The organism is Laedolimicola sp. (genome assembly GCF_051972735.1).
Lineage (GTDB): Bacteria > Bacillota > Clostridia > Lachnospirales > Lachnospiraceae > Laedolimicola > Laedolimicola intestinihominis.
Genome location: NZ_JBOKYU010000014.1, coordinates 1 through 47,079 on the forward strand (window position 1 = coordinate 1; position 47,079 = coordinate 47,079).

Sequence of the window (47,079 nt, forward strand, 5' to 3'; positions counted from 1 at the left end):
ACCAGACACAGCACCAGCAGCAGAACCGTCGAAAGCAGGACGGTAACCGGCAGCCAGTCTCGTTCTCTTTTCTTCTTCAAGGCATGCATCTCTTTTCTTTTCAGGATTTTTGTGGTATACTCTCGTTGCAGATTTTTATTCCATGGTTCAGACTCGCATTTTGTTTGGAATCCTGTCTGCGATAACTTATCTGCGATGAAAATGTAAGATTTATTATCATTATATCACAAATTTCACAACATTACGAAAGGAATTTATAATATTATGAAAAAAATCACAAGTTTCACCATCAATCACCTGCTGCTTCAGCCCGGCGTCTACGTATCCCGCAAGGATCCGGTGGGCGGCACGGTCGTCACTACCTTTGATCTGCGCCTCACCAGCCCCAACGAGGAGCCGGTTATGAACACCGCTGAGATGCACACCATTGAGCATCTGGCAGCCACCTTCTTACGCAACCATAAGGACTACGGCTCCAAAACGGTCTACTTCGGCCCCATGGGCTGCCGCACCGGTTTTTATCTGCTGCTGACCGGCGATTATGAGTCCAGGGATATCGTTCCGCTGATGATTGAAATGTGGGAGTTCATCCGGGATTTCGAGGGCGACGTGCCCGGAGCAAGCGCCCGTGACTGTGGCAACTACCTGGATATGAATCTGCCCATGGCGAAGTATCTGGCAAAGCGGTATCTGGAAAATGTGCTCTATGATATCAAAGAGGATCGACTGGTGTATCCGGAATAAACCAAACCTTAAAATAATGTATAAGAAAACGGACAGCGCTCTGGTTGTACCGACCTCCAATTGTTAGATTTCCAACTTTGAAGGTCACTTCATCTTCCACAGTGCTATCCGTTTTCTTTATTTTTGTTTTTATATCTTATGTTTTTAAGAATACTCTACAGATACACATTCCGCACTATCGGCATGAAATTTTTTTGATGTATATCTGTCTTATCATCCATTTACAGCAGCGCCCGCAGCTCCTCATGCAGCTTCCCGTTGGTCGCCACGATGCCGCCCGGTTCCACCGGATTTACTTCTGAGCCGTCGTAGCGGGTAATTTTGCCGCCCGCCTCGGTGAGAATCAGCATTCCCGCCGCGAAATCCCAGGGCTGCAGTCTTGCCTCAAAGTAACCGCCGATACGTCCGGCCGCCGTGTAAGCCAGATCCATGGCCGCCGATCCTGTCCGCCGGATATCCTCGCATTTTTCAAACACTCGCTGGAAGCAGGCAAAATTCCGAGGCGCCAACTCCTTCTGATAGGGCGCGGTTCCGATGGCGATGATGGTCTGTCCCAGATTCTCTGCCTCAGCCACATGAATAGGACGGCCATTGACGAAGCTGCCCTTGCCCTTCTCGGCATAGAACATCTCCTCCCGGAAGGGATCATAAATGACGCCCAGGATAATTTCACCCTTGCTGTAAAGTCCCAGCGACACCGTGCTGTGCTGATAATCATGCACCAGATTCGTCGTACCGTCGATTGGGTCCAGAATCCAGAAGGTGTCGCCCTTCATAGCGTGAAGCCCATCCTCCTCACCAAGGAATTCGACCTCCGGCGCAAGCTCGCCCAGCTTCTCCCGCAGGAAATTCTGGATGTTGGTATCCACCTGGGTCACATAATCCGCCAGGCCCTTTACCTTCACATGGCCCGCCATATCCCGGTTTTCCACAAACTGTCTGGTCTCACGGACCAGCTGCATCACTTCATTGATATCCACGCTCATCGTTTTCCTTCCTCCTGCTTTCCAAATTTTCTTAAAATCTCATGGAATTGGCTTCCACATTTTTCCATTTCTTTCAATACCACATCAATCTTCTGCCCGTCCAGGAACCAATTGTCCCGACTGATCTCCCGGGTCACTGTCGGGCAGACCAGGAACTCGGTTTCCGGGAAGCATACTTTATAATACAGCAGAGCCCGGCGTGCATGACAGGCCTGAGGACAGAGAATTGCCTTCTTGATGGAGAGACCAAGGCTTTCCGTCACCTTCCGGGAGTAAATGGCGTTTTCATAGGTATAAGTCGCCTCTTTCTCTTTCAGAATGGCCGTCTCCGGAACACCCTCCCGCATCAGAATATCATGCAGGAAATCCCATTCTGTCTGCGCCTCATAGCCGGGAATCCGGCATCGTCCCACCGGCTTGCTGAAGCGGCCCGAAGGAAGCACGCAGGGCGCATAGCCATCCAGATACAATTTCGCCGCCGTCACCGCAATACCGCCCTGATCGCCACCAGGGATGAAAATGATATCGGCCCGCTCCGGCTCACTTTCCACAAAGATAAAATCCGTAATGTCTTCTACAAAACCCACGGTGTAGCACCCGTCCCTTCCGTTTTGTTCTGCATTTTAATGGTAACACAGCCGCCTTATTTTTTCAAAATACCGCTTTCCTGCACCCTTGCAATCGCCTTCTCAATCACCGGAACCGGATGCACCAGCGCCATCCGCACATAGCCCTCGCCCAAATCGCCAAAGGCGCTGCCCGGGGTCACAATCATGCCGGTCTTCTCCATCAATTCCATCGTAAAAGCTGCGCTGTCCGTATAGCCCTCCGGCAGGGGAGCCCACACAAACATAGTACCCTGGCTGTCCGGCACGTTCCATCCGATGGAGCGAAGACCTCCGCAGAGAGCCTTATTTCTCCGCTCATACTCGGCGCACTGCTCCTTTACGGAATCCTGAGGACCGGTCAGGGCTGCCACCGCCGCCATCTGAATCGGCAGGAAGATACCGTAGTCGATCTGGGAGCGTACTTTGGAAAATTCCCGAATAATCTCACGATTACCTACCGCGAAGGACATGCGCATGCCGGTCATATTGTAGCTCTTGGACAGGGAGTAAAACTCGATGCCCACCTCCTTCGCGCCCGGATAGGACAGAAAGGACTTTCCTTCCCTTCCATCGTAAATGATATCGGAATAAGCATTATCATGCAGAATGATAATGTTGTACTTTTTCGCGAACGCAATCAGCTCTTCATAAAAAGCGTCATCCGCCACAGAGCAGACCGGATTGGACGGGTAAGATACAATCATAAACTTCGCCACCCGCGCAGTCTCCGCCGGAATATCCTCGAATCTCGGCAGGAAATTATTTTCCGCATAGAGCGGATAAGTCTCGATCTTCGCACCCGCCAGCTGCGGTCCCAGGGAAAATACCGGATAACCCGGATTCGGGGCCAGCATGATATCGCCCGGATCGCACAGGGCCACAGCCACATGAGCCATACCCTCCTGGGAGCCGTACAATGTCATAATCTCATCTGCCTCCAGGCTCACGCCAAACCGGGTCTGATAGAAATCCTGCATGGCTTTGATAAGCTCCGGCCTGTCCGTAATGGCGTATTTATAATTTTCCGGATCCTTGCAGGCCTCCACCATGGCGTCCATCACATGCTTCGGCGGCTGAAAATCCGGCGTACCGATGGAGAAATTATAGACCTCCATACCTTTCTCTGCCAGTTCGTTCTTTTTATGGGCCAGGGCTGCGAAGATACCTTCCTCTATCGCCTCTGCCCGTTTTGAAAATATAAAATTCATCGTCTTAAGTCCTCTCTGCTGCGCCGCGTATCCTGGCGCGTTTCTCTCATATTCTGGAAAGTCTCTGTCCATTCGGCCAGCGCTCAATCTTTCTTATTTTAATACAAACTTCCTGCTAATTCAATTCTTTTCTTGCTTTTCGTTCTCAGGTCTGATAGAGTATTATCAGTAACACACATTTACCAAATAAAAAGGAGAACAATCAAATGGCAGACAATAAATGCAGCACACCGGATTGCGGCGGCAACTGCGATACCTGTAACGGAGACATCACCGTAACCCTGACCCTGGACAATGACGAAACCGTAGAATGCGCCATCCTCACCATCTTCCCGGTGGACGGACGTGACTACATCGCCCTGCTTCCTCTGGATGAGAACGGCGAGAACGAGGACGGCGAGGTATATCTGTACCGTTACGACAACAGCACCGGAAGCCCGGTTCTGGACAATATCGAGTCCGATGAGGAGTACGACGCAGTGGCTGACATGTTCGATCAGATGCTGGACGCAGCCGAGTACGATGAGTTAGTTGAGGCTGACGGCGAGGATGTTGATTTCGACGAAACCAACTAAAGCTTATCTATTTCACTCAAATCAATAGACAGGCAGATAGACATTTCCACTTTTCAAAACACAGAAAAAAGAGCCGAGAATATATGCCTCTCGGCTCTTCTTTCGTTCGCCTACTCTTCTAAAAGCTCTTCTACGAAACGTGATTGTTCTGCTTTCTTTCCATACAGCTTTCTCACCGAAAAAATATACAACAGCTCCTTTGCCCGGGTCATGGCCACATAGAACAGCCGCCGTTCTTCTTCCATATCTTCCTCGAAAAGCCCCCGCTTGTGGGGCGTAATTCCCTCATTGGCGTCGATGATGAATACGATGCGGTATTCCAGGCCCTTACTACTGTGCATGGTGGACAATATCACGCCATCGCTGCTCGCTTCCCGCTCCTTCGCCTGCTTCAGAAGCTCTGCCCGGATGGATGCGATATGGTTTTCCCACTCCTCCAGAGTTTTAAAACCGGAAGCCAGCTCCTTTAATTCGTCGAGAATTCCAAAGAAATCCTCCGGCTTTCTTCCTTTGTAATCGGCATATTCCTTCAGATACTCCTCATAGCCGATGATATTTCGGATATAGTGTAGGGCCCCGGAAGGACTTAAATGTCCGCACATCTTCAAATCCTTCTCCAGCTTTTCGATCCGCTTGCAGACCCAGGGCTTATCGTCATACCAGGTAAGCAGCTCCTCCCAAGAAATCACTTCGCTGTCCAGACATTCCCGCCCCAGGTAGCGCTTCGGGCGGTTCATGACCTGCAAAAAGTCCTCGCGCTTCACCAGACTCTTTTTCATGTCCCGGGCCATGTGAAGATAAGCAAAAATATCCTTCACAATCCAGTGATCATAGAGGTTCGGCAGTGCGTCCCGCATCCGGAACGGAATTCCCTCGGAAATCAGTTCTTCCACCAGCTTCCGGGGCTGGGTATTGGTCCGGAACAGAATCGCGATATCCCGATAAGAACCTCCTTTTTCCCGGTAGGTCTTAATCTTATCAACGACGCACTCGTACTCCTCATCCTGATCCCGAAACTTATGGTGCAGAATCGGCGGTCCTTCCTGCTTGTTCGCCTGAATTTTCTTGGCAAAACGCTGCTTATTATTCTCGATAACCTTGCAGGCTCCTTCCACAATCAGGCGCGTACAGCGGTAGTTCGTATCCAGAAGCACCTGTTTCGCCGCCGGATAATCCTGTTTGAAGTGCAGCATAATCTCCGGCTTCGCGCCGCGGAAACGGTAGATGGACTGGTCGTCGTCGCCTACGATGAACAGGTTATCCTCCGGCGCCGCCAGCATCCGCACAATGTCGTACTGCAGCTGATTGATATCCTGAAATTCATCCACCAGGATATACCGGAATTTCCGTTGCCAGGCCCCGAGAATGTCCTTCCGTTCCTTCAAAAGCTGGTAGCAGTAGACCAGCATATCGTCGAAATCGATTTTATTGCTGCGGCGCAGGCGGTTATCGTATTCGTTAAAAATGGCGGTAAAGCTTTTGGTATTGCAGGATGTGGCCTTATATTCCTGCAGGTTCACCCGATCATTTTTCACCTTGCTGATTTCCGCCGCGATACTGCCGATGAGCTCTGATTCGTCATCCGGCTCCAGCTTCTGCTTATAGACTGCCTCCCGCAGAAACTGGTATTTTTCGGTCTCCCGGAGAATATTGTCGGCACGATAGCCATAGGCCAGCTTCAGGATCTGGAAAAAGACCGCATGAAAGGTACCAAAAGAAACAGCCGTATTCGCGCTGTTCGTCAGCCGCAGATACCGCTCCTTCATTTCCCTTGCCGCCGCTTTTGTAAAAGTAATCACCAGAATCTCTCCGGGTGGAATGTGACAGATTTCCGTCAGATACTGAACCCGTCTCGTAAGTACCATCGTCTTACCGGAACCGGGTCCCGCCAGAACCAGCATGGGGCCGTCACGGTGGGTGACGGCCTTCTGCTGTACTTCAGATAAAGAATTCAAATTTTATGCCTCCAGCTTTGCAATCGCTGCGCGCACACGCTTCAGAGTCTCCTCCTTGCCGATGACCTCCATGAGCTCGGTGGCTCCGCAGGGCGTCATCTGCCTGCCGGATACGGCGATTCGGATGGGCCAGAGCACATAGCCGTTCTTACAGCCCTTCTCCTCCACATATTTCAGAAGACGTGTATACAGTCCGTCGTTGCTGTAGTCCTCCTGCTCCTCCAGGATCGGAAGCAGCTCTTTTAAAACCTCCAGAGAAGACGAGGCGCTTGTCTTCATCTTTTTATGCGCATAAATCGCGGTGTCGTACTCGGGAACTGCCTCGAAGAAGTCTACCATATCCTCGATCTCCGGGAACACCTCGATACGGGTCTTTACCATAGCAGCGATCTTCTTCAGATCATAATCCTTGGTAATGACCTTCTTCAGATGCGGCAATGCCATCTCATAAAACTTATCAAAGTCCATAGCCTTGATGTACTCACCGTTCATCCATTTCAGCTTGGTGTAATCGAATACGGACGGTGCCTTGCTGATGTGGTGATAATCAAAAGCCTTAATCAACTCATCCAGAGAATAAATCTCCCGATCCTCATCCGGACTCCAGCCCAGCAGCGCTACGAAATTGATAATCGCCTCCGGCAGAAAGCCCTGCTCCAGCAGATCCTCGAAGGAAGAATGGCCGCAGCGCTTGGACAGCTTCTTATGCTCCTCGTCGGTAATCAGCGGGCAATGTACATAGACCGGCACTTCCCAGCCAAACGCCTCATAGAGGCGGTTGTATTTCGGAGAAGAGGACAGATACTCATTTCCACGGACTACGTGGGTGATTCCCATCAGATGGTCGTCTACCACATTCGCGAAGTTGTAAGTCGGATATCCGTCGGACTTGATCAGGATCATGTCGTCCAGCTCCGCATTGTCTACAGTGATATCGCCATAAATATCGTCATGGAAGGTGGTGGTTCCGGTGGTCGGATTATTCTGGCGGATAACAAAGGGTACGCCCGCTGCCAGCTTCGCTTCTACCTCTTCCTTAGACAGATGTAGACAGTGCTTATCATATACAACAATCTCCTTACCCGCCACTTCGGTCTTCAGGGACTCCAGGCGCTCCTTGTCGCAGAAGCAGTAATAAGCCTCGCCTTTTTCAATCAGCTTTTTCGCGTACTCCATATAGATGCCTGCCGCCTGGCGCTCACTCTGCACATAGGGGCCCACGCCTCCGTCCTTGTCCGGACCCTCGTCATGCTCCAGGCCCGCTTCCTTCATGGTACGGTAAATGATATCGACCGCGCCCTCCACATAGCGCTCCTGGTCGGTATCCTCGATACGGAGCAGGAAATCTCCGTCCTCATGCTTGGCAATCAGATATGCGTACAGCGCCGTTCTCAAGTTACCCACATGCATTCTTCCGGTAGGACTCGGCGCAAATCTTGTTCTTACTTTACTCATTCTTCTTCACTCCCGTTATTCTTCTGAAATGGCCTTTCATTTCTTACTTCCGTAAAACAGGCCGCTCTGGAAATTATATACCAAAGCGGCCCGCTTTACAAGGGGAAAAGTTCCCCGTCTCTTTTATTTTCCAGCTTTTTCATCCCACACCGGAACGGAGATACCTGCTACCTCTGAAGTAAACGGGGTTCCGTCGTGTTTCTCGAAATGACGCCATGCCCGCAACACATATTTGAAGCCTATGTACTGAAGCGGCAGGTTGCAGTATACCATCAGGATGTTGGCGAAATCACTCAGATCCCAGAGGGCACCCAGATCCATGCCCGCAATGTTGGTAATGACGCCAAAGCTGATAACCACCAGACACAGAACGCGAATCACATTGATAAAGGCCTTATTGGCGGAGATACGGTTCGCGCACATCTCGGTGAAGGACATGAAGCCCATCAGACAGGTGAAGGCGAACAGGCCGAAGCAAAGGCTTACTAGCAGGGTCACAAAGCTGTAAGCTGCTCCGCTGCTTCCGGTCAGCGCGCCGCAGGATGCCAGGAATTTTTCCAGCTTGCCGAGTTCAAACCAGGCGTCTGCCTCTCCGGTCAGCCACATTCTTCCCATAATAACCACAAAACCGGTCAGGGTGCAGATAACGATGGTATCCAGGAATACACCCAGCGCCTGTACGCAGCCCTGATCGCAGGGATGAGCGGTATCTGCCGCTGCTGCCGGCATGGTAATGGTTCCCTGGCCGGCCTCATTGGACATCAGGCCTCTCTTAATGCCCTGGCTTAAAGCGATACCAAAAGCTCCGCCAAAGACTGCGGCCGGTTTAAAAGCCTGTGTGAAAATAGCTGCGAAGAACCAGGGAATCCGAGTGAAGTTGCAAAGTACCAGAACTACGACAGTCAGCACGTATACCACTGCCATAATCGGAACCAATACATCTGTTACCTTCGACACCTTCTTGATACCGCCAAAGCTGATAATAGCGGTCACCACGATCAGCACTGCAAAGGACACCCAGTACAGTGCAGAATTGGTCGCAAAGGTCGTTCCTGTCACCACACCAGCGATGGCTCCCACTGCGGAAATGGTGTTGAAGCCCTGCGCAGGGAAGCAGAGGAACGCGTAAATGATGTAGAGCACGCTCAAGGCTACGCCCGCCCAGGCCGCGTCCTTTAAAAGACGACGTCCATAGAAGGGAAGACCACCCACATAGGCGTCGCCGCGCTTCTCCTTGAAAATCTGAGACATGGTAGACTCCACGAATGCGGTCGCCATGCCAAAAAACGCGGAAATCCACATCCAGAACAGCGCGCCCGGTCCTCCGATAGAAATTGCTCCGGTTACGCCCAGGATATTGCCAGGGCCTACACGCATGGCCGTGGACAGCAGGAACGCCCCCAGGGAAGAGATGCCCATGGTTGTACTCTTGCTGTTCATCAGCACCTGAAGTCCGTACTTAAACTTGCGCACCTGTACGAAACGCAGCTTAAAGGTGAAATAGATGCCGGTTCCCACTAATAAAATAATGGCCAGACTGAAATTGCCCAGAATCGGAATGGACGCGTACCAGTCAAGGTTTGTCGGAAAATCCCAGAACCAGTTGGATACAATCTGGATTTTACCGCAGATTGCGTTCACTGCACTAAATAAAGCTTCCATAACAAAAACCCCCTCACATTTTTTCTCATTATAAAACAACATGAAGGGGTTTGTACAGTATTACTTTTCTCTTTTCAAGGTTTCATTCCGAAAACTTTGTGGTCAGCTCTCGCGCAAGCGCGGACTTTGACTCGTTGCCCGCGTAAAACAAGGGCGCAACTGACGCTGCGCCCTTATCGTATCCATATGATAGTCAAATCTGTAAAATCCGGACTTCTTAAAGTTGTGTGTGTGTGTGCATTAGATACTTCGCGAAGCCGCACTTATCAGATCTTTATAGCATGTGTTTACAAATATTATAAATAATTTCCTGAGAATTACATTCCCATCTGCTTTGCAACCTCTGCCGCAAAGTCCTCGTTCTTCTTCTCAAGTCCCTCGCCGGTCTCGAAACGAACGAACTTCTTGATGGTGATGTTTGCGTTGTTCTCTTTTGCTACCTGAGCTACATACTTCGCAACAGTCTGCTTTCCGTCCTCAGCCTTTACATATACCTGGTCAAGCAGGCAGATCTCTTTCAACTCTTTATTGATACGGCCCTGGATCATGCCCTGGATAACCTTCTCCGGCTTCTGGGATTCCTTCGGATCGTTCTGAATCTGAGCCATCAGGATAGCCTTTTCTTTTTCGATGTACTCCGGCTCTACCTCAGCGTCGCTGGTGTACAGCGGCTTCAGAGCTGCAGCCTGCATAGCTACGTTCTTAGCCATCTCACGGATAGCGTCGTTGATAACGTCTGTCTCAACGTCTACCAGAACGCCGATCTTTCCGCCTGCATGGATGTAGGAAGCTACGAAACCGTTCTCCTCCTCAACCTGAGCGAAACGACGGATGTTCATGTTCTCGCCGATAACAGCGATCTGGGAAGCAAGTGCCTCCTTTACAGTCAGAGTCGGGTCTTTCTCCCACTTCTCTGCCAGGAACTCATCAATATCTTTTGCAGCAGTCTTAACAGCCTGAGCTGCTACGTCTGCTACGTAGGACTGGAATTTCTCGTTCTTTGCAACGAAGTCAGTCTCAGCATTTACCTCTACAACAACAGCCTTGTGGTCGTCATTGATCAGGCAGGTATCTACAATACCCTCTGCTGCGATACGGCCAGCCTTCTTCTGTGCGCTTGCAAGGCCTTTCTCTCTCAGCCAGTCAACAGCTGCGTCCATATTTCCCTCGGTAGCTGTCAGGGCCTTCTTGCAGTCCATCATGCCAGCGCCGGTCATTTCTCTTAACTCTTTTACCATTCCTGCTGTGATTGCCATTTCTAATCCCTCCAAATTCGTTTGTGTAAGCCGCGTGTGCCGTAAAGCACACGCGGATAAAGTCACTTACTGTTCGCTCCGCTCACAGTAGCCGCTTCCTGATGCACAGAAATTACGCTTTCGCGCAATTTCGCGCTTGCACTTTCGACTTTTACTTAAGCCTCTGCGGTCTCCTCAGTCTCAGCTTCCTCTGCAGCTTCCTCAGCTGCGCCCTGGTTAGCCTCAACAACAGCGTCTGCCATCTTGGAAACGATCAGCTTTACGGCTCTGATAGCGTCATCATTGCCCGGGATTACATAATCCAGCTCTTCCGGATCACAGTTGGTATCAGCGATTCCGATAAGCGGAATACCCAGTGTATGTGCTTCCTGTACGCAGATTCTTTCCTTCTTCGGGTCTACTACGAAGATAGCGTCCGGGATGCGCTTCATATCCTTGATACCGCCAAGGTTCTTCTCCAGCTTCTCCCACTCTTTCTTCAGTGCGATAACTTCCTTCTTCGGCAGTACATCAAAGGTTCCGTCCTCAGACATCTTCTCGATAGCCTTCAGACGAGCGATTCTGCTCTGGATGGTCTTGAAGTTGGTCAGCATACCGCCGAGCCAACGCTCATTTACGTAGAACATACCGCAACGCTCTGCCTCAACCTTGATAGCGTCCTGAGCCTGCTTCTTGGTTCCTACGAACAGGATGTTTCCACCCTCTGCCGCGATGTCAAATACTGCCTTGTAAGCCTCATCAACCTTTCCTACAGACTTCTGCAGGTCGATGATGTAGATGCCGTTACGCTCTGTGTAGATGTACGGAGCCATCTTGGGGTTCCAGCGTCTTGTCTGATGTCCGAAATGAACACCTGCTTCCAGTAACTGCTTCATAGAAATTACACTCATGTTTCTTTCCTCCATTTGGTTGTTCTTCCGCGAGTTTCTTCACCGTGAAATACCGGTTCATATGCAATCCAGGCACCTTTCCCGGTTCCGCCCGCGTGTTTTTTCACTAACTTTGAAAGTATAACATAAGAAAAGGGCTTTGACAAGCCCTTTTCCTTGACAAATTTGCAATTTTCAGCCTAATCTATCCGCTTTAATCTGCCAGCCAGTTGTACAACTCCTCATATTTCTTCGCAGAATTATTCCAGGAGAAGTCCACAGCCATGCCACGGTCAATAATCTTGTTCCACTCACGCTTCTTATCATAGTAGATATGCTCTGCGTAGCGGACAGTGTGCATCATCTCGTGGGCGTTGTAATTGGTGAAGCTGAAGCCGGTTCCCTTGCTCTCGTACTCGTTGTACGGCTCTACCGTATCCTTCAGGCCGCCGGTCTCGCGGACGATAGGCACGGTGCCATAGCGCAGGCTCATAAGCTGGCTCAAGCCGCAGGGCTCAAACTGGGACGGCATCAGGAAAGCGTCGCAGGATCCGTATACCTTGTGGGACATGGCCTCGGAATAGAAAATATTTGCCGAAACCTTGCCCTGGTACTTCCATGCGAAATGACGGAACATATTCTCATAACGCTCCTCACCGGTTCCCAGAACTACAAACTGTACCTCATCCTGACAGAGCTCGTCCATCACATAGGCAATCAGATCAAAGCCCTTCTGGTCTGTCAGGCGGGATACGATACCGATCATCATTTTCTTCGGATCCACATCAAGACCCAACTCCTGCTGCAGGGCGGTCTTGTTCTTCACCTTCTCCTTACGGAAGTTTACAGCGTTATAATTATGAACCAGATATTTGTCGCTCTCCGGATTGTACTCGTCATAATCGATACCATTTACAATGCCACGCAGGGAGTTGGCACGGGCACGCATCAGGCCGTCCAGGTGTTCTCCATAATATGGCATCTTAATTTCCTCGGCATAGGTATCGCTTACGGTGGTCACGGCATCCGCGTATACGATGCCTCCCTTCAGATAGTTAGCGTCGCCATAGGCTTCCAGCTTATCCGGCGTAAAATAAGATGCATTCAGACCGGTGATGTCCTTGACCGTCTTCATATCCCAGATTCCCTGGAACTTCAGGTTATGTATGGTCATAATAGTCTTAATTCCCCGGAAGAACGGGTTGTCCTGGAATGAGTCATTCAAATATACAGGAACCAGTCCGGTCTGCCAGTCATGACAATGGATGATGTCCGGACGGAAATCCAGGGACGGCAGTGCAGAGATCGCGGCCTTGGAAAAGAACGCGAACTTTTCGATATCCTCATAGATGTTGCCATAGGGTTTCGGTCCGGCGAAATAATATTCATTATCAATAAAGTAAAACTTCACGCCCTCATATTCCATCTCCAGGATGCCTACATACTGACTGCGCCATGCCAGATTCATATAGAAATGGGTCACATACTTCATCTGATCCTTCCACTCCTGACGGATGCACATATACTTAGGAATCATTACCCGGATATCGTACTGCTCTTTGTCAAAATATTTCGGCAATGATCCTACTACGTCTGCCAGTCCTCCCGTCTTAATAAAAGGAACCGCTTCTGAAGCGACAAATAAGATCTTTTTCACTGCATTTCCTCCCAGCTCATTTTGGATTTTATTTATATCCATTATAACGCATTCGAAATGCATTTAAAAGTATAATTTGTGCAATTTCTACATTTAAGAGACCTTTCGCTTATTTTCCAGACGGATGCGATCGGAAATCAGGGCGATAAATTCTGAATTGGTGGGCTTTCCCTTACCGTTGCTGACCGTATAGCCAAACAGCTCGTCGATGGTATCCATTTTGCCGCGGCTCCAGGCCACTTCGATGGCATGTCGGATGGCGCGCTCTACCCGGCTTGGCGTGGTCTGATAATGCTTGGCAATGGTGGGATACAGTACCTTCGTCACAGAGCTCAGCATTTCCATATCCCTGACTGACATAATAATCGCGTCGCGCAGATACTGGTAACCCTTGATATGGGCCGGCACGCCGATTTCATGAATCATATTTGTAACATCGGTCTCCAGATCGTGCTCTCCGTACAGGCGCCCCGGCTCCTGTGCCTCACCGGAACAGACCGGGCGTTTCAGCTTTTCGCCGTGTTTCAGAAAGCTTCTGAGTCGTCCCAGCAGCATTTCATTGTTAAACGGTTTCATAATATAATAGCTTGCGCCCAAAGCAAAGGCATCCTCGGTCACGCTCTCCTGCCCGATTGCAGAAAGTACAATAATTGCCGGAAACTTTTTCAGGCTCTTATCTTCCTTAAGTTTTTCCATAACGCCCAGTCCATCCATCTTCGGCATAATTAAATCCAGTAGCACCACGTCCGGCGTGTTTTTCCGAATCAGTTCCACGGCGTCTTCTCCATTTGCTGCCGTGCCAACCAGCTCCATCCCATTTTCCGTCTGTATCAGGGCATTCAACATTTCCAACATTCTTTCATTGTCGTCCGCAATTGCAATCGTCAGCCTTTCCATAAGATTCCCCCCATTTCTGTACTGTCTGTGATTTGTTTTGTGATATACCTATTATAACCATTTATTTCCTTTTTCCGCAATTCCAATCGTTCTGCATTTTCAGACAGACAGGGACAGATTTCGACAGGCTTTTTCTTTAACTGACATGGGAAAGCATTTCTTCCACGAAGATGCCGTATCCTTTTGTCGGATCGTTCACAAATACATGGGTTACCGCGCCAATCAGTTTCCCATTTTGGATAATCGGACTGCCGCTCATGCCCTGGATAATGCCGCCTGTCAGAGCCAGAAGCTCCGGATCTGTGACCCGTAAAATCATTCCCTTGTTCACGTCCGACGCGTTCCTTTTCACCTCCTCGATGGCAATGCGGTAATCCCTCATTTCCCCGTTGATCCCGGAACGCACCCAGGCCTCTCCCTCTGTAATTTCCTGTTTATATCCCACCTCCACTGCTTCCCCGTCCAGCTTATCTCCCAGCCTCTCTGTTCCTTCCCCGAAAATCCCAGCCTCTGTATTTTCCTGAATCTGTCCGCAGATCAGGTTATTTCGATAACGGATAAGCCCGGCTACCTGCCCCGGATTACCTGGTTCTCCACGGTGGATTTCCGCCACGGTCGTGTCGTAGAGCTTTCCTTCGCTGATCTTCAGAAGCTCCCCGGTATCGGAATCATTGATACCGTGTCCCAGAGCTCCAAATTTTCCATTTTCTGTAAGAAATGTCAGCGTACCGATCCCCTGGGTATTGTCCCGTACCCAGATGCCAAGCCTGTAACCATTTTCTGTATCAGCGGCCTGCAGGCGGATTTCAAAAGTCCGGCCGGAACGTTCGATTCCCAGAACCAGTTTCTCACTTCCATTTTCTTCCACACTCTCTATCAGCTTTTCCTTTTCCCGTATCTTCACGCCGTTCACAGAACGGATATAATCTCCGGCCTGCACCAGCCGGAAGGCCGGTTCATAATTCAAACCGTCGCGTCCGGTCACTTTCCCGGTTCCAATCACCATGACGCCATCGGTCTCCATATAGATGCCGATGGGAATACCGCCGGGCGTTACCGTCGTCTTTGGCGTCACCTGCACGTTCGTTTCTTTCAGGGGAATCACCCCCAGATACCGATAGGAAATCCGGTAACTGCTTCCGTTTCGACTGTCGTAAGATGCTTTGGTGACACTCTCCTGAATCTGTGCCGCCACCGGGAAACCGGGTGTTTCCGGCCCTGCGCCGCCCTCCGTCTGGGTATAGGAGTCTGGTATCAGAGCCCGTTCCCGGAAATAATCATATACGCCAAGTACCAGCAGGCTTATTCCCAGTAAAACCAGAAGATATTTTCGGTATGTTTTTCTGCATATCATCTTTGCACTCTCCTCGCCGCGCTGCCTAAGATCAAAAAAGACAGAAACGCATGTCACGTTTCTGTCTTTAGTATGCAGAATCTCCGGTTATCTAGTCTGGGACTTTTTGTTACCTGCCAGTTCTTTCATTTCGGAGGCATTCTGGAAAACAGCGTCTGTAATCTCCGCGCCGCCCAGAATACGGGCCAGCTCTTCGACACTTTCTGCCTCAGTCAGACGCCGGATCTCGGTCCGTGTGCCGCCGTCCGCTACCTGTTTTTCGATACGGAAATGAGTGTCCGCCATGGCCGCGATCTGAGCCAGATGGGTGATGCAGATGACCTGTCTGCTCCTGCCAATCAGCATCATTTTCTCCGATACTTTCTGAGCGGTACGGCCACTGATTCCCACATCGATTTCGTCGAAAATCACAGTTTCTATCTGATCCTTATCAGCCAGTACAGTCTTAATCGCCAGCATGATACGGGACAGTTCACCGCCGGAAGCTATCTTTGCCAGCGGCCTTAAGGATTCACCCGGATTCGTGGAAATTACAAATTCCGCGTCGTCAAAGCCGCCCGACGTATAACCGGAAATGCGGTCAAACTCCAGTTCGAACTCCACATCCAGGAAGTTCAGGTCAATCAAATGCCCCCGAATCTTTGCGCAGAGCACTTCGGCATAGCGTTTCCGGATGACGCTCGCCTTCTCACAGAGACCCTCCAGCTCCCGCTCTTTTTCCGCAGTCTGCTTTTCCAGACGCGCCAGATAGGCGTCGTAGTCCTGCAGGGCCGCCAGGCGCTCCTGCTGCTTCTGACCGTATTCCAGTACCGCTTCCAGCGTTTTGCCATACTTGGATTTCAGATGGTTTAGCTGATTCAGGCGCTCTTCCACCTGCTCAAATTCTTCCCCTGCAAATTCCAGAGAGGATACGTAATCAGAAAGCTCCCGGTTGAAATCATTTAACAGGCTGTCGATGTCTGAAAGCTGACCGGTCAGATCCCTCAGGTCTTCATCCAGGCTCTGGACGCCCTGCAGTTCCCGGAGCGCCCGGCCAATAGCCGTTCCGGCGCCTTCCGCTTCCTCGTAACCGGTCAGTCCGTAGGCGGTTCCAGCCGCCTCCATCAGCCGCTTCGCGCCGGTCATTTTCCGGTATCTCTGCTCCAGCTCCTCATCCTCGCCGATGCTCAGACCTGCGTCCTCAATCTCCTTTGTTTCAAATTCCAGAAGAGACAGCTCCCGCATGCGGCTCTCCTCGTCCATCCGGGCGTTTTTCTGTTCTTCTGTAAGTTTTTTCCATTCCGTGTAAGCCGCCGCCAGCTTTTCCTTTATGGGCTGCAGTTCTTCTTTGGCATATTCATCCAGAATCTCCAGATGCTTTTTCTTCTGCAATAAGGACTGGTGTTCGTGCTGGCCGTGTACGTCGATAAGAAGGGCCGCTGTCTCCCGAAGCTGATTTAAAGTGACAGTCTCGCCGTTGATTTTGTTGATGCTTTTGCCGTTCATGATTTTCCTGGACAGGATAATCTGCCCATCCTCGGGAATCACGTCCAGCTCCTTCAGGCGGTCTTTTAACCTCTCACTGGTAACGGAAAAGACCAACTCCGCCAGACCAAAGTCCGCGCCTGGGCGCACCAGATCCTTAGCCACCTTGCCGCCCAGCGCCAGACCCACGGAACCGATGACGATGGATTTTCCCGCTCCGGTCTCACCGGTCAGGATATTCAGACCTTCCGTAAAATCAATCTCTGCCTCACGAATCAATGCCAGATTTTTTACATGCAGATGCTCTAACATACTTTTCCTCTCGCTAATCCCTGATTGCTTTTCTTAATTTTTCCATGACGATCATCGTATCGTCCACACTGCGTACTGCGCAGAAAATAGTATCGTCTCCGGCAATGCAGCCCACGATCTCCTGCCAGTGCAGGGCATCCAGCGCCGCTGCAGCTGCCATGGCCATGCCTGCCACTGTCTTGACCACCAGAATATTTTGAGCCATTTCCATGGACAGAAAGCTGTCACGCAAGATACCGATATACTTGTCACCCATATGATCGCTGCTGCCGGGGACCACCACATATCGCTGCCGTCCGTTTACTGCCATCTTAGTCAGCTTCAGCTCCCGAATATCTCTGGACACCGTAGCCTGGGTGACCCGGAAGCCCGCGTCATTCAAACGGCTGGCCAGCTCCTCCTGCGTCTCGATGGCATACTCGTTGATCAGTTCAATGATTTTTGCATGCCGCTCTATCTTCATTTCGTCTTTCCTCCTAGTTGCCGCGCATTTTGTCACGCAGGACCTCCAGAAAGCTGACCCTGCTGATTTTCAATATGTTGACCGTCTTTTCCGACTTCTTTATCTCCACATAATCTCCTGTAGCCACCGGCACCTGCACCTCGCCGTCAAAGGTTACAAAGGATTCTTCTCTCTGGTTTCTCCTTCCGGCTCCGGTCCGCACCGTCACCCGGTCTCCGCCGGACAATACGATGCTTCGCGCAGTCAGCGTATGGGGACAGATGGGCGTCACCACAATCATGCTGGCCATGGGCGATACAATGGGACCGCCCGCGGACAGGCTGTAACCGGTGGATCCGGTGGGAGTCGATACAATCATGCCGTCGGCGGAATACCGGTTCAACGGCTCCCCGTTGACGGAAATCTCGTAATCGATAATACGAAGCGCCCCTGCACGGTTCACAACGATGTCGTTCAGCGCCAGATTTTTCACCGGCTCTCTGCCCTCCCGGTATACGGTTCCCTCCAGAAGCATCCGGGGTTCAATGGTATAATTGTCGAGAATCAGACTATCCAGGGCGTCTGGCACACCGGCTTTCTCGATCTCAGCCAGGAAACCCAGGGTTCCCAGATTTACGCCAAGCAAAGGAATCTTTCGATCCACGGTGTCCCGAGCTGCCTGGATCAGGGTTCCATCGCCGCCCAGCACCAATATGCATTCTGTTCCGGCCGGAATCAGGGAGGCGTCTGTGTAGCGATAATCTCCATTTTCTCCGGTTTCTTTTTCTTTCTGAAATTCCCTGACCGTACATTCACAGCCTCTGGCTCTCAGATAGTTGCAGATCTGACGGGTGGTTTCCAAATTTTTATCTTTTTCCACATTGGTAATCACATAAAATCGATTCATCTGTATCTCTTCCCGATTTGCTTATTTTACATCCAGTGTGCCATGGGCCTCGTCCACGATCCGCTCCGGCTCTACGCCCTCGGGCAGATGACTTTTCATTTCTTCCCAGGTCGGAATCTCCTCTGCCGCTTCCCGGCCAGTCTTTTGCAGCCATACCAGGTATTCAATGTTTCCCTCCGGCCCCTTGATGGGGGAAAATTCCAGTGCCAGAATATCAAAGCCAATGGACCAGGCATAGGTCAGGACCATCTGAATCACTTCCAGATGGGTGCTCTTTTCCCGCACCACGCCCTTCTTGCCAACCTTCTCCCGGCCTGCCTCAAACTGGGGCTTAATCAGCGCCACCACCTGGCCGTTATCGCTTAAAAGCTCCCGCACCGGAAGCAGTACCTTCGTCAGAGAGATAAAGGCCACGTCGATGGAGGCAAACTGGGGACGCTCATCGATCTGATCAGGAGTCAGGTAACGGATATTGGTTTTCTCCATGCAGACCACACGCGGATCGCTTCGAAGCTTCCAGTCCAGCTGATTGGTTCCCACATCTACTGCGTACACCTTTACCGCGCCGTTCTGCAGCATACAGTCGGTGAAGCCGCCGGTGGAAGATCCCACATCCATGCAGACCTTTCCTTCCAGACCCAGATCAAAATGGGCCACTGCCTTTTCAAGCTTCAGACCGCCCCGGCTCACATAGCGCAGCTTCTGTCCGTGAATTTCGATGGGTGCAGCCTCTTCGAACATGGACCCGGCCTTGTCCTCCCGCTGCCCCTTTACAAAGACCTTGCCTTCCATAATGATGGCCTTGGCCTGCTCTCTGGATTTTGCCAGGCCTCTGTTTACCAGAAGCACGTCCAGACGTACCTTCATATCATTCTCTCCTAAGCTTTATTCTTACGGCTTCACCTTTCAGCGAAGCCGCCTGTAAACTTTTTACATTTCACCCACATAAGCCGTGATCACACGTTTTACAATGGTTTCCGCGTCCAGTCCTACCTCTTTGTGCAATAGCGCCACATTGCCATGCTCCACATACTCATCCGGCAGGGCGATATTCAGAACCTTCATATCGAAGTCTCTGTCATTGACATACTCCAGCACATGATCGCCGAAGCCACCGTTCCTTACATTTTCTTCCAACGTTACCAGAAGCTTATGCTGCTTCGCCACATCTTCCAGCATCTGCTCGTCGATGGGCTTAACGAAACGGGCATTGATGAGCGTGCAGTTGTAACCGGTATCCTTTAAGGCATCCCGCACTTGCTCCGCCGTCTTCACCATACTGCCCACAGCCATCAAGGCGATATCCGCTTCCTCATAGATCCACTCGCTCCTGCCATAGGCAATGGGCGCGCGGAATTCCTGCAGGCCGTCGTAGGCTTCACCCCTGGGATAGCGCAGGGCGATGGGACCGTCATAGTTTACCGCGAACTTCATCATATCGGAAAGCTCCCATTTATTTTTCGGAGCCATAATGGTCATATTCGGAATACCGGACAGGTAGGACAGATCAAAAATGCCCTGATGAGTCTCGCCGTCGCTGCCCACCAGTCCTGCCCGGTCAATGGCAAAAATCACATGCAGGTTCTGGATACAGACGTCATGCAGCACCTGATCGTAGGCGCGCTGCAGGAAAGAGGAATAAACCGCTACCACCGGCTTCAAGCCGCCTGCCGCCAGACCTGCCGCAAAGGTTACGGCGTGCTGCTCCGCGATTCCCACGTCGAAAAACCGATCCGGAAACATATTTTTAAAGCGCTTGAGACCGGTTCCGTCCGGCATGGCCGCCGTAATGGCCACCACCTTCTCGTCCCGATCACCCAGCTTCCGCATCACTGTGGAAAAGATATCCGTATAATTGGCCTTGGATCGTCTGCTCTTGGGCAGGCCTGTCTCAATTACGAAAGGCTCCGCGCCGTGGAACCGGGACGGATGACGCTCCGCCGGCTCATAGCCCTTACCTTTTTTCGTACAGACGTGAATCAGCACCGCATGATGCACTTTTTTTGCGTCGTTGAAGGTACGAATCAACTGGTCGATATTGTGGCCGTCCACCGGCCCCAGATAGGTGATACCCATGTCTTCAAAGAACATGCCCGGGATCACCAGCTGCTTCAGGCCGCTCTTGGTCTTCTTCAGCTGCCGCACAATGCCGTCGCCGTATACCGGTATTTTCTCCAGGGTATTCTGTAATCCTGCTTTAAAATTGTTATAGCCTTCGTTGGAACGCATACCGTTCAGGTACTGGCTCAAACCGCCCACGTTCTCCGCGATGGACATCTGGTTATCGTTCAGAATGATAATAAAATTGCTCTTTAACTGAGAGGCATTGTTCAAAGCCTCGAAAGCCATGCCGCCGGTCATGGAGCCGTCACCGATGACGGAAATGACGCTTTGATGACCGCCAGTCAGCTCCCGGGCCTTTACCAGACCAATGCCTGCTGAAATCGAGGTGGAGCTGTGACCGGTGTCGAAGCAGTCGCAGTTACTCTCCTTCCGCTTCGGAAATCCGCTCATGCCGCCATATTTCCGCAGGTCATCGAAGCCTGCCCTTCTTCCGGTCAGCAGCTTATGCGTATAGGACTGATGGCCCACATCCCAGACCACCTGATCCTCAGGGAAGTTAAATGCCAGATGCATGGCCATGGTCAGCTCCACCACGCCCAGATTCGAAGCCAGATGGCCGCCTGTCACACTGATTTTCTCGATCAGAAAATCCCGGATCTCCTGCGCCAGCGGCTCCCAGTCCTCTTTGTTCAGTTTTTTAATATCATTGACCTGATTGATCTGCTCCAGCAGCATATCCTCACCTCAGTTCTATTTTTCTCTTGTAATCAGCATTCGGATCAGTTCTTCCAGGAACGCGTTCTTATGCTCCAGGGAAGCCAGGGTGGAAAGAGCTCTCTCGGAAATCTCCTCCACATCCTTCTTTGCCTTATCAAGGCCTTCCAGCGTTACATAGGTAGTCTTGTTATTCTTATCGTCACTGTGGATCGGTTTTCCAAGCACCTCCAGCGTACTGGTTACATCCAGAATATCATCCTGGATCTGGAAAGCCAATCCCACATCGCCCGCCACGCGCTCCATGGCGGCCACTTCTTCATCAGAAGCGCCTGCCAGGACCGCGCCCACCATCATGGCCGCTTCAATCAGCGCGCTGGTCTTCAGCCGGTAGATAAAATCCAGTTTTTCTCTGGAGAGAGGCTGTCCCTCGGATTCCACATCCACCACCTGGCCGCCGATCATACCGTAGATGCCTGCCTTTCCGGACAGAATCTGTAAGGCCTTTGCGGTCCGCGGACTGGTTTCCATATCGAAAGCTCCCGCCGCTGTCTCAAAAGCCAGATTCAGAAGTGCGTCACCTGCCAGGATACCCATGGCTTCGCCGTATACCGCGTGGGTCGTCTTCTTGCCGCGACGGTACTCGTCATTATCCATAGCCGGAAGATCATCATGTACCAGTGAATATGTATGAATCATTTCCATGGCTGCCATGAAGGGCTCCACGACCTTTCCCTCGCCGCCGAACATCTGATAGGTCTCTTTCATCAGAAGGGGCCTGAGTCTCTTGCCGCCTGCCAGTACACTATAGTTCACCGCCTCCAGAACAGTCTTCTGGAACCCGGTCTCCTGCGGCAGATAAGTTGTAAGCAATTTTTCAATTTCTTCTGTCTTGGTACGAAGCTCTTCTTTAAAACTCATCCAGTTTGCCCTCCTCATTCATGACCAGCATTTTTTTCTCTACCTTATCCAGCTTTTCGCCGCAGGCCTTCAGAAGCTTCATGCCCTCGGCGTAAATCGCGAAGGATTCTTCCAGCGGCACGTCCCGATCCGCCAGCTTCTCAAGCATTCCGTCCAGCTCCGCGAAATTTTCTTCCAGTGTCGCTTCTTTTTTCTTCGTCGCCATACCGCTCTACCCTCTCTTTATCCTTTCGCGGCCTTCTACTACCGCTGTGTATACACCGTCTGTCACATGGATTCGGAGCTGTTCGCCCTCTGCAGCCTCGTCAATTCCGGTTACAGCCTTTCCATCCGGCCCTTCCGTATAGGAATAACCCTGCTGCAGCTTCAGAAGCGGGGAAAGTCCGTGCAGACGCTCAATGTACAGATTCAGGCTATGCTTTCGATCTAACAGCTTGTCCTGCATGGCCTGCGTAAGACCGTTGGATAATTCAGACAGACGCATCCGCTTTTCCAGAAGCTGTGTCTCCGGATTGATACGCTGTACTCTGGTTTTCAACTCCGCCAGTCTTCTGTAATATTCTTCCATTCTGTGACCGAAGATATTCTCAAACTGCCTGCGATAGCCCTGCATCCGCTCCAACAGCTCCCGGATATCCGTCACAGCCAGTTCCGCCGCCGCTGAAGGCGTCGGCGCCCTGAGATCCGCCACATAATCGGCAATGGTCGTATCTGTCTCATGACCGACTGCTGAGATCACCGGCGTATTGCAATCAAAGATGGCCCGTGCCACCTTTTCCTCATTAAAGGCCCACAGATCCTCGATGGAACCGCCGCCACGGCCCACAATCAACACGTCCAGGCCCAACGCATCCAAGGCCTTGATACCTCGCACAATGCTGTCCGCCGCGCCCTCTCCCTGCACCTGAGCCGGGTAGAGAATAATCTGTACATAAGGGTTGCGCCGCAAGGCAATATTGCGGATATCCTGCACTGCAGCTCCTGTAGGCGCCGTCACCACACCCAACCGTTTCACATAGTAAGGAATCGGCTGCTTGTATTCCTGCGCGAACATGCCCATTTCCTCAAGCTCGTTTTTCAGCTTCTCGTAAGCCTCGTAAAGCTGGCCCACGCCGTCTTTGATAATCTCTCTGGCATAAAGCTGATAGCTGCCGCTGCGCTCGTAGACGCTGACACGCCCCAGTACAATGATCCTTTGTCCATCCTGCATAGGAAAAGCCAGACCTTTCCGGTCGCCCGCGAACATGACACATGCCATGGTTCCGCTCTCATCCTTCAGAGAAAAGTAGATGTGCCCGGAACTGTGATATTTACAGTTGGACACCTCTCCCTTTACATAAATACGGTTCAGCATAAAATCCTGTGTAAACATATTCTTGATATATGTGTTTACCTGCGCTACCGTATAGACATGCTTCATTCCGCTTTTCCTGTCTTTCCTATCTTACCTAAGATACCGTTCACAAAGGCCGGAGACTCGTCGCCGCCAAACTTTTTGGACAGCTCCACCGCCTCATTGACTGCTACGCCCACAGGAACGTCCTCATCGTATTCCATCTCATACACAGCCAGACGTAAAATGGTCAGATCGGCCTTGCCCATACGGGATACCTTCCAACCTTCCGCCGTATCTTCCAGAGCCTTGTCGATCTCCGGCAGTTTTTCTATAATATGCGCATATTTTTTCTCAATATACTGCTGATCCTTCGGCTCCACCTCACCCAGGCTGTCGAAGAACATCCGGATCTGCTCCGGCATCTCCTCTGCGCTGTTAAATTCGATACGAAACAGCAGTTCAAAAATATGCTCTCTTAACTCTCGTCTTTTCATCTTGTCCTTTTTCCCTCTTAATCGTTTGAAAAGGGAGCCGCTGACTGCAGCCGCTCCCCTTCCTGTGCTACTTATTTATCCTCTTTTCCCATATTCACATTAACAATGCGGATATTGACCATGGCAACTTCCAGTCCTGTCATGTTCTCAATGGCGCTCTTCACACGATCCTGTACCTTCTCAGATACCTTCATGATGCTGTAGCCATACTCAATATTCAGAGCCAGATCCACGTCTACGCTGCGGTCTGTCACAAGAACCTTGACGCCCTTGGACAGGTTCTTGACGCCCAGCTTTCCGATCAGTTCGTTGGTGATATTGCCGGCCATGGAAGCCACGCCCTCTACCTCGGTAGCTGCCAACCCGGCTATGGTAGCGACTACCTCGTCCGCGATCTGAACTTCGCCCAGCTGACTGTCCTCATGTATCATATGAACGCCTCTTTTTTCTTCCTTTGACATATCCAAAACCTCCTGTTTTCTGTGTAAATCAGGTTATCCTGCTTACACGAAGCTTTTTTCTTACTTTCTCACACGACCTGGCAACAGATACGCCTCTCCTGCCATGCTTTTTATATTTTATCACACTTTACACGTTGTTGACAAGGGTTTCCCATGGTCTGTGGCCGTAATAATTACCGGCCAAACTCGGACAGGATCAGACCAGGATTTCGATCAAGCGTCATACCCACGCTCCATGCGTTGGCCCAGATCAGCAACGGTCTGCCCTTCAGATCCTTGATCTTCTTCATATCAGAGGTGCCCACCAGCTTGCTCATGTCGATATCCTCGTTCTCGATCCAACGGATATGCTCGTAGGGCAGCGGCTCCAGACGGATGTCCACGTTGTATTCATTTTCCAGACGATACTTCAGAACGTCGAACTGCAGAACGCCCACGACGCCCACGATGATTTCCTCCATACCGGTGTTGAACTCCTGGAAAATCTGGATAGCTCCCTCCTGGGCAATCTGTTCAATGCCCTTGACAAACTGCTTCCGCTTCATGGTATCAATCTGACGCACACGCGCGAAATGCTCCGGCGCAAAGGTCGGAATTCCTTCGTACTTAATCTGCCTGCCCGGCATACACAGGGTATCTCCGATGGAGAAAATACCCGGATCAAAGACGCCGATGATATCGCCTGCGTAAGCCTCGTCCACAATCTTCCGGTCCTGCGCCATGATCTGCTGAGGCTGGGACAGACGCTGCTTTCTGCCGCCCTGCACATGGTAAACCTCCATGCCGGCGGTAAACTTGCCGGAACAGATACGGATAAACGCGATACGGTCCCGGTGCGCCTTGTTCATATTTGCCTGGATCTTGAATACAAAAGCAGAAAACTCCTCTTCCATGGGATCAATCAGACCCACGTCTGCCTTACGGGGCAGCGGAGAAGTGGTCATCTGTAAAAAATGCTTCAGGAAAGTCTCCACGCCAAAGTTGGTCAGAGCCGATCCGAAGAATACCGGGGACAGCTTTCCCTGGCTCACCAGCTCTTGATCGAACTCCGCGCTGGCGCCGTCCAGAAGCTCGATGTCGTCCATGAGCTTTTCTTTCTGACCCGGATCCAGGATGCTGTCAATCTGTGGATCGTTGATGGACAAATCCAGCTCCTCACCTTCCTTGGTTCCCTTTTCAGTGTCGGAGAACAGCAACACCTTCTCGGTGTTCCGGTCATAGACGCCCTTGAATGCCTTACCGGAGCCGATGGGCCAGTTTACCGGGCAGGTGGCAATACCAAGCTCATTCTCGATATCGTCCAGCAGTTCAAAGATATCCATCGCTTCCCGGTCCATCTTATTGATAAAGGTAAAAATGGGGATATGGCGCATGGCGCAGACCTTGAAAAGCTTCCGGGTCTGAGCCTCCACGCCCTTACTGCCGTCAATAACCATAACTGCGGAATCCGCAGCCATCAGGGTACGGTAGGTGTCCTCGGAGAAGTCCTGATGTCCCGGAGTATCCAGAATGTTGATACAATAGCCGTCGTAATTAAACTGTAATACCGACGAAGTAACAGAGATACCTCTCTCCTTTTCGATCTCCATCCAGTCGGAAACCGCGTGACGGGCCGTGGCCTTTCCCTTTACAGAGCCTGCCAGGTTGATAGCTCCGCCATAGAGCAGGAACTTCTCAGTCAGGGTCGTTTTACCTGCGTCGGGGTGGGAAATAATCGCGAAGGTTCTTCTTTTTTTAATTTCATCTACATAATTTGCCATAAATTCATTCATCCTTATCTTCTATGTGTATATGCCTGCGATTCAAAAGCCCATCCGGACACCTTTTCCGAAAATGGGCATAACTATTATCCAGTATACACATTTTCGGGACTTTTGCAAGGGGTTGCTTTCTCTCTTCCATTTTTGTTCTATATGTGTTATAATCTTAACAATCAGGTGACTGCTCCGTGCCTGAACAATTCTACAATAGATGTATTTTATAACACAGGATGGTGACTCCTATGGAAAGCGAATTACAGAAAACCTTTCTCGATACCACAGATATTCCGGATATACAAACTTATTTTGTCAATCAGGCCTTTGAATTCCAAGAATTGATGATGATGTACAGCTGTGCCATCCGTGAGATGCGAACCAAGCTGGAGGTGCTGAATGACGAGCTGAGTGTCCATCATCAGCGCAACCCCATTGAATTTATCACCTCCAGGGTGAAGAAGCCTTTGAGTATCGTAGAGAAGCTGCACCGTTACGGCGTGCCCGTCAGCGTGGAGTCTGTAGAAAAGAATCTGAATGATGTGGCTGGCGTCCGCGTGATCTGTTCTTTTATCGACGACATTTATACCGTGGCGGATATGCTGCTGCGCCAGGATGATATTACTTTAATTAAGAAGAAGGATTACATTGAGCATCCCAAGGACAACGGCTATCGCAGCCTGCACCTGATCATCGAGATCCCGGTCTTCTTCTCCAATCAGAAGAAAAACATTCGGGTAGAGGTGCAGATCCGGACCATCGCCATGGACTTCTGGGCCAGCGTCGATCATCAGCTGAAGTACAAACAGAATATTGAGGATGTGGAAAATGCGGATGAACTGTCCGCAGAGCTGAAGGAATGCGCCGACATCATCGCTCAGACTGACGCCCGAATGCAGGCCATCAAGAATAAGATTTATCCCGGCAACGCTTTGCCGAAGACGAATATGGATAAGCTGAAAAAGCTGACGATTCCCCTGAACAACCGCAAAATTTAACTGTACAAAAATAAGACCGTCTCCTTCCAAAAAGGATTCGGTCTTATTTTATGTAAGGATTAATCTTCGAAATTACGGTTATGGCTGTAATGACCCGGATTCGGAACCGGAGCGATGGTGCTGACCCAACGGTTCGTGTAGTTGAAGAAGCCTGCTACAAAGGCTGCTTCCAGAATCTGATGATCATCCAGTCCTGCCTCACGGAGCTTATTCACCTGCTCCTGATCAATGTCGCGGGGATGCGCAGTTACGTACCATGCATACTCGCAAAGCGCGTAGTCCTCTTTGGACAGCTCATCCTTGGCGGAACGATAATTATAGGAAATCTTGTCTACCAGACGGGCGTTCTTCCACATACCGCGGAGATTGTCGCCGTGGGTGGTCAGGCAGTAACAGCAGCAATTGTAAGAGGATACAACCACGCCAATCATCTCTTTCTGCGCGTCTGTCAGATAGCAGGTGTCGTTATACAGGGAATTCTTGAAATTCAGGAATCCGATGTACTCCTTGGCGTTCAGGGGAAGAATCTTGAACAGGTTGTTGATGAAGCCCCAGTTCTTCTCCATAACTTCTACATTTTTATTGAAGACAGCGTATTCCTCGTCTGTCATCTCCTCGCGGTCCGGTTTCTGCAGTCTTGAAAGCTGCTCGTCAAATTCCAACATATCCTATGTCCTCCTGATTTTAGTCTTCGGGGCAGATTGCGAAGCATCTTGCAGGGAAGCCTGTACCATCCTTCAGCTTCGGGAACGCGCATACAATCATAGCTCCCACAGCCGGTACCTGATCCAGATTTCTCATAACCTCAATCTGGATGCGGTCAGTCTCCAGAATGTACTGCTCGCCCGGATACGGATATGCGTCTTCTCTTGTGGTCACATAGCTGGGGTCGGTATCTGCCGGCTCATGTCCGATGGCGCCGATATTACGCTCCTCTACCAGCCACTTGATCGCGTCTACGCTCCAGCCCGGATAATGAGGATTGCCATTCTCGTCCGGATTGTCCAGATTGGACTTCTTATGCCAATCGGAACGGAATGCTACGAACGCGCCCTCCGGGATTCTGCCGTTCTCGCTCTCCCACTTTTCCAGATCTGCTACAGTCATGGTGAATTCGGCGTTCTCGGCACATTCCTTGGACTTGTCTACGACTACCAGAGGATATACCAGCTCTTTTACGGTAATCTTGCTCATGTCACGACCGTCGCCCCAGAAATGAAGCGGTACGTCTACATGGGTACCATACTGGCTGGCTACGCTGTACTGAATACATCTCATGGGAGCCATCATGTCGTCCGGGGTTCCCTCTCTGTAGTCGAAAAGGAGCTTGCCTTCCAGCGGCTTGAAGCCATACCAGTGCGGAGTTTCCGGGCTCAGCTCATGTGTCAGGTCTACCCATTTGTAACCTGTCCCTTTTACTTCTTTCACAAAATCCCACAATTTAAGGTTTGCCATAATATTATCCTCCTTTAACTAAAAAAAGTCAATACAAGACGCGCTTCTTCGGAGTCTCCATTGACTTTTTATTTTTCACAGTGCAACTTTGATGTGCTACAGTAACTTTACTATAGCAGAGGAATGTATTTTTGTCAATACCCTATTTTGCCTATAGGAAATGTTGGTTGGCTTCAACTTTTCTCACCTTTTTTTGATCGCGCAACAAAAACAAAAGGCACCCGTCGGATTCATCCGGCGAATGCCTTTCCACATTTATCTCTTAGACTATCGTTCTAGCTTAGAACTTGCCAGCGTCTGCTGCTTCCTGTACAGCTACTGCAACTGCAACAGTCATACCAACCATCGGATTGTTACCGGCACCGATGAGACCCATCATCTCTACATGAGCCGGTACAGAAGAGGAACCTGCAAACTGAGCGTCGGAGTGCATACGTCCAAGTGTATCGGTCATACCGTAGGAAGCAGGTCCTGCTGCCATGTTGTCCGGGTGAAGGGTACGTCCTGTACCGCCGCCGGATGCTACGGAGAAGTACTTCTTTCCTGCCTCCAGGCGCTCCTTCTTATAAGTACCTGCTACCGGATGCTGGAAACGGGTCGGGTTGGTAGAGTTACCTGTGATGGATACGTCTACGTTCTCCTTCCACATGATCGCTACGCCTTCCGGAACGCTGTTTGCGCCGTAGCAGTTAACCTTTGCGCGAAGTCCCTCGGAGTAAGCCTTGCGGAATACTTCCTTAACCTCGTTGGTGTACGGATCGTACTCCGTCTCAACGTATGTAAATCCGTTGATTCTTGCGATGATCTGAGCAGCGTCCTTTCCAAGGCCGTTCAGGATAACGCGCAGCGGCTTCTGACGAACCTTGTTTGCCTTCTCTGCGATACCGATAGCGCCCTCTGCTGCTGCGAAGGACTCATGGCCTGCCAAGAATGCGAAACACTCGGTCTCCTCTTCCAGAAGCATCTTGCCTAGGTTACCATGTCCCAGACCTACCTTACGTGTATCAGCTACAGAACCCGGAATACAGAAAGCCTGAAGGCCCTCTCCGATAGCTGCTGCAGCGTCTGCTGCCTTGCGGCAGTCCTTCTTGATTGCGATAGCTGCGCCTACGATATATGCCCAGCAAGCGTTCTCGAAACAGATCGGCTGAATGCCCTTGATCTGATTGTATACATCCAGACCAGCATCCTTTGTGATCTTCTCTGCTTCCTCGATGGAAGCGATGCCATAGCTGTTCAGAACAGCGTTAATCTTATCAATACGTCTTTCATATGATTCAAACAATGCCATTTTTCATCTACCTCCTCGATTACTCTTTACGCGGGTCAATGATCTTAACCGCATCTGCTACACGGCCATACTGACCCTTCGCCTTTTCCCATGCAGTGTTCGGGTCATCACCCTTCTTGATAAAGTCTGTCATCTTGCCAAGAGAAACGAACTGGTATCCGATAATCTGGTCTTCTGCATCCAGAGCGATGCCTGTTACATAGCCCTCTGCCATCTCCAGGTAACGCGGTCCCTTCTTCAGAGTGCCGTACATGGTACCAACCTGAGAACGAAGTCCCTTTCCAAGGTCCTCCAGGCCTGCGCCTACTGCAAGTCCATCCTCTGAGAATGCGGACTGAGAACGTCCGTATACGATCTGCAGGAACAGCTCACGCATAGCGGTATTGATAGCATCACATACAAGGTCTGTGTTCAGAGCCTCAAGTACAGTCAGGCCCGGCAGAATCTCGGACGCCATAGCTGCGGAATGAGTCATACCGGAACATCCGATGGTCTCCACCAGTGCCTCCTGGATAACGCCTTCCTTTACGTTCAGGGTCAGCTTACATGCTCCCTGCTGCGGTGCACACCAGCCAATGCCGTGTGTAAAGCCGGAAATATCTTTAACTTCCTTCGCCTGTACCCATTTTGCTTCTTCCGGAATCGGAGCGGCGCCATGGTGTACGCCCTGCGCTACCGGACACATCATCTCGACTTCATGTGAATAAATCATTTTAAAACTCCTTTCAGAATGGATTAATAGCGACCCGGGGTGGCTTAAGTCCCGCTTCGTCGCATTTGGTTATATTTTCGCACATAATGGTGAATTCGTCCAGTCTTTTTTTGTAAAAAGTCTGTGATCCGTGGAAAAAATAACGAACGCTGTTCAAGACTTGTTTCTTTTTCCTTTTTATACTACAATGAGATATCATACTTTTACAGGGAGAATTATCTATGAATCCAATGCAGCTTTTGAAAATGAAATCCGCCTGGGACCGTTTCCAGTCCGCGCACCCTAAGTTTCCGCTTTTTCTGAATTCTGTCATGCAAAACGGGATTCACGAAGGGACGATTCTGGAATTCAAGGTCACGGAGCCGGACGGCAGAACCTTCTGTTCCAATCTAAAAATCAGCAGAGAGGATCTGGAGCTCTTCCAGGAGCTGAAGGAGCTGGCCCAGCAGAACCGGTAACGTATGAACGCCGCAGGCAAAGCCTACGGCGTTTTTCTCTTTTGTGCAATCAGACATTGCACGATTCTGCATTCAGGCCAGTCTCAATAACATCTCGCTGTGCTCCTGAACTACTTTTTTTAAAACATTTACATCTTCCTGCATGGTGTCGATCTGTTCGGTCCGAAACTGATACCTCCGATATGTAGAGGTATAGCAGGCTTCGATATTCTGAAGTCTCGGCAGCATATCGTTCTCCAGCAGGAGTTCTACTTTCAACATATGTCCCTCGTTGATAGTCATGCGGTCTTCTACAGCCGTCATGCGACCTTCCATTACTGTCATACGGCCTTCCATTGCTGTCATGCGGTCTTCTACAGCCGTCATGCGCTCTTCCATTACCGTCATGCGTTCTTCCAGCTTCGTTACGCGTTTCTCCATGGCTGTCATACGTTCTTCCAGCTTCGTCACACGCTCTTCCAGGGCTGTCATACGTTCTTCCAGCTTCATCACACGCTCTTCCAGGGCTGTCATACGTTCTTCCAGCCTTGTTACACGCTCTTCCAGTCTGTCCAAGCGCATATGGATACCCTGTAGCTGCTCATGGATAGGGGCCAAATGCTTTTCCAATTGCTTCTCCAACTGCTTTTCCAATTGCTCGCCGAACAGTTGGGATATCATAACTGCATCTTCTTTTGTCAACGCCATAAATTCTCCTTTTCCGAGACAGCGCCATTTCCAGAATATGCAATGTCATAAAGTCATAGTACTATAATGCGACAGATATGACAAGGAATTCCAAACAGTTATCGTAACTCTTGGTTCCAAAGGCTGCTACATCCGTTCCCGGGAATTTTCTTGCTCACTCCCGGCTATTGATGTTATTTCCGTAGACAGTTCCGGTGCCGGAGATGCTTTTATTTCCACACTGGTATCCTACCTGCTTTATGATTACGATCTGATCTCTGCAGCCAAAATCGCCACTTACGCCGCAGGCTTAAGTACCACTCGACAGGGCACTACGACTGCTCTCGTAGATCGCTACACGCTGGAACCCTATATTCGGCGTATGGAAGCACATTTATTAAAATAAAATTCTACACAAAAATGCGGCTCCTTTTCCTGATTTCCGGTAAAAGAAGCCGCATTTAGCTCTATTTAGTTCCCGCAGGTCTCAAACAGCTTCTCTCCGGCCTCCACGTGCCCGGTCTTTATGTCCTTCACATTTTCCGGGGCAGACGCCAGAACCGCTACAGTGGCGTCGTAGCCGGCTGTCCTGATGGCCTCTATATCGAATTCCAGAAGCTTATCGCCCTGTTTCACCTTTGCACCAGCTTCGCATAAGGAAGTAAAATATCTTCCCTTTAATTCTACCGTATTGATCCCCACATGAATCAGAAGCTCCGTGCCGTCCGCGCTTTCCAGTCCGATGGCATGCTTCGTATCAAAAACCATGGTAACGGTTCCGTCAAAGGGAGCCTGGATCTCGCCCTTCTCCGGACGGATACCTGCGCCCTTGCCCAGAACGCCGGATGCAAAGGTCGGATCCGCGATCTCCGTATAGGAAATAGCCTCGCCGGTGACCGGAGAGTATACACTGCCGCCCCTGGAGCTTTCTTTTTCCGCTGCCGGAGACTCACTTACCACAGGGATTTTCTCTACCGGGGCAGCCTTTGTCTCCACCGGATCCTTGTACCCGAACCCCCAGGTCAACGCAAAGGCTGAACCTGCGGAAATAAGGAACATCACAATATAATTCAGCGGATCATTCAGGCAGAGCAGCAGGCCGAAGATACCGGTGACGCCGGTTCCGGTTGCGCCCAGACCCACGACGGAAGCATAGAGGGCTCCGCAGGCGCCGCCTGCCGCTCCGCAGATAAAGGGCTTGAAGAACCGCAGATTTACGCCAAAGATAGCCGGCTCGGTGATTCCCATGAAGCAGGACATAGCGGAGGGGACTGCCATGGATTTCGTCTTCTGATTTCTGGTTTTCAGCGCTACCGCCAGGGCTGCTGCGCCCTGGGCGATATTCGCTGCGGACGCCAGCGGAAGCCAGTAGGTTTTTCCATAAAGGCCAAGCTGACCCACATCAATCAGCGTATACATATGATGGACGCCCGCCACTACCGTAGTGGAATAAAGGCCGCCCATGATAAAACTGCCGATACCGAAGGGCAGGGTCAGAAGCTGCTGCACCCCATTCAGAATGCCGTTTTCCACAGTTACAAAGATAGGACCGATGATGGAAAAGGTCAGGTAACCTGTGACAAAGACGCTGACCAGCGGCGTCACAAACAGGTCAAACATGGCCGGAACAACCTTGTGCAAACGCTTTTCAATCTGGCACATGACAAATACCGCGATGATAACCGGAATGACATGTCCCTGATAGCCCACCAGGTCTACTCTGTAAAGGCCAAACCAGACCGGAAGAGTCTGTTTCACGCCCTCGGTCGCCACCGTCCAGGCGTTCTGCAGATTCGGATGAATCATCATCATACCGATGACTGCGCCCAGATAGGGATTTCCGCCGAATACCTTGGCCGCGCTGTAGGCAATCAGAATGGGCAGGAAGGTATACGCCGTGTTGGCAAATAAATTCGCCAGCACAAACAGGGAGCCTGAGATGTCCAGATTCAGGAACCCATTATTTACCATAAAATTCAATGCTTCCATGATTCCCATCAGGAAACCGCTGGCCACGATAGCCGGAATAATCGGAACAAAAATGTCGCCCAGAGTCTTGATCGCCTGCTTGTAGAAGGGCTGCTTCTGAGCCGCCGCTTCCTTGGCCTCCTCCTTGCTGACACCCGTCATCCCGGAAATGGCAAGGAACTCGTCGTAAACCTTATTAACGACGCCCGTTCCCAAGATGACCTGCAGCTGTCCGGACGCGCTGAATACGCCCTTGACGCCGTCAATGTCTTCCACTGCCTTTGCGTCGCATTTCTTATCATCCGCCAGTACCAGCCGGAGTCTCGTGGAGCAATGCGCCACTGACACCAGATTTTCTCTCTTTCCTACTTTCTCATAGATTGCTTCCGCTGTCTTTCTGTAATCCATGGTTACCTCCCTTATGATTTACATCCGCAACCGGCCTTTTGCTCCCGGCGCGCTCACTGTGACTTCTATCTCTTCCCCGTCCGGATAGAACCGGGTGGAAAATACATCCTTGCCGCCGTTTAAGAACACTTCCACACAGGAGGCGTCCACAATCACTCTCATATCTGTCAGTCTCGTCATTTTACGTCCGCGCATTGTACGGCCTGATCCCAATAGCTTGTCTTTAAATTCCATGCGGAAAATCTGTTCTTTGCTGTTCCATGTCAGCCAAAGATACTCCGCCAGTGTAATTTTTACATTTTCTTCCAGTTTATTTCCATCCGAAAGCTCGATTTCAAATGCCTTTCCCATCATGCCTGCGAAATCATTTTCAAAGGACTGCTCCGCTGTCCAATAAGCATCCAGCTCCCGGATGGGACTCTGGCAGAGCACGCCGTCCTTCACAGACAGTTCTCTCGGCAGGGTCAGTACATGCTGCCAGCCATCCTCCACCGTACGATTCGTGTAGAACGCATCCACATCCGCCATGCCCATCCAACCGATTTCGATGCGCCGTCCGTCCTCAGTCTCGAAGGTCTGGGGCGCGTAGAAATCAAAGCCGCCGTCCAGCTCCCGGAATTCACCGCTCACCGAAGTGGTGCGGAAATCGCCATCCAGGAAGGTGGTGACACTCTGATAGACGTTGTTGTATTTCAAACCGTCCGCTTCTACGCCCTGGGGTGAGATACTTAAGACTGTGTGTCCGTCCACCTCGTACAAATCCGGGCATTCCCACATGAATCCGAAGGGCTTCGGAGACTTGAGGCGGTGGGTGCAGAACCATTTGACGCCGTCTCCGGACGTAAAGAGGAGTACCACGCCCTGATCCTCTTTGGCGCGTGCGCCCTGTACCATGTACCAGCGGCCATTTTTCTTCCAGACCTTGGGATCCCGCACATGGCAGGTCAGGTCCATGGGATAATCGGCGTTAGTCAAAAGCAGTTCTTTCCGGTCAAAATGGATCCCATCCAGACTCACGGCCCGGACTGTGTTAGCCTGGCGACCCTGGTTGATGTAGTCGTAATCGCCCAGTTCTTTCACATTTCCCGTGTAATAGAGGTACATGTGGTCATCCTCGATGACTGCAGATCCGGAGTATACGCCGTGGCAATCATAGGGCTGATCTGGGGAAAGGGGAATGTTCTCCAGCTTCCAGTGCAGCAGGTCCGTGCTGGTGCAGTGAGCCCAGAATTTCAGGCCGCCCTTTTCCTCAAATGGAGAATACTGGTAAAAGGCATGGTAGACGCCCTTGTACTGACAGAGTCCGTTCGGATCGTTGAGCCATCCCACCGGCGGGGCGATATGAAAGCCCGGGCGCCAGCGTTTCGGCATCTGTTCCGCTTCCGTGAGGGTCTGGGAAATCAGTTTTTCCCAAGTGCGATGCAGTGCGTTCATTTCGTTCTCTCCTTTTCTGAAATCTCTGAGCTTTCCCGGACGATGAGCCGTGCTCCCATGGGATGAGCGACGAGCTCCCTGCCTTCCGGCTGCCCGATATTCTTTATCAGGATGTTTACGGCCTCTTCCGCCATCTCCCGGTTTGGCTGGGAAACGCTGGACAGGGCCGGGTACAGGTACTCGCAGGTATAGGTGTTATCGAACCCCACCAGGGCAGCACGCTCCGGCATCGAGATACCAAGCTTCTGCAAAATGCCGTGAACCTGTACGGCACGGCGGTCATTATAAGCAAAGATACCGGTTTTTCCCGGATGTGTATCAAAATGAGCTTTCAAAATGCCTTGAATTTCCCGTGAATTCTTTGTCTCTATCAGGGTCAGCTTCTGCTCAAAATGCAGATCCGTTTCCTTCATCTTCTCTGCGAAGCCCAGATACTTTTTATCCTCAATCGTTCCCACAAAGATATAGTGTTCACAGCCAACGCTTTTCAGATGCTCCGCCACCTGTGCGCCTGCCTCTGCATGCTCAATGTAGACACAGTCCATCTGGTCGGTCTCACGTGTAATAGCCACAGCCGGGATATCCAGGGCTTTGATGTCTTCCCGGAACGCGGCGTCATGCTCTGCCACCGGCACGATAACCAGGCCGTCCACCCGGTAGCGCCGCATGACGTCCAGACAGTGTTTTTCCTTCTCCCGATCGTAATCTGAGTTAAACAGAATCAGACTGTAGCCCTTTTTTCTCGCCGCCTGCTCCATGTATTTCTCCAAATCCGCGAAAAAGGAGTTGGAGATATCGGTCAGCACCACGCCGATGAGCTTGGTTCCGCTGCCCACCAGCCCCCGGGCCATGGCATTGGGTTGAAAATTATGTTCTCTGGCGCAAGCCAGCACTTTTTCCCGCACCTCCGGTTTCACGGAAGTGTTGCCGTTCAGCACCCGGGATACGGTAGGCTGCGACACGCCGGTGAGGCGGGCGATTTCGGTCATTGTAATCATGGGTTATCTCTCCTGTCGATATGGTTTTCTTCTATGTTGTAATACTTGTAAAAACCAGTGTTTATGTTTGTGAATACGTATTCACATGACGGCGTTATAGTAGCATGGGGAGGAGTGAGTGTCAATTGGTGGATTGTACAAAATGAACCGAAAATTTTTGTGCATTGCACCGAAAAACAGGTTGAAAAAGGAGCTTTCCTAAGGAGGGTCTAATTGCGCCCGAGCGTGGAAAGCTCCTTTTTCAACCGTCCGTCTTCAACCAAACGGTTTTTCTCTTATAACCGGAAGCACCCGCCCCCAATAAACTCTCGCACCAGCGAGTTATCCGGAATATTCGTACTATCTACTCCCAGGAAATAATCCAGGAACTTCAAAAGCCGCTTGGCCTCCAGATACTCCGGTGCTTCCCGGTCGATGCCGAAAAGCAGCGGCTCCGCATACTGCTTCAGAACCGAAAGCTCATAAATCAATGCGGAATTAAATACCACATCCGCCTCCTCCTGGTAGGGGAAGATATTCTCCTCCTCGCCTCTGCGGACCGAAGGCCACATGGAAATGGTGCGGGCTGCACTGGCTCCGCGTGTCCGCGCGTCGCGGACCATACGGCGGATAAGTCTGCCATCGGTAGTCGGGATCCGGTTGTGCTCATCTACATTCAGCTGTGTCAGAGCGCTGATGTAGATCTTAAACTTACTCTCCCGGGGCAGACTGTGGGACAGCTTGTCGTTCAGACAGTGAATGCCCTCTATCAGCAGAATGTCATCCTCTCCCATAGTCATATAGTCGCCGTTATACTCCTTCTTTCCGGTCTTGAAATTGAAGTACGGCAGTTCCACGGTTTTGCCCTCCAGAAGCTCGCACATCTGTCGGTTAAACAGCTCGATATCCATGGCCTCCAGGCATTCGAAGTTATAGTCTCCATTTTCATCCCGGGGCGTCATTTCCCGCTCTACGAAATAATTGTCAACGGAAATAGGGTGCGGCTTCAAACCTGCCGCCGCCAGCTGGATGGACAGTCTTCTGGAAAATGTCGTCTTGCCCGAGGAAGAAGGTCCCGCGATCATGATAAACTTTCGACTGCGATCTGCCGCAATCCGGCTTGCAATCTCCGCAATTTTCCGTTCCTGCAGGGCCTCCTGGGTCATAATCAGCTGATGCAGGCCACCCCGGGCGATACAGTCGTTCAGATCGCCGACAGTGGAAATACCCAGCAGATCGCCCCATTTTGCAGATTCCTTCATTACCTGAAATACCTTATGCTGGGGTGCGAAGGGCGGAATCTTTTCCGGCGCTGCGGCAGTCGGGAACTGAAGTACAAAGCCTTCATCGTAAGGATACAGTTCAAAATACTTGAGATACCCTGTATCCGGCACCATATAGCCGTAGTAATAATCCTCAAATTCACCGATATTGTAGATATTTACCCGGGAAGCCCGGCGGTAGCGGAACAGCTTTTCCTTATCGTACATCCGATGGTTATGAAAGATGCGAAGCGCCTTGTCCGTACCCACATTTTTCTTCACGATAGGAGTCTTACGCGTCACATATTCCTGCATCTGCGCCTTCACCGCCGCAAGGAACGTGCCGTCGACCTGCACGTCGCCCTCCACAGTACAGTAATAACCGTTGCTCAGGGAATAATGTACCTGGGCCCGTGTCACATGATCGTGGCCCGCCACCCGGTAGATAGCTTTCATCAGCAGCATCGTCAGGCTGCGCCGGTAAGACTGGGCCCCCACCATATCCGCCGTGGTGTAAAATACAAGCTCCGCATCCTCGTACAGCTTCTTGTTCAGCTCCCGCAGACGCTTATTGACTGACACCAGCACGATATCGTGGGAATAATCCTTTTGCATATCCGCCGCGATTTCCAGATATCGGGTTCCTTCCGGATATTCATATGTTTTTCCGTTCAGACTTACCTTTACCATTTTCATATGCCGCACCTCCATATTTTACATTGGCAGCTGCATGTTCTGATACAGCAGCCATGAAACTTCCATTTTTCGAGTATCTTTTACAGCACCTGAAAGGGCTGCTTCACCGGCGCAGTATACACACGGAGCTCCGGACAGTTTTCCTTCAAAAAATGCTCCATATCCGCGATATAGATATGCTCCACTCCGTAATGTCCTGCGTCAATGATCGCCATACCGCAGTCCGCCATATCAATGCCGGTGTGATGATCGATATCGCCGGTGATATACACTTCCGCTCCCATAGAGAGCGCCGGCTTCGCCTCGCTCTTGCCTGATCCCGGACAGATGGCTGCTCGATGCACCTGCTTCTCCGGCTCTCCGAAAATCTTCACATTAGGAAGCCCGAAGCGCCCTTTGACAAAGTTGGCGCACTCCTCCAGGGTCATACTCCGAGGCAGATCACCCACACGGCCGATGCCTTCGCCGTCCAGCACTTCCTCCAGTACCTTTCTATCCTTCAGATCCAGCATATCCGCCGCCAGCTCCGCCATTCCCATCACATCATAATTGGTATGCATGGCATAATAGGAAATGTCGTTTCGAATCAAGCGAATCAGCCGCTCGCCCACATAATCGTCGGTGGTCACAGATTTCAGGCCGCCGAAAATCATCGGGTGATGGGTCAGCAGCAGCTGCGCGCCGCACTCGGAAGCCGCGTCCACCACCTCGTCAGTAGCGTCCAGGGCAATGTAGACTGTATCCACTTCCCGCTCCCGGCTTCCAGCCAGAAGGCCCACATTATCCCAGTCACAGGCATATTTGCGCGGATACCGCGCCTCGATTTTATCCAGAATATCCTGACATCTCATTCTCTATACGCTCCTGTTTTGTTACTGTACATTGTAAATTTTTGTATTTATCGCCAGCTTGTTATACAGCTCAGCACTTCTGTCAGCAGCCCGATTTCCGCCGCCACTTCCGCTCTCCGCGCCGCAATCCGTCCGTCATCATTCTTCGGAAGCCCAGCCTCTATCTGCCGGTTTACCTCAAGCCTCTTCTCCAGGAAATCCGCCAGCACCTCCGGAGATTCCTGGAGTCCCAGCTTTCCGAAGCGGTACTCCGCCTCCGTATAGCCTTCCGTCTCACCCGGTACGGCCTTGAACATGGGATAATATTTCCCCTCATCCAGCAAAATATCTTCCTTCATGATATGCCAGCCGTGGGTACACAGCCACCGCCGCACCTCGTCAATTTCCGACTGGGGCTGCAGCACCAGCTCCCGTACACCCATAAGCGCCCGGGTTCCTTCCGTCAGAATCCGCACCATCAACGCGCCGCCCATGCCGGCGATAAGCACCGTGTCCGCCTCGCCGCCTCTTAACTCATGCAGTCCGTCAGACAGCCGCGTCTCTATGTAATTCTCCAGTCCGGCATCAGCGATATGGCTTTTTGCCCGCTTAAGAGGCCCCTCATTGATGTCCATGGCTATCGCCGACGGGATCTTTTTCTCCCTGCAAAGACAAAGGGGAACATATCCGTGATCTGTTCCCACATCTGCCAGCCGGCTGCCCTCTGTGACCAGCTCTGCCAGTCGGTTCAGTCGTCTTGAAATATTCATTTTCCTAGTCCAGATAATCCTTGAGCTTCCGGCTGCGGCTCGGATGACGCAGCTTCCGAAGTGCTTTCGCCTCAATCTGACGGATTCGCTCACGGGTTACGTTAAATTCCTTTCCAACTTCTTCCAGTGTCCGGGCACGCCCATCATCGAGACCGAAACGCAGGCGCAGAACCTTCTGCTCCCGGTCTGTCAAGGTGCTTAAAACCTCTACCAACTGCTCTTTCAGCAGGGTAAATGCCGCAGCGTCCGCCGGGACCGGTACATTGTCGTCCTGAATGAAATCGCCCAGATGGCTGTCCTCCTCCTCACCAATAGGCGTCTCCAAGGAAACCGGCTCCTGGGAAATCTTCAGAATTTCACGCACACGCTCCACCGGCAGCTTCATCTCTGCCGCGATCTCCTCCGGAGTAGGTTCACGTCCCAGCTCCTGCAGCAGCTGACGGGACACGCGGATCAGCTTGTTGATGGTCTCCACCATATGCACCGGAATACGGATGGTCCGTGCCTGATCGGCAATGGCTCTTGTGATAGCCTGACGAATCCACCAGGTAGCATAGGTACTGAATTTATATCCTTTTCGGTAATCGAACTTCTCTACCGCCTTGATAAGTCCTAAGTTTCCTTCCTGAATCAGATCCAGGAAGAGCATACCGCGGCCCACGTAGCGCTTCGCTATGCTGACTACCAGTCGAAGATTGGCCTCGGCCAGACGCTTCTTCGCGTCCTCGTCGCCTTCTTCCATACGCTTTGCCAGTTCAATCTCCTCGTCTGCGCTCAGAAGGGGAACCTTACCGATCTCCTTCAGATACATACGAACCGGGTCCTCGATGCTGACGCCGTCGGGAATGGAGAGGTCTAACTGCTCCACGTCCATGTCGTCGTCATCCTCTGCCAGAAGCAGGGCGTCGTCGGGCTCGTCCCCATCGCCGGTAATCCGAAGCACATCGATATTATTGGCCTCCAGATACTCCAGGATTTTCTCCATATGATCCGGATCCAGATCAAACTCCGCAAAGAAGTCGCTGATCTCCTGGTACTCCAGAATATTCTTTTTCTTCTTCGCCATTACCAGAAGCTCTTTTAATTTCTCCTCAAACTTTGCTGCGTTTTCTTCCATGTTGTTCCATCCTTCCATAACTTGTTAGTATTTTATCCTTAATCCAGTGAAATATGCAGTTTCTGAAGCTCCCGCCGCTCCTGTATAAGCTTTTGCAGTCCCGCCATATCGGTGGGAGCAAGCTCTTTTCCTCTGCGGTTCAATGCTTCCTGCCGGATTTTGTAAATGGTCTCCTGCAGGGCTTTTTCATTCTCCTCTCTGGTCTCCACCTGCTTTAACTGGGCGTTGAATACAGCTGCGGCCTCCCGCTGCTCCTCCGCGTTTTCAAAACGGCTTAAAATTCCGGCGGGGTTTAATTTCCCCTGTTGATCCTGCTGCTCATACAGCATCCGCGCAATCTCAGCGTACAGTGGCACGCTGAAATCTTCCGGACGGATGTAACGCCTTATAACCCGGGAATACTGCTCATCGGAAATCATCCAGGTAAGCAATAGCTTCTGGGACGCCGCCGTTCCCTCGTCCTTTTCTTTTTTAGCGGACGATACGTCCCGGGGGCGCGGCGACGGAGCCTGTCCGCCTAAGGATAGACCCAGCTGGTTAACCTTCCGCCGCAGGGCCTCGTAGCCGGTGCCGTATTTGGCCGCTATGGCCTCGATATAATTATTACGCTCGATTTCATCGGAAAAACCCAAAAGCTTCTTCGAGGTTTCATCAAAAAATGCCGTCTTCTGGGCCGGATCCTTTAAGTTGTACTGACGCTCCAGCACCTCCACCTCAAAGAGGAAGCTGCTCTGAGCCTCGTCGATACGCTGCTGAAAGGCTTCGCGCCCCATATTTTTGATAAATTCATCCGGATCCTTGTAGGGCTTCATATTGATGACCCGCATGGTCAGTCCCGCTTCCTTCAGAATCGGGATCGCCCGGAGAGCCGCTTTGGTTCCGGCCTCGTCGCTGTCGTAGGTCACCAGCACCTCATCGGCGTAGCGTTTCATGAGAATCGCCTGCTGGGTGGTCAGCGCCGTTCCCAGGGACGCCACCGCCTGGCTGAAGCCTGCCTGATGAAGGGCTATCACATCCATATAGCCTTCACAGATAATCAGGTTTCCTTTCCGGGAGCTGCGGGCAAAATTCAGCCCATACAGGTTCCTGCTCTTATCGAAAATCTTTGTCTCCGGCGAGTTCAGATACTTGGGCTTCGCGTCGCCCATGACACGGCCTCCGAAGCCGATGACCCGATGATTGGCGTCCATAATCGGGAACATAACCCGGTTCCAGAACTTGTCATAGACGCCGCTGCGCTCGTCCATGCTGAACAGCCCCGACTCCTTCAAGAGGGCGTCCGAATACCCCTCATGCTTCAGGTACTGGTACAATTCCTTCGTCTGCTGCCCAGAATAGCCCAGTCCGAATTTTTGAATGGTCTCATCCGTAAGCGCCCGATTTTTCAGATACTCATACCCCACCCGGCCCTTGGGCTGCCGGAGCTGATAGTAGTAGTATTTCGCCGCTTTTTTCTGAATCTCCAGAAGCCGGCTCTTTAAGTCCGCCTGAAGTCTGGCCTCCTCGGAGTATTCCACCTCCGGCAGATCCACGCCGCTCCGGTCAGCCAATACCTTCACCGCCTCGGGAAAAGTATAATTTTCATATTCCATTAAAAATGTAAAGACATTGCCGCCTGCGCCGCAGCCGAAGCAATAATACATCTGCTTGCCCGGCGACACCGAAAAGGACGGGGACTTCTCACTGTGAAAGGGGCAGAGTCCGAAATAGCTGGATCCCTTCCGCTGAAGCCGCACGTACCCGGAAATCACATCTACGATGTCATTCCGCGAGCGCACCTCTTCGATCAATTCTTCTGCATAATACATCTATTCTGCCACCTATGCGTTCCATGCTTTTGGAACAAAGTATTCTTCAAACTTATAAATCGCGTACTGGTCTGTCATGCCGGATATGTAATCGCACACCACGATCTCCAGTGGATCCCGGCCACTGGCCAGCATGGCCTTGAACTCATCCGAAAGCTCCTCCGGATGCTCCGTATAATAGGAAAATAGTCCCTCCAGCATATTCCGCGCCTTAACCTCCTCGCCCTTGGCGATGGGATTCGTATACACATTGCTGAACATGAAGCTGCGGAGCGCGTGCATGGCTCCCTCCACCTCTGCGGACATACAGATGTCCGGCTTTCCCATGCTCTGGGAAATGACGTCATGTACAAGCGTGTTCAGCCGCTCCCGCGTCGTGCTGCCCAAAATATCCCGGTATTCTTTTGGAATATCTGTCTCCTCCAGAATCCCGGCGCGGATGGCGTCGTCAATATCGTGATTGATATAGGCAATTTTATCGGAAAAACGTACCAGCTTGCCCTCCAGGGTAGACGGATGGCCGCTGGTCCGGTGATTTCGGATGCCGTCACGCACCTCCCAGGTCAGATTCAGGCCTTTCCCGCTTTTTTCCAGTTTTTCCACCACGCGGACACTCTGCTCATAATGAGCGAAGCCTGCGCTGCAAAGGTCATTTAAGACCCTCTCACCTGCGTGTCCGAAAGGCGTATGTCCCAGATCGTGACCCAGGGCGACAGCTTCGGTCAGATCCTCATTGAGGCGCAGGGCCTTTGCCATGGTTCTGGCTATCTGGGAAACCTCCAGGGTGTGGGTCAGACGGGTACGATAATGGTCGCCCCGGGGCGTCAGGAAAACCTGCGTCTTATGCTTCAGACGACGAAAGGACTTGCAGTGCAAAATCCGATCCCGGTCTCTCTGATAGACTGGCCGGATATCACAGGGTGGCTCATACCAATCCCGCCCTCTGGAATTCTTACTCAGAGAAGCATACGGACTTAAATAATCGCTTTCCCACTGTTCCGTGCTTTCGCGTATAGTCATACATCCACCTCTTTATGATGCTGTACTGCATGGTTATCAGTTTTCCTCTATTTATAATATTCTGCACCGGTTCCCCATTTCCTTTTTTATTTTCCGGACGCCTTCTCCTGCTCCTTCTGAAGCCGCAGAAGCTCCACGTCCGAAACGTAATGACCATCGCCTGCCAGTTGCCAGGGTCTGGGAGGAATCTTCGGATACTCCTTCTTACCTACAATGTTGGCGCGCATGTAAGCGAACAGCGCCTCCTCGCCCTGCTCGTCCAGCAGGTGAAGCAGATGCTCCAGAAGTGCCCGGGTCTCATCGTGAATCATATAGGAATCTTTTCCCTTTTCATAATATTTCAGAGACTCATGCTGATCATAATGACCCTTATTGTAGATTTTGGACGCAGCCATGCGATCCATCATCATCTCGGCCACATAGCGGTTGGGCATCTTCATGCCGGTCATGCCTTTCACCGGACCTACGCTGTAATCAATCCAGTACTCGTAATGGTGCTTGTTGCGGCCCTTATGGTGAAGCCAGGCCGCTGAATAGCCCTTGTCCTCCCGCTCGGCATTATTGGGGCTTCTGTAGCCCTGATAGTATTTACAGCCCGGTATAAATTCCGTGGGCGTATATTTGGACATATCGTGCAGCAGTCCCTGCCGGTACAGCCCTATCTTGAAGCAATGCCGCATGACCATGATTTTATGTTCTGTAATGGTGCAAAAATGGTTCCAAGCCTTCATTCTGCCTCTGCTCCTGCCTGTTTTTTCTGTTCCTTCTGCTCTTTTTTCTCTTTCCGCCTTGTCTGTCCCCGCAACACCAGTATGGTCCGCTCTGAAACGGTCACAGTGCGCTGATCTGTAAGGAGCTCTTCGCTGCCCTCCGCATGGATCCCATCTGTACCTTCGATTCCTGTATCCAGGGCAATGGTCCAGACCTGTTTGCCCGGCAGCTTCGGAAGTGCGAATTCATGGGGAATCCAGTGCATATTGTAGGCCACGTAGAAGGAATCGTCATGCTCCTTTCCTTCTGAGTTCGCCGACACATACTCGCCTGCGTAGAGAATTCCCACGCTCCTGCTGTAATTTTCAAAATCGCCCAGCCATGCCCGTTTTCCATGATAGGACACATCCGGATGGCCGCAGGACAGGTAATCAGTCTGCCGAAGCTCCGCGTCCTGATGAAAGACCGGATGATCCTTTCGGAAGGAAATGAGGCGTCGCACATATTCTTCCAGGTATTCCCAGGCCTTGCCCGGTTTCCATTTGATCCAGGACAGTTCATTGTCCTGACAGTAAACGTTGTTATTGCCTAACTGACTGTTGCCGTGTTCGTCGCCGCCGTACAGCACCGGAACGCCCTGACCGAGATACAGCATCACCAAGGCGTTACGAAGCTGTCTGGAACGAAGCTCCAGGGTCTTTTTCTTCCGGCTCGGTCCTTCCTCGCCGCAGTTCCAGCTATAGTTGTAGTCGGTACCGTCCCGGTTATCCTCGCCGTTGGCCTCGTTGTGCTTCTCATCGTAGGACACCGCGTCCATCAGGGTAAATCCGTTATGGCCTGCCAGATAGTTCATGACCGCATGACGCTCCGGATTTTTCCGCTCTCTCCAGATAAAAGCCGGGATCATGCCCTCGTCGCCCTTCAGGAAACGACGGATATCCATCATAAAACCGTCGTTATATTCTGCCAGATTGCGGAAACCCGGAACAGTACGCCCGTCGTAAATCTCATCCAGTCCGAAGCCCTCGGACATGATTTTCGTGTGGCTGAGAAGCGGCTCCTGGGCCAGTGCCTCCACCGGCGTATGATCCCGATTTACGTGAACTCCGTCTATGTGGTATTCCAGTACCCAGTAGCGGATGCAGTCCAGTACCCGGGCAGTCTGCATGGCTTTTGGGAAATAGAATTCCAGCACCAGCTCAATGCCGTTTTTATGCAGCTCCTTTACCAGCGTTTTTAATTCCCGCACCGGGTCATTGGAAGCCGCGTAAGAGGCCTTCGGCGCAAAATAATAGCTGTCGGTGTAGCCCCAGTAGTTCATCAGGGGTTCGTCGGATCTGCCCCGACGGATAGCTGGCCGTTTTTCGTCCCAGGCCTCCACTTCCGCGAACTCATAGACCGGCATCAGTTCCAGCTGATTGATGCCAAGCGCCTTCAGATAGGGGATTTTTTCCCGCACGCCTGCGAAGGTGCCTTTGGCACGGACGCTGGATGTGGGATGTTTCGTGAAGCCGCGCACATGGGTGGCGTAGGCAATCACATCGGTATAGGGGATCTGCAGAGGCTCGTCACCCTCCCAGTCAAACTCATCGGATATGATACAGCCGCGCAAAGCAGCCTCTCCTGCCGGCGCCTGTCCCCAGGTTTTGCGTCCGGAGATACGGCGGGCGTAGGGGTCTGTCACGATGGTGCCTGCAATGCGGTAGTTATATTCGTATTTTTCTATGGGAAGCTTTTCTATTTCGACGGAACGCAGGTCGCCGTAGCGGGTGCTGTATTCCATGGGGATCTCGATCTCGGCTTCCGGGCTTCCTTTTTTATACAGGAGCAAGGTGCAGTCCTTTTCTGCTGGAACAGCAGCCGTGAAGCTTATCCACGCTCCCTGGCGTTCGATGCCGGGGCGGTGGTAGGAGCCTGTTTTTATGGGATATCGGAATGAGGTATCCAGGGTTTTCATGGGGTGTGGGTCCTCCCTTTTTATCAAATTTTGGGGATTTTTGAAAAAATCACGAAATTTCGCCAATTATGATTATTATAACAGATTTTGTGAGGACAGGGAAGAGGGAATCGTTGTGGACGGCTTGTGTCATGGAGACGGACGACCCGGGCGGGAGAAATTTTCCACGCTCGGGCGCAGATAGTTGTGAATGCCCTTCGCCCGGTTTTGTACAGCAGAGCCCGCCCGCTCTCTGTTGAGAGACAGGGCGGGCGTGGTTTGGTTCTACTCTTTTGATGTCGGATCGGTGGGCTCTTCTTTTTTATGGAAAATTGGCTTTTTCCAGACGATTTTCCGCACGATTTTTATAACAATAAAGGCCGCTGCCGCGAAGATCGCGAAGTAGGGGAGAGATGCGGCGAACCAGATGGCGAAGCTTCGGAGGCCTCGGCTGATGTGGTAGATAT

Annotated in this window: 43 protein-coding genes and 1 pseudogene; 5 read left to right on the plus strand and 39 right to left on the minus strand. The window is 51.3% G+C overall.

Going from position 1 to position 47,079, the window contains the following annotated elements; translation table 11 throughout:
* Window positions 1–264 precede the first annotated feature (264 nt).
* A complete protein-coding gene (locus ACTRC3_RS05145; RefSeq protein WP_178039683.1) occupies window positions 265–744 on the plus strand; it encodes an S-ribosylhomocysteine lyase in 480 nt (159 codons plus the stop codon).
* Between the two features lie 221 nt (window positions 745–965).
* On the opposite strand, the gene ACTRC3_RS05150 is transcribed toward ACTRC3_RS05145, so the two are convergent.
* The 3 genes from ACTRC3_RS05150 to ACTRC3_RS05160 are packed head-to-tail and all read right to left on the minus strand — an operon-like array spanning window position 966 to window position 3,546.
* Complete coding sequence (locus ACTRC3_RS05150) at window positions 966–1,724, minus strand: inositol monophosphatase family protein (protein ID WP_440322091.1); 759 nt, start codon at window positions 1,722–1,724, stop codon at window positions 966–968.
* Window positions 1,725–1,726: 2 nt separating this feature from the next.
* Window positions 1,727–2,317 carry a YdcF family protein gene (locus tag ACTRC3_RS05155; RefSeq protein ID WP_440322048.1) on the minus strand — a complete coding sequence of 197 codons (591 nt, stop codon included), beginning with the start codon at window positions 2,315–2,317 and terminating at the stop codon, window positions 1,727–1,729.
* A gap of 56 nt (window positions 2,318–2,373) precedes the next feature.
* Window positions 2,374–3,546, minus strand: coding sequence for an aminotransferase class I/II-fold pyridoxal phosphate-dependent enzyme (locus tag ACTRC3_RS05160; RefSeq protein ID WP_440322050.1), 1,173 nt, complete (start codon window positions 3,544–3,546; stop codon window positions 2,374–2,376).
* Window positions 3,547–3,752: 206 nt separating this feature from the next.
* Between ACTRC3_RS05160 and ACTRC3_RS05165 the strand changes: the two genes are divergently transcribed.
* Complete coding sequence (locus ACTRC3_RS05165; protein ID WP_349164657.1) at window positions 3,753–4,121, plus strand: DUF1292 domain-containing protein; 369 nt, start codon at window positions 3,753–3,755, stop codon at window positions 4,119–4,121.
* 110 nt (window positions 4,122–4,231) lie between these two features.
* On the opposite strand, the gene ACTRC3_RS05170 is transcribed toward ACTRC3_RS05165, so the two are convergent.
* The 19 genes from ACTRC3_RS05170 to ACTRC3_RS05260 all read right to left on the minus strand — a co-directional run bounded on the left by ACTRC3_RS05170 (window position 4,232) and on the right by ACTRC3_RS05260 (window position 26,101).
* Window positions 4,232–6,076, minus strand: a complete 1,845-nt coding sequence (locus tag ACTRC3_RS05170; RefSeq protein WP_440322052.1) for an ATP-dependent helicase — start codon at window positions 6,074–6,076, stop codon at window positions 4,232–4,234.
* A 3-nt stretch (window positions 6,077–6,079) separates the two neighbouring features.
* On the minus strand, window positions 6,080–7,531 hold the full coding sequence (gene gltX / locus ACTRC3_RS05175; protein ID WP_178039679.1) for a glutamate--tRNA ligase: 1,452 nt from the start codon (window positions 7,529–7,531) through the stop codon (window positions 6,080–6,082).
* A gap of 123 nt (window positions 7,532–7,654) precedes the next feature.
* Window positions 7,655–9,193, minus strand: a complete 1,539-nt coding sequence (locus ACTRC3_RS05180) for an alanine/glycine:cation symporter family protein (protein ID WP_440322054.1) — start codon at window positions 9,191–9,193, stop codon at window positions 7,655–7,657.
* A gap of 317 nt (window positions 9,194–9,510) precedes the next feature.
* Complete coding sequence (tsf, locus tag ACTRC3_RS05185; RefSeq protein WP_349164660.1) at window positions 9,511–10,449, minus strand: translation elongation factor Ts; 939 nt, start codon at window positions 10,447–10,449, stop codon at window positions 9,511–9,513.
* 155 nt (window positions 10,450–10,604) lie between these two features.
* The gene (gene rpsB, locus ACTRC3_RS05190) at window positions 10,605–11,339 is read right to left on the minus strand and encodes a 30S ribosomal protein S2 (protein ID WP_440322055.1); all 735 of its coding nucleotides are present in this window, start codon (window positions 11,337–11,339) and stop codon (window positions 10,605–10,607) included.
* Window positions 11,340–11,532: 193 nt separating this feature from the next.
* Window positions 11,533–12,975 carry a glycogen synthase GlgA gene (gene glgA, locus ACTRC3_RS05195; RefSeq protein WP_440322057.1) on the minus strand — a complete coding sequence of 481 codons (1,443 nt, stop codon included), beginning with the start codon at window positions 12,973–12,975 and terminating at the stop codon, window positions 11,533–11,535.
* 93 nt (window positions 12,976–13,068) lie between these two features.
* Window positions 13,069–13,872, minus strand: a complete 804-nt coding sequence (gene spo0A, locus ACTRC3_RS05200) for a sporulation transcription factor Spo0A (protein ID WP_178039674.1) — start codon at window positions 13,870–13,872, stop codon at window positions 13,069–13,071.
* 136 nt (window positions 13,873–14,008) lie between these two features.
* The gene (gene spoIVB, locus ACTRC3_RS05205) at window positions 14,009–15,226 is read right to left on the minus strand and encodes a SpoIVB peptidase (protein WP_440322059.1); all 1,218 of its coding nucleotides are present in this window, start codon (window positions 15,224–15,226) and stop codon (window positions 14,009–14,011) included.
* Between the two features lie 87 nt (window positions 15,227–15,313).
* Window positions 15,314–17,002: a DNA repair protein RecN gene (gene recN, locus ACTRC3_RS05210; protein ID WP_440322061.1), complete on the minus strand. Its 1,689-nt coding sequence runs from the start codon at window positions 17,000–17,002 to the stop codon at window positions 15,314–15,316.
* A 13-nt stretch (window positions 17,003–17,015) separates the two neighbouring features.
* Window positions 17,016–17,465, minus strand: a complete 450-nt coding sequence (locus ACTRC3_RS05215; protein ID WP_178039671.1) for an arginine repressor — start codon at window positions 17,463–17,465, stop codon at window positions 17,016–17,018.
* A 13-nt stretch (window positions 17,466–17,478) separates the two neighbouring features.
* Window positions 17,479–18,351 carry an NAD(+)/NADH kinase gene (locus ACTRC3_RS05220; protein WP_178039670.1) on the minus strand — a complete coding sequence of 291 codons (873 nt, stop codon included), beginning with the start codon at window positions 18,349–18,351 and terminating at the stop codon, window positions 17,479–17,481.
* Window positions 18,352–18,372: 21 nt separating this feature from the next.
* Window positions 18,373–19,218, minus strand: a complete 846-nt coding sequence (locus tag ACTRC3_RS05225) for a TlyA family RNA methyltransferase (protein ID WP_440322064.1) — start codon at window positions 19,216–19,218, stop codon at window positions 18,373–18,375.
* 63 nt (window positions 19,219–19,281) lie between these two features.
* Window positions 19,282–21,150 (minus strand): 1-deoxy-D-xylulose-5-phosphate synthase, encoded by a 1,869-nt coding sequence (gene dxs / locus ACTRC3_RS05230; protein WP_440322065.1) that lies wholly within the window; start codon window positions 21,148–21,150, stop codon window positions 19,282–19,284.
* Between the two features lie 15 nt (window positions 21,151–21,165).
* Window positions 21,166–22,050, minus strand: coding sequence for a polyprenyl synthetase family protein (locus ACTRC3_RS05235; protein ID WP_440322067.1), 885 nt, complete (start codon window positions 22,048–22,050; stop codon window positions 21,166–21,168).
* On the minus strand, window positions 22,040–22,255 hold the full coding sequence (gene xseB / locus ACTRC3_RS05240) for an exodeoxyribonuclease VII small subunit (RefSeq protein WP_178039666.1): 216 nt from the start codon (window positions 22,253–22,255) through the stop codon (window positions 22,040–22,042). The genes ACTRC3_RS05235 and xseB overlap by 11 nt, the downstream gene beginning before the upstream one ends.
* 6 nt (window positions 22,256–22,261) lie before the next feature.
* Window positions 22,262–23,470: an exodeoxyribonuclease VII large subunit gene (gene xseA, locus ACTRC3_RS05245; RefSeq protein WP_440322069.1), complete on the minus strand. Its 1,209-nt coding sequence runs from the start codon at window positions 23,468–23,470 to the stop codon at window positions 22,262–22,264.
* A complete protein-coding gene (nusB, locus tag ACTRC3_RS05250; protein ID WP_178039664.1) occupies window positions 23,467–23,880 on the minus strand; it encodes a transcription antitermination factor NusB in 414 nt (137 codons plus the stop codon). The genes xseA and nusB overlap by 4 nt, the downstream gene beginning before the upstream one ends.
* A gap of 71 nt (window positions 23,881–23,951) precedes the next feature.
* Entirely contained in the window at window positions 23,952–24,341 is a 390-nt protein-coding gene (locus tag ACTRC3_RS05255; RefSeq protein ID WP_178039663.1) for an Asp23/Gls24 family envelope stress response protein, read from the minus strand.
* Window positions 24,342–24,514: 173 nt separating this feature from the next.
* Window positions 24,515–26,101, minus strand: a complete 1,587-nt coding sequence (locus ACTRC3_RS05260) for a peptide chain release factor 3 (protein WP_178039662.1) — start codon at window positions 26,099–26,101, stop codon at window positions 24,515–24,517.
* Window positions 26,102–26,343: 242 nt separating this feature from the next.
* Here ACTRC3_RS05260 and ACTRC3_RS05265 point away from each other — a divergent pair, with 242 nt between their 5' ends.
* Window positions 26,344–27,093 (plus strand): GTP pyrophosphokinase, encoded by a 750-nt coding sequence (locus tag ACTRC3_RS05265; protein WP_440322072.1) that lies wholly within the window; start codon window positions 26,344–26,346, stop codon window positions 27,091–27,093.
* A 59-nt stretch (window positions 27,094–27,152) separates the two neighbouring features.
* On the opposite strand, the gene ACTRC3_RS05270 is transcribed toward ACTRC3_RS05265, so the two are convergent.
* The 4 genes from ACTRC3_RS05270 to ACTRC3_RS05285 all read right to left on the minus strand — a co-directional run bounded on the left by ACTRC3_RS05270 (window position 27,153) and on the right by ACTRC3_RS05285 (window position 30,551).
* Entirely contained in the window at window positions 27,153–27,758 is a 606-nt protein-coding gene (locus ACTRC3_RS05270) for a peroxidase-related enzyme (RefSeq protein ID WP_178039660.1), read from the minus strand.
* Between the two features lie 19 nt (window positions 27,759–27,777).
* Complete coding sequence (locus ACTRC3_RS05275; RefSeq protein WP_349164670.1) at window positions 27,778–28,548, minus strand: cyclase family protein; 771 nt, start codon at window positions 28,546–28,548, stop codon at window positions 27,778–27,780.
* Between the two features lie 280 nt (window positions 28,549–28,828).
* Entirely contained in the window at window positions 28,829–29,839 is a 1,011-nt protein-coding gene (locus tag ACTRC3_RS05280; RefSeq protein WP_178039658.1) for a GGGtGRT protein, read from the minus strand.
* A 19-nt stretch (window positions 29,840–29,858) separates the two neighbouring features.
* On the minus strand, window positions 29,859–30,551 hold the full coding sequence (locus ACTRC3_RS05285; RefSeq protein ID WP_158364323.1) for an iron-sulfur cluster assembly scaffold protein: 693 nt from the start codon (window positions 30,549–30,551) through the stop codon (window positions 29,859–29,861).
* Window positions 30,552–30,772: 221 nt separating this feature from the next.
* On the opposite strand from ACTRC3_RS05285, the gene ACTRC3_RS05290 reads away from it, so the two are divergent.
* Window positions 30,773–31,009 carry a hypothetical protein gene (locus ACTRC3_RS05290; RefSeq protein WP_178039657.1) on the plus strand — a complete coding sequence of 79 codons (237 nt, stop codon included), beginning with the start codon at window positions 30,773–30,775 and terminating at the stop codon, window positions 31,007–31,009.
* A 72-nt stretch (window positions 31,010–31,081) separates the two neighbouring features.
* Here ACTRC3_RS05290 and ACTRC3_RS05295 read toward each other — a convergent pair whose 3' ends face one another.
* Complete coding sequence (locus tag ACTRC3_RS05295) at window positions 31,082–31,696, minus strand: hypothetical protein (protein WP_440322075.1); 615 nt, start codon at window positions 31,694–31,696, stop codon at window positions 31,082–31,084.
* A gap of 100 nt (window positions 31,697–31,796) precedes the next feature.
* On the opposite strand from ACTRC3_RS05295, the gene ACTRC3_RS05300 reads away from it, so the two are divergent.
* Window positions 31,797–32,081: a PfkB family carbohydrate kinase gene (locus ACTRC3_RS05300; protein WP_440322093.1), complete on the plus strand. Its 285-nt coding sequence runs from the start codon at window positions 31,797–31,799 to the stop codon at window positions 32,079–32,081.
* A 65-nt stretch (window positions 32,082–32,146) separates the two neighbouring features.
* On the opposite strand, the gene ACTRC3_RS05305 is transcribed toward ACTRC3_RS05300, so the two are convergent.
* The 12 genes and pseudogenes from ACTRC3_RS05305 to ACTRC3_RS05360 form a co-directional block, all read right to left on the minus strand.
* A complete protein-coding gene (locus ACTRC3_RS05305) occupies window positions 32,147–34,051 on the minus strand; it encodes a glucose PTS transporter subunit IIA (protein ID WP_440322076.1) in 1,905 nt (634 codons plus the stop codon).
* A gap of 18 nt (window positions 34,052–34,069) precedes the next feature.
* Complete coding sequence (locus ACTRC3_RS05310; RefSeq protein ID WP_440322078.1) at window positions 34,070–35,485, minus strand: glycoside hydrolase family 32 protein; 1,416 nt, start codon at window positions 35,483–35,485, stop codon at window positions 34,070–34,072.
* Window positions 35,482–36,483: a LacI family DNA-binding transcriptional regulator gene (locus ACTRC3_RS05315; RefSeq protein WP_440322080.1), complete on the minus strand. Its 1,002-nt coding sequence runs from the start codon at window positions 36,481–36,483 to the stop codon at window positions 35,482–35,484. Before ACTRC3_RS05315 ends, ACTRC3_RS05310 begins: the two co-directional genes overlap by 4 nt.
* A 275-nt stretch (window positions 36,484–36,758) precedes the next feature.
* On the minus strand, window positions 36,759–38,420 hold the full coding sequence (locus tag ACTRC3_RS05320; protein ID WP_440322082.1) for a nucleoside kinase: 1,662 nt from the start codon (window positions 38,418–38,420) through the stop codon (window positions 36,759–36,761).
* A gap of 80 nt (window positions 38,421–38,500) precedes the next feature.
* Window positions 38,501–39,271 (minus strand): Nif3-like dinuclear metal center hexameric protein, encoded by a 771-nt coding sequence (locus tag ACTRC3_RS05325; protein ID WP_440322083.1) that lies wholly within the window; start codon window positions 39,269–39,271, stop codon window positions 38,501–38,503.
* 47 nt (window positions 39,272–39,318) lie between these two features.
* Entirely contained in the window at window positions 39,319–40,020 is a 702-nt protein-coding gene (locus ACTRC3_RS05330) for a tRNA (adenine(22)-N(1))-methyltransferase (RefSeq protein WP_440322085.1), read from the minus strand.
* A gap of 4 nt (window positions 40,021–40,024) precedes the next feature.
* A complete protein-coding gene (gene rpoD / locus ACTRC3_RS05335) occupies window positions 40,025–41,137 on the minus strand; it encodes an RNA polymerase sigma factor RpoD (RefSeq protein WP_178040185.1) in 1,113 nt (370 codons plus the stop codon).
* A 38-nt stretch (window positions 41,138–41,175) separates the two neighbouring features.
* Window positions 41,176–42,945: a DNA primase gene (dnaG, locus tag ACTRC3_RS05340; protein WP_349164685.1), complete on the minus strand. Its 1,770-nt coding sequence runs from the start codon at window positions 42,943–42,945 to the stop codon at window positions 41,176–41,178.
* 12 nt (window positions 42,946–42,957) lie between these two features.
* Complete coding sequence (locus tag ACTRC3_RS05345) at window positions 42,958–43,965, minus strand: deoxyguanosinetriphosphate triphosphohydrolase (RefSeq protein ID WP_440322087.1); 1,008 nt, start codon at window positions 43,963–43,965, stop codon at window positions 42,958–42,960.
* A gap of 200 nt (window positions 43,966–44,165) precedes the next feature.
* Window positions 44,166–44,696 (minus strand): annotated as a pseudogene (locus ACTRC3_RS05350) (DUF5662 family protein); the annotation flags it as partial.
* The gene (locus tag ACTRC3_RS05355; protein WP_440322089.1) at window positions 44,693–46,633 is read right to left on the minus strand and encodes an alpha-amylase family glycosyl hydrolase; all 1,941 of its coding nucleotides are present in this window, start codon (window positions 46,631–46,633) and stop codon (window positions 44,693–44,695) included. The gene ACTRC3_RS05355 and the pseudogene ACTRC3_RS05350, both read right to left, overlap by 4 nt.
* A gap of 264 nt (window positions 46,634–46,897) precedes the next feature.
* On the minus strand, window positions 46,898–47,079 hold a 182-nt coding region (locus tag ACTRC3_RS05360), incomplete at its 5' end, for a hypothetical protein (RefSeq protein WP_440322090.1).

Excerpts from the sequence above, each read along its gene's own strand:
- ACTRC3_RS05145 (WP_178039683.1), top strand. The coding sequence starts at position 265 with ATGAAAAAAATCACAAGTTTCACCATCAATCACCTGCTGCTTCAGCCC.
- ACTRC3_RS05160 (WP_440322050.1), bottom strand. The coding sequence starts at position 3,546 with ATGAATTTTATATTTTCAAAACGGGCAGAGGCGATAGAGGAAGGTATC.
- ACTRC3_RS05165 (WP_349164657.1), top strand. The coding sequence starts at position 3,753 with ATGGCAGACAATAAATGCAGCACACCGGATTGCGGCGGCAACTGCGAT.
- gltX (WP_178039679.1), bottom strand. The coding sequence starts at position 7,531 with ATGAGTAAAGTAAGAACAAGATTTGCGCCGAGTCCTACCGGAAGAATG.
- ACTRC3_RS05180 (WP_440322054.1), bottom strand. The coding sequence starts at position 9,193 with ATGGAAGCTTTATTTAGTGCAGTGAACGCAATCTGCGGTAAAATCCAG.
- tsf (WP_349164660.1), bottom strand. The coding sequence starts at position 10,449 with ATGGCAATCACAGCAGGAATGGTAAAAGAGTTAAGAGAAATGACCGGC.
- rpsB (WP_440322055.1), bottom strand. The coding sequence starts at position 11,339 with ATGAGTGTAATTTCTATGAAGCAGTTACTGGAAGCAGGTGTTCATTTC.
- spo0A (WP_178039674.1), bottom strand. The coding sequence starts at position 13,872 with ATGGAAAGGCTGACGATTGCAATTGCGGACGACAATGAAAGAATGTTG.
- spoIVB (WP_440322059.1), bottom strand. The coding sequence starts at position 15,226 with ATGATATGCAGAAAAACATACCGAAAATATCTTCTGGTTTTACTGGGA.
- recN (WP_440322061.1), bottom strand. The coding sequence starts at position 17,002 with ATGTTAGAGCATCTGCATGTAAAAAATCTGGCATTGATTCGTGAGGCA.
- ACTRC3_RS05215 (WP_178039671.1), bottom strand. The coding sequence starts at position 17,465 with ATGAAGATAGAGCGGCATGCAAAAATCATTGAACTGATCAACGAGTAT.
- ACTRC3_RS05220 (WP_178039670.1), bottom strand. The coding sequence starts at position 18,351 with ATGAATCGATTTTATGTGATTACCAATGTGGAAAAAGATAAAAATTTG.
- ACTRC3_RS05225 (WP_440322064.1), bottom strand. The coding sequence starts at position 19,218 with ATGAAGGTACGTCTGGACGTGCTTCTGGTAAACAGAGGCCTGGCAAAA.
- dxs (WP_440322065.1), bottom strand. The coding sequence starts at position 21,150 with ATGCTGCTGGAGCAGATCAATCAGGTCAATGATATTAAAAAACTGAAC.
- ACTRC3_RS05235 (WP_440322067.1), bottom strand. The coding sequence starts at position 22,050 with ATGAGTTTTAAAGAAGAGCTTCGTACCAAGACAGAAGAAATTGAAAAA.
- xseB (WP_178039666.1), bottom strand. The coding sequence starts at position 22,255 with ATGGCGACGAAGAAAAAAGAAGCGACACTGGAAGAAAATTTCGCGGAG.
- xseA (WP_440322069.1), bottom strand. The coding sequence starts at position 23,470 with ATGAAGCATGTCTATACGGTAGCGCAGGTAAACACATATATCAAGAAT.
- nusB (WP_178039664.1), bottom strand. The coding sequence starts at position 23,880 with ATGAAAAGACGAGAGTTAAGAGAGCATATTTTTGAACTGCTGTTTCGT.
- ACTRC3_RS05255 (WP_178039663.1), bottom strand. The coding sequence starts at position 24,341 with ATGTCAAAGGAAGAAAAAAGAGGCGTTCATATGATACATGAGGACAGT.
- ACTRC3_RS05260 (WP_178039662.1), bottom strand. The coding sequence starts at position 26,101 with ATGGCAAATTATGTAGATGAAATTAAAAAAAGAAGAACCTTCGCGATT.
- ACTRC3_RS05265 (WP_440322072.1), top strand. The coding sequence starts at position 26,344 with ATGGAAAGCGAATTACAGAAAACCTTTCTCGATACCACAGATATTCCG.
- ACTRC3_RS05270 (WP_178039660.1), bottom strand. The coding sequence starts at position 27,758 with ATGTTGGAATTTGACGAGCAGCTTTCAAGACTGCAGAAACCGGACCGC.
- ACTRC3_RS05275 (WP_349164670.1), bottom strand. The coding sequence starts at position 28,548 with ATGGCAAACCTTAAATTGTGGGATTTTGTGAAAGAAGTAAAAGGGACA.
- ACTRC3_RS05280 (WP_178039658.1), bottom strand. The coding sequence starts at position 29,839 with ATGGCATTGTTTGAATCATATGAAAGACGTATTGATAAGATTAACGCT.
- ACTRC3_RS05285 (WP_158364323.1), bottom strand. The coding sequence starts at position 30,551 with ATGATTTATTCACATGAAGTCGAGATGATGTGTCCGGTAGCGCAGGGC.
- ACTRC3_RS05290 (WP_178039657.1), top strand. The coding sequence starts at position 30,773 with ATGAATCCAATGCAGCTTTTGAAAATGAAATCCGCCTGGGACCGTTTC.
- ACTRC3_RS05295 (WP_440322075.1), bottom strand. The coding sequence starts at position 31,696 with ATGGCGTTGACAAAAGAAGATGCAGTTATGATATCCCAACTGTTCGGC.
- ACTRC3_RS05305 (WP_440322076.1), bottom strand. The coding sequence starts at position 34,051 with ATGGATTACAGAAAGACAGCGGAAGCAATCTATGAGAAAGTAGGAAAG.
- ACTRC3_RS05310 (WP_440322078.1), bottom strand. The coding sequence starts at position 35,485 with ATGAACGCACTGCATCGCACTTGGGAAAAACTGATTTCCCAGACCCTC.
- ACTRC3_RS05315 (WP_440322080.1), bottom strand. The coding sequence starts at position 36,483 with ATGATTACAATGACCGAAATCGCCCGCCTCACCGGCGTGTCGCAGCCT.
- ACTRC3_RS05320 (WP_440322082.1), bottom strand. The coding sequence starts at position 38,420 with ATGAAAATGGTAAAGGTAAGTCTGAACGGAAAAACATATGAATATCCG.
- ACTRC3_RS05325 (WP_440322083.1), bottom strand. The coding sequence starts at position 39,271 with ATGAGATGTCAGGATATTCTGGATAAAATCGAGGCGCGGTATCCGCGC.
- ACTRC3_RS05330 (WP_440322085.1), bottom strand. The coding sequence starts at position 40,020 with ATGAATATTTCAAGACGACTGAACCGACTGGCAGAGCTGGTCACAGAG.
- rpoD (WP_178040185.1), bottom strand. The coding sequence starts at position 41,137 with ATGGAAGAAAACGCAGCAAAGTTTGAGGAGAAATTAAAAGAGCTTCTG.
- dnaG (WP_349164685.1), bottom strand. The coding sequence starts at position 42,945 with ATGTATTATGCAGAAGAATTGATCGAAGAGGTGCGCTCGCGGAATGAC.
- ACTRC3_RS05345 (WP_440322087.1), bottom strand. The coding sequence starts at position 43,965 with ATGACTATACGCGAAAGCACGGAACAGTGGGAAAGCGATTATTTAAGT.
- ACTRC3_RS05355 (WP_440322089.1), bottom strand. The coding sequence starts at position 46,633 with ATGAAAACCCTGGATACCTCATTCCGATATCCCATAAAAACAGGCTCC.